The 51,782-nt window shown below is 72.7% G+C and carries 72 protein-coding genes (1 of these 72 only partly in view); 57 read left to right on the top strand and 15 right to left on the bottom strand.

The window, feature by feature from the left end; genetic code table 11:
* The 3 genes in view from ACZ4W9_RS21330 to ACZ4W9_RS21320 are tightly spaced (at most 47 nt apart) and all read right to left on the bottom strand, a layout consistent with a single transcriptional unit that may run on beyond the window.
* Positions 1–727 carry the 5' portion of an ATP-grasp domain-containing protein gene (locus ACZ4W9_RS21330; RefSeq protein WP_467938035.1) on the bottom strand. 125 nt of this gene lie to the left of the window's left edge, so only the first 727 of its 852 coding nucleotides appear in the window; the start codon lies at positions 725–727; its stop codon lies off the left edge, out of view.
* A complete protein-coding gene (locus ACZ4W9_RS21325; RefSeq protein ID WP_467938033.1) occupies positions 727–912 on the bottom strand; it encodes a lysine biosynthesis protein LysW in 186 nt (61 codons plus the stop codon). Before ACZ4W9_RS21325 ends, ACZ4W9_RS21330 begins: the two co-directional genes overlap by 1 nt.
* A 47-nt stretch (positions 913–959) precedes the next feature.
* Positions 960–2,114 (bottom strand): isopropylmalate synthase, encoded by a 1,155-nt coding sequence (locus ACZ4W9_RS21320; RefSeq protein WP_467938032.1) that lies wholly within the window; start codon positions 2,112–2,114, stop codon positions 960–962.
* A 268-nt stretch (positions 2,115–2,382) separates the two neighbouring features.
* On the opposite strand from ACZ4W9_RS21320, the gene ACZ4W9_RS21315 reads away from it, so the two are divergent.
* Positions 2,383–3,138 carry a maleate cis-trans isomerase family protein gene (locus tag ACZ4W9_RS21315; protein ID WP_467938030.1) on the top strand — a complete coding sequence of 252 codons (756 nt, stop codon included), beginning with the start codon at positions 2,383–2,385 and terminating at the stop codon, positions 3,136–3,138.
* A 76-nt stretch (positions 3,139–3,214) separates the two neighbouring features.
* Here ACZ4W9_RS21315 and ACZ4W9_RS21310 read toward each other — a convergent pair whose 3' ends face one another.
* The 5 genes from ACZ4W9_RS21310 to ACZ4W9_RS21290 all read right to left on the bottom strand — a co-directional run bounded on the left by ACZ4W9_RS21310 (position 3,215) and on the right by ACZ4W9_RS21290 (position 8,498).
* Positions 3,215–3,946 (bottom strand): response regulator transcription factor, encoded by a 732-nt coding sequence (locus ACZ4W9_RS21310; protein WP_467938028.1) that lies wholly within the window; start codon positions 3,944–3,946, stop codon positions 3,215–3,217.
* A gap of 45 nt (positions 3,947–3,991) precedes the next feature.
* Positions 3,992–5,197, bottom strand: coding sequence for an IS701 family transposase (locus ACZ4W9_RS21305; protein ID WP_467938026.1), 1,206 nt, complete (start codon positions 5,195–5,197; stop codon positions 3,992–3,994).
* 349 nt (positions 5,198–5,546) lie between these two features.
* Positions 5,547–6,395: an alpha/beta fold hydrolase gene (locus ACZ4W9_RS21300; protein WP_467938024.1), complete on the bottom strand. Its 849-nt coding sequence runs from the start codon at positions 6,393–6,395 to the stop codon at positions 5,547–5,549.
* A gap of 125 nt (positions 6,396–6,520) precedes the next feature.
* Positions 6,521–7,765: an MFS transporter gene (locus ACZ4W9_RS21295; RefSeq protein WP_467938021.1), complete on the bottom strand. Its 1,245-nt coding sequence runs from the start codon at positions 7,763–7,765 to the stop codon at positions 6,521–6,523.
* 190 nt (positions 7,766–7,955) lie between these two features.
* On the bottom strand, positions 7,956–8,498 hold the full coding sequence (locus tag ACZ4W9_RS21290) for an SDR family NAD(P)-dependent oxidoreductase (RefSeq protein WP_467938018.1): 543 nt from the start codon (positions 8,496–8,498) through the stop codon (positions 7,956–7,958).
* A gap of 228 nt (positions 8,499–8,726) precedes the next feature.
* On the opposite strand from ACZ4W9_RS21290, the gene ACZ4W9_RS21285 reads away from it, so the two are divergent.
* From ACZ4W9_RS21285 to ACZ4W9_RS21260, 6 genes are all read left to right on the top strand, one after another.
* The gene (locus tag ACZ4W9_RS21285) at positions 8,727–12,032 is read left to right on the top strand and encodes an ATP-binding protein (RefSeq protein ID WP_467938015.1); all 3,306 of its coding nucleotides are present in this window, start codon (positions 8,727–8,729) and stop codon (positions 12,030–12,032) included.
* Positions 12,033–12,160: 128 nt separating this feature from the next.
* Complete coding sequence (locus ACZ4W9_RS21280) at positions 12,161–12,982, top strand: MerR family transcriptional regulator (protein WP_467938013.1); 822 nt, start codon at positions 12,161–12,163, stop codon at positions 12,980–12,982.
* A 147-nt stretch (positions 12,983–13,129) separates the two neighbouring features.
* A complete protein-coding gene (locus ACZ4W9_RS21275) occupies positions 13,130–16,465 on the top strand; it encodes a CHAT domain-containing protein (RefSeq protein WP_467938010.1) in 3,336 nt (1,111 codons plus the stop codon).
* On the top strand, positions 16,462–17,154 hold the full coding sequence (locus ACZ4W9_RS21270) for a hypothetical protein (RefSeq protein WP_467938008.1): 693 nt from the start codon (positions 16,462–16,464) through the stop codon (positions 17,152–17,154). Before ACZ4W9_RS21275 ends, ACZ4W9_RS21270 begins: the two co-directional genes overlap by 4 nt.
* Positions 17,154–17,843: an RES family NAD+ phosphorylase gene (locus tag ACZ4W9_RS21265; RefSeq protein WP_467938006.1), complete on the top strand. Its 690-nt coding sequence runs from the start codon at positions 17,154–17,156 to the stop codon at positions 17,841–17,843. The genes ACZ4W9_RS21270 and ACZ4W9_RS21265 overlap by 1 nt, the downstream gene beginning before the upstream one ends.
* A 12-nt stretch (positions 17,844–17,855) precedes the next feature.
* A complete protein-coding gene (locus ACZ4W9_RS21260) occupies positions 17,856–18,206 on the top strand; it encodes a hypothetical protein (protein ID WP_467938004.1) in 351 nt (116 codons plus the stop codon).
* Positions 18,207–18,492: 286 nt separating this feature from the next.
* Here the strand turns inward: ACZ4W9_RS21260 and ACZ4W9_RS21255 are convergent, their stop codons facing one another.
* Positions 18,493–19,800: a tyrosine-type recombinase/integrase gene (locus ACZ4W9_RS21255; RefSeq protein ID WP_467938002.1), complete on the bottom strand. Its 1,308-nt coding sequence runs from the start codon at positions 19,798–19,800 to the stop codon at positions 18,493–18,495.
* Positions 19,801–20,222: 422 nt separating this feature from the next.
* Complete coding sequence (locus ACZ4W9_RS21250) at positions 20,223–20,594, bottom strand: helix-turn-helix domain-containing protein (RefSeq protein ID WP_467938000.1); 372 nt, start codon at positions 20,592–20,594, stop codon at positions 20,223–20,225.
* A gap of 604 nt (positions 20,595–21,198) precedes the next feature.
* Here ACZ4W9_RS21250 and ACZ4W9_RS21245 point away from each other — a divergent pair.
* The 32 genes from ACZ4W9_RS21245 (at position 21,199) to ACZ4W9_RS21090 (ending at position 38,470) form a co-directional block, all read left to right on the top strand.
* Positions 21,199–21,429, top strand: coding sequence for a hypothetical protein (locus ACZ4W9_RS21245; protein ID WP_467937998.1), 231 nt, complete (start codon positions 21,199–21,201; stop codon positions 21,427–21,429).
* 103 nt (positions 21,430–21,532) lie between these two features.
* A complete protein-coding gene (locus ACZ4W9_RS21240) occupies positions 21,533–21,886 on the top strand; it encodes a hypothetical protein (RefSeq protein ID WP_467937996.1) in 354 nt (117 codons plus the stop codon).
* On the top strand, positions 21,883–22,356 hold the full coding sequence (locus ACZ4W9_RS21235) for a hypothetical protein (RefSeq protein WP_467937994.1): 474 nt from the start codon (positions 21,883–21,885) through the stop codon (positions 22,354–22,356). Before ACZ4W9_RS21240 ends, ACZ4W9_RS21235 begins: the two co-directional genes overlap by 4 nt.
* Complete coding sequence (locus ACZ4W9_RS21230) at positions 22,353–23,384, top strand: hypothetical protein (RefSeq protein WP_467937992.1); 1,032 nt, start codon at positions 22,353–22,355, stop codon at positions 23,382–23,384. Before ACZ4W9_RS21235 ends, ACZ4W9_RS21230 begins: the two co-directional genes overlap by 4 nt.
* Positions 23,381–23,899: a hypothetical protein gene (locus ACZ4W9_RS21225; RefSeq protein ID WP_467937990.1), complete on the top strand. Its 519-nt coding sequence runs from the start codon at positions 23,381–23,383 to the stop codon at positions 23,897–23,899. The genes ACZ4W9_RS21230 and ACZ4W9_RS21225 overlap by 4 nt, the downstream gene beginning before the upstream one ends.
* Positions 23,896–24,360 carry an RNA 2'-phosphotransferase family protein gene (locus ACZ4W9_RS21220; protein ID WP_467937988.1) on the top strand — a complete coding sequence of 155 codons (465 nt, stop codon included), beginning with the start codon at positions 23,896–23,898 and terminating at the stop codon, positions 24,358–24,360. The genes ACZ4W9_RS21225 and ACZ4W9_RS21220 overlap by 4 nt, the downstream gene beginning before the upstream one ends.
* Positions 24,357–24,617, top strand: coding sequence for a hypothetical protein (locus ACZ4W9_RS21215; RefSeq protein WP_467937986.1), 261 nt, complete (start codon positions 24,357–24,359; stop codon positions 24,615–24,617). The genes ACZ4W9_RS21220 and ACZ4W9_RS21215 overlap by 4 nt, the downstream gene beginning before the upstream one ends.
* On the top strand, positions 24,617–25,654 hold the full coding sequence (locus tag ACZ4W9_RS21210; RefSeq protein ID WP_467937984.1) for a YqaJ viral recombinase family nuclease: 1,038 nt from the start codon (positions 24,617–24,619) through the stop codon (positions 25,652–25,654). Before ACZ4W9_RS21215 ends, ACZ4W9_RS21210 begins: the two co-directional genes overlap by 1 nt.
* Before the next feature lies 1 nt (position 25,655).
* Positions 25,656–26,435 (top strand): ERF family protein, encoded by a 780-nt coding sequence (locus ACZ4W9_RS21205; RefSeq protein ID WP_467937982.1) that lies wholly within the window; start codon positions 25,656–25,658, stop codon positions 26,433–26,435.
* A complete protein-coding gene (locus ACZ4W9_RS21200; protein WP_467937980.1) occupies positions 26,432–27,181 on the top strand; it encodes an exonuclease domain-containing protein in 750 nt (249 codons plus the stop codon). Before ACZ4W9_RS21205 ends, ACZ4W9_RS21200 begins: the two co-directional genes overlap by 4 nt.
* On the top strand, positions 27,178–27,459 hold the full coding sequence (locus tag ACZ4W9_RS21195; RefSeq protein ID WP_467937978.1) for a hypothetical protein: 282 nt from the start codon (positions 27,178–27,180) through the stop codon (positions 27,457–27,459). The genes ACZ4W9_RS21200 and ACZ4W9_RS21195 overlap by 4 nt, the downstream gene beginning before the upstream one ends.
* A complete protein-coding gene (locus tag ACZ4W9_RS21190; protein WP_467937976.1) occupies positions 27,456–28,097 on the top strand; it encodes a hypothetical protein in 642 nt (213 codons plus the stop codon). The genes ACZ4W9_RS21195 and ACZ4W9_RS21190 overlap by 4 nt, the downstream gene beginning before the upstream one ends.
* Entirely contained in the window at positions 28,094–28,654 is a 561-nt protein-coding gene (locus ACZ4W9_RS21185; protein WP_467937974.1) for a hypothetical protein, read from the top strand. The genes ACZ4W9_RS21190 and ACZ4W9_RS21185 overlap by 4 nt, the downstream gene beginning before the upstream one ends.
* Complete coding sequence (locus ACZ4W9_RS21180) at positions 28,651–28,938, top strand: hypothetical protein (RefSeq protein ID WP_467937972.1); 288 nt, start codon at positions 28,651–28,653, stop codon at positions 28,936–28,938. Before ACZ4W9_RS21185 ends, ACZ4W9_RS21180 begins: the two co-directional genes overlap by 4 nt.
* 102 nt (positions 28,939–29,040) lie before the next feature.
* Positions 29,041–29,409 carry a hypothetical protein gene (locus ACZ4W9_RS21175; protein WP_467937970.1) on the top strand — a complete coding sequence of 123 codons (369 nt, stop codon included), beginning with the start codon at positions 29,041–29,043 and terminating at the stop codon, positions 29,407–29,409.
* Positions 29,410–29,414: 5 nt separating this feature from the next.
* A complete protein-coding gene (locus ACZ4W9_RS21170; protein ID WP_467937967.1) occupies positions 29,415–30,248 on the top strand; it encodes a DUF2303 family protein in 834 nt (277 codons plus the stop codon).
* Complete coding sequence (locus ACZ4W9_RS21165; RefSeq protein ID WP_467937963.1) at positions 30,248–30,556, top strand: hypothetical protein; 309 nt, start codon at positions 30,248–30,250, stop codon at positions 30,554–30,556. The genes ACZ4W9_RS21170 and ACZ4W9_RS21165 overlap by 1 nt, the downstream gene beginning before the upstream one ends.
* A 13-nt stretch (positions 30,557–30,569) precedes the next feature.
* Complete coding sequence (locus tag ACZ4W9_RS21160; protein ID WP_467937959.1) at positions 30,570–32,159, top strand: DnaB-like helicase N-terminal domain-containing protein; 1,590 nt, start codon at positions 30,570–30,572, stop codon at positions 32,157–32,159.
* A gap of 531 nt (positions 32,160–32,690) precedes the next feature.
* A complete protein-coding gene (locus tag ACZ4W9_RS21155) occupies positions 32,691–33,053 on the top strand; it encodes a hypothetical protein (protein ID WP_467937957.1) in 363 nt (120 codons plus the stop codon).
* 70 nt (positions 33,054–33,123) lie between these two features.
* Complete coding sequence (locus tag ACZ4W9_RS21150) at positions 33,124–33,678, top strand: Lsr2 family DNA-binding protein (protein WP_467937955.1); 555 nt, start codon at positions 33,124–33,126, stop codon at positions 33,676–33,678.
* A gap of 82 nt (positions 33,679–33,760) precedes the next feature.
* Positions 33,761–34,411 (top strand): hypothetical protein, encoded by a 651-nt coding sequence (locus tag ACZ4W9_RS21145; RefSeq protein ID WP_467937953.1) that lies wholly within the window; start codon positions 33,761–33,763, stop codon positions 34,409–34,411.
* On the top strand, positions 34,408–34,605 hold the full coding sequence (locus tag ACZ4W9_RS21140) for a hypothetical protein (RefSeq protein WP_467937951.1): 198 nt from the start codon (positions 34,408–34,410) through the stop codon (positions 34,603–34,605). The genes ACZ4W9_RS21145 and ACZ4W9_RS21140 overlap by 4 nt, the downstream gene beginning before the upstream one ends.
* Positions 34,606–34,714: 109 nt before the next feature.
* Complete coding sequence (locus ACZ4W9_RS21135; RefSeq protein WP_467937949.1) at positions 34,715–35,071, top strand: hypothetical protein; 357 nt, start codon at positions 34,715–34,717, stop codon at positions 35,069–35,071.
* Positions 35,068–35,214 carry a hypothetical protein gene (locus ACZ4W9_RS21130; RefSeq protein WP_467937946.1) on the top strand — a complete coding sequence of 49 codons (147 nt, stop codon included), beginning with the start codon at positions 35,068–35,070 and terminating at the stop codon, positions 35,212–35,214. The genes ACZ4W9_RS21135 and ACZ4W9_RS21130 overlap by 4 nt, the downstream gene beginning before the upstream one ends.
* The gene (locus ACZ4W9_RS21125) at positions 35,211–35,381 is read left to right on the top strand and encodes a hypothetical protein (protein ID WP_467937944.1); all 171 of its coding nucleotides are present in this window, start codon (positions 35,211–35,213) and stop codon (positions 35,379–35,381) included. The genes ACZ4W9_RS21130 and ACZ4W9_RS21125 overlap by 4 nt, the downstream gene beginning before the upstream one ends.
* Positions 35,378–35,842 (top strand): hypothetical protein, encoded by a 465-nt coding sequence (locus ACZ4W9_RS21120; RefSeq protein ID WP_467937942.1) that lies wholly within the window; start codon positions 35,378–35,380, stop codon positions 35,840–35,842. Before ACZ4W9_RS21125 ends, ACZ4W9_RS21120 begins: the two co-directional genes overlap by 4 nt.
* 2 nt (positions 35,843–35,844) lie before the next feature.
* A complete protein-coding gene (locus ACZ4W9_RS21115; RefSeq protein WP_467937940.1) occupies positions 35,845–36,717 on the top strand; it encodes a hypothetical protein in 873 nt (290 codons plus the stop codon).
* Complete coding sequence (locus tag ACZ4W9_RS21110) at positions 36,714–36,959, top strand: hypothetical protein (protein ID WP_467937938.1); 246 nt, start codon at positions 36,714–36,716, stop codon at positions 36,957–36,959. Before ACZ4W9_RS21115 ends, ACZ4W9_RS21110 begins: the two co-directional genes overlap by 4 nt.
* On the top strand, positions 36,959–37,159 hold the full coding sequence (locus tag ACZ4W9_RS21105; protein WP_467937936.1) for a hypothetical protein: 201 nt from the start codon (positions 36,959–36,961) through the stop codon (positions 37,157–37,159). The genes ACZ4W9_RS21110 and ACZ4W9_RS21105 overlap by 1 nt, the downstream gene beginning before the upstream one ends.
* The gene (locus tag ACZ4W9_RS21100; RefSeq protein ID WP_467937934.1) at positions 37,156–37,392 is read left to right on the top strand and encodes a hypothetical protein; all 237 of its coding nucleotides are present in this window, start codon (positions 37,156–37,158) and stop codon (positions 37,390–37,392) included. Before ACZ4W9_RS21105 ends, ACZ4W9_RS21100 begins: the two co-directional genes overlap by 4 nt.
* A 98-nt stretch (positions 37,393–37,490) precedes the next feature.
* Positions 37,491–38,246 (top strand): hypothetical protein, encoded by a 756-nt coding sequence (locus tag ACZ4W9_RS21095; RefSeq protein WP_467937932.1) that lies wholly within the window; start codon positions 37,491–37,493, stop codon positions 38,244–38,246.
* Positions 38,243–38,470 (top strand): hypothetical protein, encoded by a 228-nt coding sequence (locus tag ACZ4W9_RS21090; RefSeq protein ID WP_467937930.1) that lies wholly within the window; start codon positions 38,243–38,245, stop codon positions 38,468–38,470. The genes ACZ4W9_RS21095 and ACZ4W9_RS21090 overlap by 4 nt, the downstream gene beginning before the upstream one ends.
* Positions 38,471–38,623: 153 nt before the next feature.
* Here the strand turns inward: ACZ4W9_RS21090 and ACZ4W9_RS21085 are convergent, their stop codons facing one another.
* Positions 38,624–39,247: a hypothetical protein gene (locus ACZ4W9_RS21085; protein ID WP_467937928.1), complete on the bottom strand. Its 624-nt coding sequence runs from the start codon at positions 39,245–39,247 to the stop codon at positions 38,624–38,626.
* 24 nt (positions 39,248–39,271) lie between these two features.
* Positions 39,272–39,487 (bottom strand): hypothetical protein, encoded by a 216-nt coding sequence (locus tag ACZ4W9_RS21080; RefSeq protein ID WP_467937926.1) that lies wholly within the window; start codon positions 39,485–39,487, stop codon positions 39,272–39,274.
* A gap of 59 nt (positions 39,488–39,546) precedes the next feature.
* Here ACZ4W9_RS21080 and ACZ4W9_RS21075 point away from each other — a divergent pair, with 59 nt between their 5' ends.
* Together ACZ4W9_RS21075 and ACZ4W9_RS21070 are read left to right on the top strand one after the other, a co-directional pair.
* Positions 39,547–39,744 carry a hypothetical protein gene (locus tag ACZ4W9_RS21075; RefSeq protein ID WP_467937923.1) on the top strand — a complete coding sequence of 66 codons (198 nt, stop codon included), beginning with the start codon at positions 39,547–39,549 and terminating at the stop codon, positions 39,742–39,744.
* A 21-nt stretch (positions 39,745–39,765) separates the two neighbouring features.
* On the top strand, positions 39,766–39,936 hold the full coding sequence (locus tag ACZ4W9_RS21070; protein WP_467937921.1) for a hypothetical protein: 171 nt from the start codon (positions 39,766–39,768) through the stop codon (positions 39,934–39,936).
* Between the two features lie 18 nt (positions 39,937–39,954).
* Here the strand turns inward: ACZ4W9_RS21070 and ACZ4W9_RS21065 are convergent, their stop codons facing one another.
* Both ACZ4W9_RS21065 and ACZ4W9_RS21060 read right to left on the bottom strand, forming a co-directional pair.
* A complete protein-coding gene (locus tag ACZ4W9_RS21065) occupies positions 39,955–40,179 on the bottom strand; it encodes a hypothetical protein (RefSeq protein ID WP_467937919.1) in 225 nt (74 codons plus the stop codon).
* A 118-nt stretch (positions 40,180–40,297) separates the two neighbouring features.
* Positions 40,298–40,579 (bottom strand): hypothetical protein, encoded by a 282-nt coding sequence (locus ACZ4W9_RS21060; protein WP_467937916.1) that lies wholly within the window; start codon positions 40,577–40,579, stop codon positions 40,298–40,300.
* A 194-nt stretch (positions 40,580–40,773) separates the two neighbouring features.
* Here ACZ4W9_RS21060 and ACZ4W9_RS21055 point away from each other — a divergent pair, with 194 nt between their 5' ends.
* From ACZ4W9_RS21055 to ACZ4W9_RS20980, 16 genes are all read left to right on the top strand, one after another.
* Complete coding sequence (locus ACZ4W9_RS21055) at positions 40,774–41,112, top strand: zinc finger domain-containing protein (RefSeq protein ID WP_467937914.1); 339 nt, start codon at positions 40,774–40,776, stop codon at positions 41,110–41,112.
* Positions 41,109–41,255: a hypothetical protein gene (locus ACZ4W9_RS21050; protein WP_467937912.1), complete on the top strand. Its 147-nt coding sequence runs from the start codon at positions 41,109–41,111 to the stop codon at positions 41,253–41,255. Before ACZ4W9_RS21055 ends, ACZ4W9_RS21050 begins: the two co-directional genes overlap by 4 nt.
* A 150-nt stretch (positions 41,256–41,405) precedes the next feature.
* On the top strand, positions 41,406–42,530 hold the full coding sequence (locus ACZ4W9_RS21045) for a hypothetical protein (protein ID WP_467937910.1): 1,125 nt from the start codon (positions 41,406–41,408) through the stop codon (positions 42,528–42,530).
* A gap of 171 nt (positions 42,531–42,701) precedes the next feature.
* On the top strand, positions 42,702–43,211 hold the full coding sequence (locus tag ACZ4W9_RS21040) for a hypothetical protein (RefSeq protein ID WP_467937908.1): 510 nt from the start codon (positions 42,702–42,704) through the stop codon (positions 43,209–43,211).
* Positions 43,172–43,363, top strand: a complete 192-nt coding sequence (locus ACZ4W9_RS21035) for a hypothetical protein (protein ID WP_467937906.1) — start codon at positions 43,172–43,174, stop codon at positions 43,361–43,363. Before ACZ4W9_RS21040 ends, ACZ4W9_RS21035 begins: the two co-directional genes overlap by 40 nt.
* Before the next feature lie 12 nt (positions 43,364–43,375).
* Positions 43,376–43,666 carry a hypothetical protein gene (locus ACZ4W9_RS21030; protein WP_467937904.1) on the top strand — a complete coding sequence of 97 codons (291 nt, stop codon included), beginning with the start codon at positions 43,376–43,378 and terminating at the stop codon, positions 43,664–43,666.
* Positions 43,663–44,238: a hypothetical protein gene (locus ACZ4W9_RS21025; protein ID WP_467937902.1), complete on the top strand. Its 576-nt coding sequence runs from the start codon at positions 43,663–43,665 to the stop codon at positions 44,236–44,238. Before ACZ4W9_RS21030 ends, ACZ4W9_RS21025 begins: the two co-directional genes overlap by 4 nt.
* Positions 44,235–44,813 carry a hypothetical protein gene (locus ACZ4W9_RS21020; protein ID WP_467937900.1) on the top strand — a complete coding sequence of 193 codons (579 nt, stop codon included), beginning with the start codon at positions 44,235–44,237 and terminating at the stop codon, positions 44,811–44,813. Before ACZ4W9_RS21025 ends, ACZ4W9_RS21020 begins: the two co-directional genes overlap by 4 nt.
* A complete protein-coding gene (locus tag ACZ4W9_RS21015) occupies positions 44,810–45,631 on the top strand; it encodes a hypothetical protein (RefSeq protein WP_467937898.1) in 822 nt (273 codons plus the stop codon). The genes ACZ4W9_RS21020 and ACZ4W9_RS21015 overlap by 4 nt, the downstream gene beginning before the upstream one ends.
* Positions 45,632–45,709: 78 nt before the next feature.
* Positions 45,710–45,856: a hypothetical protein gene (locus ACZ4W9_RS21010; protein ID WP_467937896.1), complete on the top strand. Its 147-nt coding sequence runs from the start codon at positions 45,710–45,712 to the stop codon at positions 45,854–45,856.
* Between the two features lie 73 nt (positions 45,857–45,929).
* Positions 45,930–46,421: a hypothetical protein gene (locus ACZ4W9_RS21005; protein WP_467937894.1), complete on the top strand. Its 492-nt coding sequence runs from the start codon at positions 45,930–45,932 to the stop codon at positions 46,419–46,421.
* A 111-nt stretch (positions 46,422–46,532) separates the two neighbouring features.
* A complete protein-coding gene (locus ACZ4W9_RS21000) occupies positions 46,533–47,018 on the top strand; it encodes a hypothetical protein (RefSeq protein WP_467937892.1) in 486 nt (161 codons plus the stop codon).
* A gap of 65 nt (positions 47,019–47,083) precedes the next feature.
* A complete protein-coding gene (locus ACZ4W9_RS20995) occupies positions 47,084–47,653 on the top strand; it encodes a helix-turn-helix domain-containing protein (RefSeq protein ID WP_467937890.1) in 570 nt (189 codons plus the stop codon).
* Positions 47,653–48,924 (top strand): PBSX family phage terminase large subunit, encoded by a 1,272-nt coding sequence (locus ACZ4W9_RS20990; RefSeq protein ID WP_467937888.1) that lies wholly within the window; start codon positions 47,653–47,655, stop codon positions 48,922–48,924. The genes ACZ4W9_RS20995 and ACZ4W9_RS20990 overlap by 1 nt, the downstream gene beginning before the upstream one ends.
* Positions 48,924–50,438, top strand: coding sequence for a phage portal protein (locus ACZ4W9_RS20985; protein WP_467937886.1), 1,515 nt, complete (start codon positions 48,924–48,926; stop codon positions 50,436–50,438). Before ACZ4W9_RS20990 ends, ACZ4W9_RS20985 begins: the two co-directional genes overlap by 1 nt.
* A gap of 13 nt (positions 50,439–50,451) precedes the next feature.
* Positions 50,452–51,567: a phage minor capsid protein gene (locus ACZ4W9_RS20980; protein ID WP_467937884.1), complete on the top strand. Its 1,116-nt coding sequence runs from the start codon at positions 50,452–50,454 to the stop codon at positions 51,565–51,567.
* On the opposite strand, the gene ACZ4W9_RS20975 is transcribed toward ACZ4W9_RS20980, so the two are convergent.
* Positions 51,564–51,737 carry a hypothetical protein gene (locus tag ACZ4W9_RS20975; RefSeq protein WP_467937882.1) on the bottom strand — a complete coding sequence of 58 codons (174 nt, stop codon included), beginning with the start codon at positions 51,735–51,737 and terminating at the stop codon, positions 51,564–51,566. The genes ACZ4W9_RS20980 and ACZ4W9_RS20975 overlap by 4 nt on opposite strands.
* Positions 51,738–51,782: the final 45 nt, after the last annotated feature.

The raw sequence follows: 51,782 nt of genomic DNA, 5'->3' as shown, positions 1-51,782 counted from the left end.
GGAACAGGTCGATGCCGTAGATCCCGGGGCCCAGCTCCGCCGTCACCGCGTCGGTGATCTTCACGATGTCGGGGTCGTGGGCGAGGGCGCGGCTGTCGTTGCCGAGGGCGGCGTTGTTGCGCCAGTCGGTGCCGCCGCTGGCGAACTCGGCGGCGCCGACCAGCTCGCTGCCGACGACCAGGCAGCGCACCGAGGTGCCGCCGCCGATGTACGGCTCCACCAGGCAGGCCTGCTCGAAGGCGTGGCCGAGGTCCTCGACGTAGTCGTAGACGGACTGGGCGGTGTCGGTGTGCCGGATCAGGGTGACCCGCTTGCCCATCCCGCCGAAGACCGGCTTGAGGACGACGGGGGTCTCCAGCTCCGCCAGGGCCTGGGTGAAGTCCTTGCGGGACAGCACCAGCCGGAAGTCCGGCACCGGGACGCCTGCGGCGCGCAGCACGGTGCGCAGCGCGGCCTTGTTCTCGCAGGCGTGGATGGCGCGGGCGGTGTTGACGGTGCGGGCGCCGGCGGCCTCGGCGAGGCTCGCGACGAGGCCGCCGCGGGTGTAGCTGCGGCTGCGGACGAGCAGCACTTCATAGTCCCGCACCGAGGGGGCGTCCGGATCGCCGAGGCACAGGGACTCGTCGTTGACCCAGTCGACCGACAGCCCGAAGGCCCCGGCCCGCTGGATCAGCTCGCGTTCCTCCCAGGCGATCCGGTCGGCGACGACGGCGACTTTGGTGCCCATCACTGGCCCCAGTCGCGGAGCTGGACCTCGACCGTCTCCAGGGTCAGGCGCCCGTCGGAGACGTCCTCGACCCGCAGCGTCAGCATGCACTCGGGGCAGGACAGGGTCTCGCCCTGGACGACCGGCGGCACGATCAGGTCGGTCTCGCACTCGGGGCAGGCGCCGGAGAGGGTGGCGGTGGTCATGGTGGGACTCCGTTTCCGGAAGAAGGGACGGGTGGGGAAGGGGTGGTTCAGGCGGCGGCCTGGAAGTCGACCGCGGCCTTGCGGACCGCGTCGCGGTCCAGGACGGGCCCGCCGGCGGCCACCTGCCGGTCGGTCAGCCAGGCGGTGAAGGCGTCGACGTCGACGTCGACCCCGGAGTCGGCCAGCGCCCACTTCACGAGGGCCGGGGTCAGCCGGGTGCGCACCCGCAGTTCGCGGGAGCCGCCGACGAGTTCGGCCGGCAGGGTCTCGTAGGCCTCCGGGTTGCCGAGCTGGCCGGGCAGCTCGTACGCGAAGGCGTGCGGGGTGGTCGGGCCGGACTGGAAGGCGTCCCCGAGGCCGGCGCCCTTCAGGGCGATCCGGGACAGCTCGGTGAGGTGGGTGAGGTCGAAGCGGGTGTCGCCGTGCACGACCCGCAGCGAGGTCAGCAGCTCGGCCAGCGGGGCGTTGCCGCCGCGCTCGCCGATGCCGCCGATGGTCGCGGAGATCCACCGGGCACCGGCGCGGACGGCGGCGAGCGAGTTGGCGACCGCCATGCCCAGCATGTTGTGCGAGTGGATCTCGATCTCGGAACCGTCGATCGCGGTGAGGTCGGCGATCTTCGACTCCATCTGCCAGGGCGAGAGGTAGGCGACGGTCTCGGCGAGCCGGAACCGGTCGGCCCCGGCCTCGAAGCCGGCGGTGACGTACGGGACGAGCCGCTCCCGGGGGGTGCGGGCGCCGTCCTCGCCGCTGAAGGTGACGTGGAAGCCGCGCTCCTTGGCCTGCGAGATCGCCGAACGGGCCAGCGCCTGCAGGAGCTTGGCGCTCGGCGTGCCCAGCTTCAGGGTGGCGTGCTGCTCCGAGGTGGGGATGGAGTACATGATGTGGCGCACGCCCAGCCGCTCGGCCTCGTCGAGGGCCCGGGCCACCTGCTGGCGGTCGCGCACCACGAGCAGCGTCATGCTGCGCTCGGGGCTCACGGCCTCGTGCACGGCCTCGATCAGCGGCGCGTCCTTGGACCCGGGGCCGGAGACCATGCCCACCTCGACCAGTTCGACGCCGGTGCGCACCAGCAGGCCGGCGATGGCCGCCGCGTCCTTCGGGCCGAACTCGACGCCCGCCATGTGCGCGGAGTCGCGCAGGGTGGCGTCGGATATCAGGGGTGGGTTCGGAAGTTTCTCGTGGTTTTCCGGTGCTGCCATTTCAGTTCACTCCTTGTCCCGGAAAGGGCTTTCCCGCAGCGTTTCCGGACGAGTTCGGTGAACCGCAATCCGGGAACGATTGCGGCTGGCGCTGCACAACAGAATCCGGCCCGGGACGGGGGCCTGGCAACGAATTGAGCGTCAGAAGGCCGTGGAAAAGTGTCAGGGAGTGTCAAGAACTACAGGGTCTGCAAGAAGGGTGTGGCCGTACGCAAGAGTCCGCCGAATACGGCGCCCGGGCGGGCGCGGCGCGCCTACCGTGCGATACATGGACCTTCTCTCACTGCCCCGGCTGGGGCTCGTCGTCCCGCCGGAGAATCCGACCGCCGAACCGGAGTTCGCCACGCTGCTCGCCGGCCGGGTGAACGTGTACACGGCCCGCTTCCCGACCACGCCCGGGCTCGGTCTGAAGGACATGCTGGAGACCTACAACCGGGTCCTGCCCGACACCCTCGGCCGCTTCGGCGGCATGCGGCTGGACGGGGCCGTGGTGGCGTGCAGCGCCTCCCACTACCTGCTCGGCCCGGACGGCGACCGCGCCTTCTGCGCCGAGCTGTCCGAGCGCGCGGGCTACCCCGTGTGGTCCTCCACCCAGGCGATCCTCGCCACCTGCGCGGCCCTCGGCATACGCCGGCTGACCCTGGTCTCGCCGTACCAGCCGTGGCTCACCGACACCTCCCGCGCCTTCTGGCAGGAGGCCGGCCTCACCGTCGACGGGGTCGTGACGGTGCCGGCGCGCGAGACCCCCGGCGAAGAGCCGCACCACGATCCGTACCAGGTCACGACCGCGCGGATACTCGACCGCGTCACCGCGTCCGACCTGCCCGCGGACACCGCCCTGCTGTTCACCGGCACCGGCATGGGCACCCTCGCGGCGCTCGCCGAGCTGGCCCGGCGCGAGCCCGGCCGGACCCTGCTCACGTCCAACCTGGCGTCGGCGTGGTGGGCCCGCCGCGCCCTGGCCGACGGCGACGCGGACGCGGCGCACCCCCTGCTGCGCCGCCTGGAGACGGCGACGGTGTGAACCCGGACGGGGCCCCGGCGCGCACCGGGGCCCCGTCCCCACCGTCGACCGGTGAACCGTCCGGGCTGTCCGGGGCCTACGACGCCTCGGACAGCTCGGGCGTCCGCGGCCACTCGGGCTCCTCCGGGCGCTCGGCGGCGCGGCAGTCGCCGTACCCCATCCGGTAGCCCACGCCGCGGACCGTGGTGATCCACCGGCTGGAGCCGAGTTTCGACCGCAGACTGCTCACATGGGTGTCGATGGTGCGGCTGGTGCAGGCCCAGTTGCTGCCCCACACCGTCGCCATCAGTTCCTTCCGCGACACGACCGTCTCGGAATTGCGGGCCAGCACGTACAACAGCTCGAATTCCTTCGAGGTGACCGGTACCAGCCGGTCGTGCAGCCGCACCTCCCGGGTACGCGGGTCGATATGCAGCGGGCGCAGGGAAATCGTCTTCTCCGGGGACGGTGCGCGGTGCGCCCGGCGCAGTACGGCCTCTATCCGCGCGCTTATCTCCCGGAATCCCCAGGTCTTCACCACACAGTCGTCCGCCCCGGCGCGCAATGCGAGGACCCGCTCCAGTTCGTCGTCCTCGTCGGTCACGGCGATCAGGGGAATGTCGCCGGCGCTGCGCACCGACCGGCACACCTCCAGCCCGTCCATGTCCGACAGCTCCAGCGAGAGCAGCACCAGATCCGCGTCGTGGTACGTCCGCAGCGCCCGTGCCCCGGTGTGCACGCTCCGCGTGGTGTAGCCCTGTCTGCGCAGATCCCGCTCGGTCGCCTCGGCCGCGGCGGCGTCCCGTTCCACCACGAGTACGTTGGTCACCCCTGCCGTCCCCTCTTCATCACTTGGCTCGCTCCCTGGTGGCCGTCAGCCCGCGGCCCTGCTCGGCTCGGCCGCGGGGGCGGCCGGCGGCGGGAGGGGCGCGCGTTCCGGGACGTCGTCGAGGTACTGGTAGGCGTACGCGGCCGAGGCCATCGTCATGTGGTGGTGCCAGCCCGGGAAGGAACGGCCCTCGAAGTCCAGGACGCCGAGACGGTTCTGCAGCACGGAGACGGCCGACAGGGCGGCGGTCCGGCCCCGCACCAGGGACAGCACCTCGTCCACCGGTCCGTCGGTGAGGCTGGTGAGCCAGTACCGGGCGGGCAGCCGGCCGTCCAGGGCGGGCCGCTCCAGGACGCGGTAGGCGCGCGCGCCGCCGTCGGCGCCGGCCGGCTGCGGCAGCCGGACCGTGCCGGTGTAGGTGTGGATCGTCACGGCCTTGGTGCGGCCGTCCGGGGCCTGCCGCATCATCACGTGCGGCTGCCGGGCGTGCCGTACGCCCATCAGCCCGCCGACCGTGCGCACGGTCGGCGTGTGCTGGCCGACGAGCACGATCTGCCCGGGGTCGACCTCGGCCACCACGTCCAGCCGCTCCCGGGCCAGGCCCACGAGCACGCCGGCCGCGTCGTCGCACCGGCTCAGGTCCAGGACCCAGGGCAGTCCGGCCCCGTGCGGCAGCGTGACCGCGTCGGCGGCATAACCGAGGACGTGGCCGCCGACCGGGCGCTCCCGCTCCTCGTCCGGTATGCGGGCCCGCCGCCGGCGCTCCGGGTCGCCGTCCCAGGGGCCGCTGAGCACCAGGCTCCAGTCGACCGGGAAGGCCCCCTGGGCACCGGCCAGGAACAGGCCCAGCGCGTGCTGGCAGTTGCCGGCCTGCCGGGTCGCGGGGTCCACCCGGCGGTGCACGCCCACCGAGTGGCCGCCGTTCTTCGGGATGACCAGCTCGGCGACCGTCCAGGCGTAGGGCGCGGCCGTCGCGGCCACCCGCCGGGCGAGCCTGCGGCGCACGGGCCGCCAGTCCCAGGAGCTGGCGTTGATGAACTGGTGCAGGCCGCGCAGTGCCGCCGTGGGTAAAAAGTCCTCCCGGGCCATGCGCCGTGGTGTCTTCTTGCCGGAGCCGTGGAGCAGGGCCCACAGATAGGCCCGGGCCCAGCGGTGCTGTTCCACTCTGTGCAGTGATCGGAATACGTCCTCGACAAACCTCTCGATACGTGGATCATCGCTCGTTGCCATGCGCGTCTCACTCGACGACATAAACGCTACGTCCCCTCGTATTTCGTAACGCTCGCTGTGAGGCCGGTGCATCGTGCATGTGCCCGAGCCACAAAATACCCTCGGATCCACAATTCTGTCCGTCGCCCGTACGGTACTTCGCTACTTCCCGCGCTGAGCTGGGCACATGTGGTCGGGCGACAGGCATGGAGGGCCCTCGGCAGGGGTCGGTAAATGCCGGTTGACCCAATACTGATGCCCCCGTCGGACCAAGATCCGGGGGCTTGTCAAAATCATATGAACAAACCCTTTGTCCACGGGCACGCCGATGACCGCCGAAGGCCGGGGGATACCTTCGGCGGTCCGCTCGTCGGGCCCGCGTGGCGTCTGATCAGTCGCGTTGTGCCGCCAGGGTGTCGAGCCAGTTGCCCAGCAGGCCGTGCACGGTGTCCGGCTGGTCGAGATGGACGTTGTGCCCGGCACCGTCGACGACGGCGTAGGTGGCGCGCGGGTAGTGGTCCAGCAGCGCCAGCTGGTCCCGCCAGCCGACCAGGTGGTCCTGGCGCCCCGTCACCACCAGATGGGTGCCGTCGTGCGCGCCGAAGCCCGACTCCGGGGGCCGCCGGAACAGGTACGCCTCGCGTAACGCGGCGGCGTCCGCGCGGTGGTGGGCGCGGACGCCGGGCAGCACGTGGTCGCGGAAGGCGTTCCAGCCGGCGTCGTCCTGGTACAGCGCGATGCGCGTGAACACCTCGCGGTCGGCCGGGTCGAGCGCGGCCAGCAGCGCCTCGTCCCGGGCGAGCACCTCCCGCTCGGGCAGCGTCCGCTCCCCGTCCGGCTTGACCAGCGGCGCGATCAGCGCGGCGCCCAGGACCCGCGGTCCCCGCTCGGCGATCAGCCCGCGGGCGAGCTGGCCGCCGTAGGAGATGCCCACGACCGCGAACGGCTCGGCACCGAGGACCCCATCCACGAACCGCAGCACCGCCTCGCCCATGGCCTCCGCCGTGACTGGCCCGGTCAGCCGGGGCGAGCGGCCGGCGCCGGGCAGGTCGACGTAGAGCCGCCGCCAGCCGCGACGCGCGGCGAACACGGGCTCCAGCGGCAGCAGGAGCCGGTGGTCGACGGTGTGGCCGTGCAGCAGCACCACGGGCGTGCCGGAGCCGAACTCGACATGGTGCAGCAGCCGCTGCGCCGGCTTCGGCCTCCCGGCGGTCTTCGTCGGTCCAGTCTCTTCGGTCATGGCTCCACAGTCCGGTGATGACGATCCGGTGTCGGCGGGATGGTGAGGACAAGGGCGGTGCGGGCGAGGGTGGTGATACGGCGATGCGGCGGGGAGGCGATCGTCCCCGCCGCCGTACGCCGCGCCTACGCCACCGGGCGCTTGGCGGGGAAACCGTGGCCGCGGGCGAGCACGACGACGGCGATCACCGGCAGCATCAGCAGCAGCACGCTCCACGGCAGCGAGTCGCTGCCGGTCAGGTCGAGCAGCACACCGCCGATGACACCGCCGCCCGCCATGGCGACGTTCCACAGCGTCACCAGCATGGCCTGGGCCGCGTCGGCCGCCTTCTCGCCGCCCGCGTCGCCGGCCGCGGTCTGCAGCAGGGTCGGCACCCCGCCCCAGCCCAGGCCCCACAGCACGGCCGCGAGGTAGACGAGCGCGGTCTGGTCCGCGAACACCGCCAGCGCCGCGGCGGCCACCGCGACCAGCAGCGAGCTGGCGATCGTCAGCACCCGCAGCCGGTGGTGGATCTGCGCGCCGACGATCCAGATGCTGGCCAGCGAGGCGATGCCGAACACCAGCAGCACCAGGTCGGTGTTGCCGCCCATGCCGAGGTCGTCGAGGAACGTGGCGATGTAGGCGTAGATGATGGTGTGCGCCAGGACGAAGACCAGCGTCACGAACAGCACCGGCACCACGCCGGGGACCTTCAGGGCGTGCAGCATCTTCGGCCGCTCGCCGCGCTCCTGGCCCGGGTAGTCCGGTACGGCGGCGGCGATCCACGCCAGCAGGAGGACGGTGAGCGCGGTCATCGCGAGGAAGGCCACGCGCCAGTCGGTCACCTTGCCGAGGAACGTGCCGGCGGGCACGCCGAGGGAGAGCGCGACGGGGATGCCCGCCATCGCCACGGCGATGGCCCGGCCCTGCAGCGGCACCGGGGCCAGCCGGCGCGCGTAACCGGCGAGCAGCGCCCAGGCCAGGCCCGCCGCGACACCGGCGACGAAGCGCGCCACCATCGTGAGCCCGTACACCGAGGACAGCGCGGTGACGGTGTTGGCGACGGCGAAGCCGGCCATGGAGGTCAGCAGCAGCCGCTTGCGGTGCCAGCCGGCGGTCGCCGCCGTCAGCGGGATCGCGGTCAGCGCGGTACCGAGGGCGTAGATGGTGACCGTCTGCCCGGTCGCGGACTCGCTCACGTTCAGGTCGTCGCTCATGGACGGGAGCAGACCGGCGGGCAGGGTCTCGGTGAGGCTCGTGATGAACACGGCGGTGGCGAGGGCCAGCAGGGCGAACAGGGGCAGCTTCTGCTGCTCGCCGGCGCCCGGCCGGCCCGCCTCGGCGCCGGTCCGCACGGGCGAACCGGCCGCGGTATCGGGTGTGGTGCTCATGGGGTGTGCTCCAGGTTTTCGGGGACGGAGTGGGTGAACGCTCGGGGTGGGCCCGGGGGACCGGGCGGACCGGGAGGCCCAGGGGGACCGGAAGGCCCCGGAGGGCCGCAGGGCCCGGGGCTCGCCGGCCGGGACCACCGGTCCGCCGGCCGCGGTCCCCGGCTCGTCGGCGGGGTGCGCCGGTACGTCGTCATGACCGGCTCAGGCCCCCGTCGACCGGCAGGCGGGCCCCGGTGGTGAACGTGGCGTCGGTGGCCAGGAACAGCGCGGCCCGGGCGACCTCCTCGGCGGCACCGAGGCGGCCCAGGGGCGGCAGGGGCACCCCGTTGCCGCCCGGCGCCTCGATACAGCCCGGCGCCACGGCGTTGACGCGGATGCCCCGGGAGACCAGCTCGCCGGCCAGCGCGTGCACGGCGGCCGGCGAGGGCGCCGGGGTCATGAGGACGACGGCGCCACCGTCCCTGAGGCGTGCCAGCAGCGGCCGGGCGGTGGCCACGACATCCGCGAACAGCCAGTCGACGACACCCCCGGGACCCAGGCAGGCGGTCACGTCGGAGGGCGCGACGACCCGGGCGGCGGAGCCCAGTTCGCCGCCGAGGCGGTCCCGCTCCTCCGTGGTGCGGGCGGTCAGCACGACCTGGGCGCCGCCCTCCACCAGACGCTTGGCCACGGCCAGCCCGATGGCGGTGGCCTCTGAGACGACTACGGCCGTCCGGCCCGCGTACTTGGTCATGCCGCTTCCTCTTCCTTCACCGCACCTGCCACGACGGCTCGGTGGAAACGACCATGCGCCGGGGCGCTTCGGGAAAGCTTCGGAACGGCTTACGGCCCGCTCACGGGCGCCCGGCACCGCCTGACGGACGGCTGACGCACGATCGGCGGCCGGGGAAACCCCTGGTGGAGGCCGTAGGGACCGGGCGGACACCCAACCGGACCGGCTCCGTGACGTACAGTGACGCACATGCGGTTTGGGGTGCTCGGCCCACTGACGGTGTGGGACGACGAGGGGGTGGCCGTCAGGGTTCCCGAGGCGAAGGTCCGGGCGCTGCTCGCCGCCCTGCTCGCACACGACGGCGGACCGGTCTCCGCCGACCGGCTGATCCACGACCTCTGGGGCGACCGCCCGCCGGGCCGGCCCGCCGGCGCGCTCCAGGCGAAGGTCTCGCAGTTGCGCCGGGTGCTGGGCCGGGACCGGGTGCCCCTCCAGCCGGCCGGCTACCGGCTGCGGCTGGAGGACACCGACGAAGTGGACGCCGACCGGTTCCGCGCCCTGGTGGACCGGGCCCGCGCCGTCACCGGCCCGGGCGAGCGGGCCGCGCTGCTCACCGAGGCCCTCGGACTGTGGCGGGGTCCGGCCTACGCCGACTTCGCCGACCACGACTTCGCGCGCGGGGCGGCGCAGCGCCTGACCGACCAGCGGCTGTCCGTGCTGGAGGAGCAGGCCGAGGCCCGCCTCGCGGCCGGTGAACACGTGCTGCTCGCCGGGGAGCTGGCCGACCTGGTGGCCCGGCACCCGCTGCGGGAACGGCTGCGCGCCCTCCAGATACGGGCGCTGTACGCGGCGGGCCGGCAGAGCGAGGCCCTCGCGGCCTACGAGGACCTGCGCGCCCGGCTGGTGGCCGACCTGGGAGTCGAGCCGAGCCCCGAACTCGCCGCGCTGCACCGGGCGGTGCTCCGCCAGGACCCCGCGCTGTCCCTCACGCCCCGCCCCGCCGACACCGCCTTGGCCGACACCGCGCCCGCCCCGGAACCCGCCGCACCGCAGCCGGCCCCGCCCCCCGCGCCGGCGGCCCCCGCCCCCTCCAACCTGCCCGCCTCCCTCACTCCCCTCATCGGCCGCCGCGACGCGCTCGACCAGGTCACCGGACTGCTGCGCGCCACCCGGCTGGTGACCCTGACCGGCCCCGGCGGGGTGGGCAAGACCCGGCTGGCCGTGGCGGCGGCCGACGCCCTGCTCGGTGGCGCGTCCGCCGCCGAACTCGCCGACGGCGCCTGGTTCGTGGAGTTCTCCGGCGTGCGCGGCGGGGCCGTCGCCGACCTCGCCCAGGTCGTCGCCGCCTCCCTCGGCATCAGCGATCACGCGCCCTCCGCCGTACCCGTCTCCGGAGCCGGCACCCGCTCCCCCGCGCACCACCTCGCCGCCGTCCTGCGCGACCGCCGCACCCTGCTCGTCCTCGACAACTGCGAACACGTCGTGGACGCCGCCGCCGAACTCACCACCCTGCTCCTGCGCACCGCGCCCGGCCTGCGCGTCCTGGCCACCAGCCAGGAACCGCTGGGCCTGCCGGGCGAGGAGGTGTTCCTGGTCGAGCCGCTGCCCACCGACGACGCGGTACGGCTGTTCACCCAGCGCGCCGCCGCCGCGGCCCCCGGCTTCTCGCTCGCCCCCGACGCCTGCGGCGACGGCGACCGGGCCGCCGTCACGGAGATCTGCCGCCGCCTGGACGGCATCCCGCTCGCCCTGGAACTGGCGGCGACCCGGGTCCGCGCGCTCGGCGTGCGCGAGCTGGCGGCCCGGCTCGGCGACCGGTTCCAGCTGCTGACCTCGGGACGGCGCGGGGCACCCGAACGCCAGCAGACCCTGCGCGCGGTGATCGACTGGAGCTGGGAACTGCTCAGCGCGCCCGAGCGCATCGTGCTGCGCCGGCTGGCCGCGTTCAGCGACGGCTGCGACCTGCGGGCGGCCGAGGCGGTGTGCGCGGGCGACGGCGTGGCCTGCCCCGAGGTGCCCGACCTGGTGACCCGGCTGGTCGACCGGTCCCTGGTCGTCGTCGTGGCCGGACCGGCCGGCCCGCGCTACCGGCTGCTGGAGTCCGTCGCCGCGTACGCCACCGAGCGGCTGCACGAGCTGGAGGACCTCGCCGCCGTACGCGACCGGCATCTGCGCCACTACCTCGCGCTCGCCGAACGCGCCGAGCCCGAGCTGCGCGGCCCCGGGCAGCGGTCCTGGCTCGCCCGGCTCGACGCCGAGTCCGGCAATCTGCGCTCGGCCCTGGACGAGGCCGTGCGCCGGGCCGCCGCCGGGCACCCCGAGCAGGCGGCCCGGCTGGCCACCGCGCTGGCCTGGTGGTGGCTGCTGCGCGGCCGGCTCGCCCAGGCCCGCCGCAGCCTGCGCGCGGTGCTGGACACCACGACGACGGCCGCCCCCGACGGCGACCGGTCCGAACTGACCCTGCTGTACACCGCGTTCGCCCTGCTCACCGGCGACCGCGACCCGGCCGACACCCTGCCGGACGAACCCGCCGGCGCCGACCCGGTCCGACGGGCCCGGTCGCTGTGGCTGTGCGCGTACGGCCTGTTCAGCGCGGGCGCGGTGGCCGACAGCGGGGAGCTGAACGACCGGGCGCTGACCCTGTTCACCCGCGCCGGCGACCAGTGGGGCACCGCCGCCGCGCTCGGCCTGCGGGCCACACTCGCGCTGATCCGCGGCGACCTCGCCGGGCTGGGCCACGACGGCCGGCGCAGCGCCGCGCTCTTCCGTGAGCTGGGCGACCGCTGGGGTGAACTCCAGACGGTGTCACCGCTGGCGGCGCTCGCCGAGATCAAGGGCGAGTACGAGGAGGCCGTGCACCGCCAGTACGAGGGGCTGCGGATGGCCCGCGAACTGGGCCTCGCGGCCGAGGTGTCGGCCCGGCTGTCCGGCCTCGGCCGGCTCGCGCTGCTGTCCCACGACTGGGACCGCGCCCGCGACCTGCACGAGCAGGCGCGGCGCAGCGCCGCCGAGCAGGGCTACAAGTACGGGGAGATACACGCCGGGATGGGCCTCGCGCTCGGCGCCCGCCGCTCCGGCGACCTCGACGCCGCCGAGGCGCATCTGCGGCACCTGCGCGAGGGGTACGCCGATGTGTCCTCGCAGGCCGGCGACCATCTGCTGCTGGCCGAGCTGGGTTTCGTGGCCGAACTGCGCGGCGACGCCGACGGGGCCGCAGCCCACCACCTGCGCGGTCTGGAGGTGGCCCGGGCGATCGGCGAGCCACGGGCGCTCGCGCTGTCCCTGGAGGGCCTGGCGGGCGCGGCGGCCCTGCGCGGCACCGGCCCCGCCGCGGCCTGCGCGGCCCTGCTGCTCGGCGCGGCGGACGCGGCCCGCCGCAGCGTGGGCGCGCCCCTGCCGCCGGCCGAGCGCACCGACGTCGACCGTGTCGAGCGGGCCGCCCGCGCCGTCCTGGGCGACGCGGCCTTCACCCGGTCCTTCGACGAGGGCTCCCGGCTGACCCCCGAGGAGGCCCTGCGCGAGACGGCCCCGGCGCTGGACGGTGCCCGCCGCTGACCCGGGCGCCGCGGGGGGCGCTCCCAGGTCGCGCGCGTACGCGGGCCCGCCGCGCGACGCCTCCGGCCCCCGGCGACCGGGCCCCTCTTGACCCTCACACCGTGTCAGGCGGTCGACTCGGAGACATCATGTTCACCATCGGAGACTTCGCCCGGCACGGCCGTGTCTCGGTCCGGATGCTGCGTCACTACGACGCCACCGGCCTGCTGCGCCCGGCCCACGTCGACCCGGCCAGCGGCTACCGCCACTACGGCGCCGCCCAGCTCGCCCGCCTCAACCGGATCATCGCGCTCAAGGACCTCGGCTTCACCCTCCGGCAGGTCCGGGACATCGTGGACGAGAAGGTCGGCGCCGAGGAACTGCGCGGCATGCTGCGGCTGCGGCGGGCCGAGCTGGAGAGTGCCATGGCCGCCACGGAAGCACGGCTGGTCCAGGTCGAGGCGCGGCTCCGAGCGATCGAGAGCGAGGGGCACATGCCCACGAACGACGTCGTCCTCAAGAGCGTCCCCGCCGTCCGGGTGGCGGAGCTGACCGCGACCGCCGAGAGCTACCAGCCCGAGGACATCGGCCCGGTCATCGGCCCGCTCTACGAAGAACTGTTCCGCCGCCTGGACGGCGCGGGCATCGCCCCCGCGGGCCCCGGCATCGCCTCCTACGAGGACGCCCCGGAGGGCGGCGGCAGGATCATCGTCCACGCCGCCGTCCAGGTCTCCGCACCGCTCCGGGACGGCACCGTCCGCGTCCTCGACCTGCCGCCCCTGGACCGTGCGGCGACCATCGTGCACCGCGGCCCGATGGACACCGTGCTGCCCACGGCCCAGGCGCTGGCCCACTGGATCGACACCCACGGCTACCACTCGGCCGGCTACCCCCGCGAGATCAGCCTGGAGTGCCCGGAGAACCGCGACGACTGGGTGACGGAGCTCCAGGCACCGGTCCACCGCCCCTGACCGCCCGGGCGGGCGGGTCCCGGGCGAGTTCCGGGTGCCGAACGGGCGCCGGCCGTAAAAGCCCGGCATTCGGCCCTCGTGGAGACGGAAGTCTCGTCATCATGGGGGCCGGAACGGGCTGTCGTCCTCGGGGCGGGAGGAGTGCCGGTGGGGGAAGAAGAAGAGAGCGGGGGCGTCCGGGCGGTGCGGGCCTGGGCCCACAAGGCCATCGGCCGGGCGAAGGCGTTGCTGCCGGCGCCGGACACCGTCGTCAAGGCCTCCCGCGCCCACGATGACGCGGTCGGCGAACTGGAGGCCCTCTCCCGGCTGCTGGACCACGATCCGGGGCTGCGCGGCTCGGTCGCCGTGTGGCTCGGCGGCGCCCTCACCCTGCGGCACGTCGCCGGGGGCGGGGCGCCCGGGGACCGGGAGCGGGCGCACGGCCTGCTGCGGGACGCGCGGGACCCGGCGACGGAGATCGGCGCCGCGGTCTGTGCCGAGGACCGGCGGTGGGCCGCGCTGTTCCTGCTGACCCACGCGATGCCGTTGCAGGAGATGCTGGGCGGGCTGCCGCCGGAACCGGACGCCACCGCGATGTTCGACATGATCGCGCGGGAGGGTCCGGCCGGAATGGCCGCCTTCGCGGCCGGTCTGCGGGAGCTGGTGGCCGACGCTTCCGAGCTGCCGTTGCCGCCGGAGCAGCTGCGGCAGCTGCGGCAGGTGCGCGACCTGTACGACCGTCCCTCGGCGGACGGGATGACCGACCTGTTCACGAGCCTCCTGCCCGACGACGGCAATCCGTTCACCGACCGGATGCGGCAGATGATGACGGACCTGCTGAGGACGGCCGGCGGCGCGGGACCGAAGCCGGGAGCGGGCCCGGAGACGGGGCCAGGCCCGGACACCGGCGGGGACCCGCGGACGGGCGCGGACCCGGCACCCGGCGCCGGCCCCCCGCCCCCGCTCCGTACCCCCGAGGACTTCCGCCGGCTGTTCGTCGCGTTGCAGGCGGTCAACACCACGTCCGTGGACTTCGTGAACGGTGCCGGCGGCGGGGATCCCGCCGCCCTGGAGCAGCAGCTGCGGCGGCTGCGCGAGGCGCTGGAGGGGCTGCCGGACGGCGTGCCGGGGCGGGACGGCATCGAGGGCATGATGGCCATGCTGCTGAACGTGAGCGAGGGCGCGGGCGGCACCCTCCAGGACCTGGAACTCGGTCTCGCGCACACGCGGTCCCTCGTCGACTACCTGCGGCGCACGTCGCAAAGCCCCGTCCCCATGGCCGACGGCTTCGCGGTCATGGCGGACGTGACGGAGCTGGTGACCGCCGTCCGTGTCGCCGGGCAGGCCGAGGACGTGCGGCGACTGCGCGACCTGCTGCCCCGCGCGGAGGCCCTCGCCGGCTCCGTTCCCGAGGACCACGACTTCCGTTGCATGGCCCTCATCGCCCGCGCCGCGGTCCGCCTCGTGCTCGGCCGGTCCACCCTGGACAGGGAGCTGATGCTGCGCGGCTTCGCGGACCTGGACGAGGGCCGGGAGGCCGCGCGGAACAGCGTCCTGCCGATCGGGGACGCGGACCTCGAGGCGATGGTCCCCGACCTCGCGGCCCTGCGCGCCTACCTCACCGACACCCCCGACGACCTCCCGGAGCGGGAGGTGCCGCCGCCCGACGCCCCCGCCGACCGGCTGCACTCCGCCGCGAACCGCCTGGGCATGCGCTACAGCCTGACCAAGGACCCGGCCGACCTCGACGCCGCCGTCACCACGCTGGAACGGCTGCGCGAGCACATCCGGCAGGGCCGGGCCCCGCGCGTCGCCGCCGAGTCCCTGTGGACGCTCGCCGAGTCCTACCGCGCCCGCTGGCACCGGGAACGGAACGCGTCCGACGCGGACGCCGCCACCGACGCGGCGAATGAGGCCCTGGCCACCCTCGCCGCCGACATCCTCCTCCAGCTCGGCGCCGAACACCGCCTGACGACCGCCCGCAACGGCGCCTCCCTCGGCGTACGGGCCGCCCTGTGGGCCGCCGCGCACGGGAGGGTGGAGGACGCGGTCACCGCGCTGGAGCTGGGCCGGGCCCTCGTGCTGCACGCGGCGGCCACCTCGAAGGCCGTACCGGACCTGCTTCAGGAGCGCGGTCATGCCGAACTCGCCGACGCCTGGCGGGAGTCCGGCGCCCCGGAGACCGGGGAACTGCCCGCCGGGCTGCCCAGCACCCTGCGCCGGAAGGCCCTGGAGGCCCTCGGCTACCGGGATCAAGGCGGCCTGCTCGGCACCCCCACGCTGCGCGAACTCGCGGACGGCGTCGGCGAGTCCGGCGCGGACGCGCTGATCTATCTGGTCCCCGGCGACGGCGGCGCGGCCCCGGGCATGGTGCTCGCGGTGGGCCCGGAGACCGGCATCGGTTTCGGCGCCCTGCCCCTGCTGGCCGAGACGGAGTCCGAGCCGCTGAAGCGGTACCTGGACGCGGCCGCCGCCCGCTCCGCCGGCCCGGACCACGGCGGCGCGGCGACGCGGCAGGCGTGGGAAGAGGCCCTGGACGACCTGTGCGACTGGGCGTACGAAGTGTTCGCCCACGTGCTCGCCGGGCTGGAGAAGCACCTGCCGGACAGCGGGCCCGGCCGTCGCACGCCCCGGGTCGTCCTGGTGCCCTGCGGCCGCCTCGGGGTCGTCCCCTGGCACGCGGCCCGCTTCCCCGCCGGCGCCCCGTACGACTACCTCTGCCAGGCGCTGGTGATCAGTTACGCGGCGTCCGGCAGCCAGTTCCTGCGGACGATCACCCGCGCGCCCCGCGCCCCGGTCTCCGCCCCCGCCCTGGTGGCCGACCCGGGCCTCTCCCTGACGTTCGCCGAGCCGGAGGTCCTCCAGCTGCGCGAGGCCTTCTATCCGGGGGCGCGGCTGTACGGCGACTTCGCCACCCTGCCGCCCGACTCGGTGCCGGCCGGAACCCCGGACCAGTTGCTGGCCCTGCTCGCCCAGGACCACTCGGTGGTCCATCTGGCCACGCACGGGGTGGCGGGCGTACGGCCGACGGAGTCCGCCCTGCACCTCGCCCCCGCCGACGGCGAGGAGACCGGCCGGCTCACCGTGACCCGGCTCCTCGACCGGCCGCGGCCCGCCGGGCCTGCGGCGCCGGACGGCCCGCTGATCGTCCTCAGCGCCTGCGAGACCGACCTGAGCACCCGGGACCACGACGAGGCCCTGACCCTCACCACCGCGTTCGTCGCCGGCGGCGCACGCGATGTCGTGGGCTCGCGGTGGGTCGCCCAGGACAGCGCGTCGGCCCTGCTGATGGCGGTCTTCCACCACCGCCTGCGGGCCGGGCTCAGCCCCGTGGACGCCCTGCGCGCCGCGCAGTCGTGGATGCTCGACCCGGACCGCGAGGACCCGGGCTGCCTGACCGGCGACCTGCGCCCGGACGTCCGCCGGCCCGATCTGCGCCGGCCCCTGCTGTGGGCCGCGTTCATCCACCAGGGTCACCCCGGCCCGGGGAAGGAGACCGCATGACCACGGGTGAGGACGGCGGGACGACGCTGCTCGCCCTCGTCGACGAGCACCTCGACGACATCCGCGCCCGGCTGACCGCCGAGCAGTACGAGCTGCTGCTCACACGGCTGCGGGCCCTCGCCGACACCGCGCCGGACGACCCGAGGGCCGTACGCCGGGCCTTCCAGGCCGTACGGCTCTGCCTGGTGCCGCTGCCGTACGACCATCCGGTGCGCGAAGCCCTGGACTCCGCCCGGCTCGCCGGTGCGGCGACGGCCGGCCGACCGGCCGTGCTGCGCACCCGGGACCTGCTGACCCGTCTCGCGGCCGGTCCCCCGCCGCCCCCCGGCACCGCGGCCGTCATCGCCGCCGTCGAACGCAGACTGCTCCACGCGCCCGCCCTCTCGGCCGCCGAGGCCCGCGCCCGCTGCCACGGCGCCGCGCCACCGCCCGAGCTGATCCGGCTCGACGACCCCGACCGCGGCGACCGCTACCCGGAGTTCCAGTTCGAGCCCGGCGGCGGGGCACCGTACGAGATCGTCCTGCGGATCAACCGGGTGCTGCTGGCCGACGTGGACCCGTGGGGTGCCGCCGACTGGTGGCTGAGCCGCAATCTGTGGCTCGGCGGGGGACCGCCCGCCGCCCTGCTGGGCGTCCGGCCGGACCGCGACCTGGTGGGCGCGGCCGTGGCACTGGTGGAGGGGGACTGATGCACGAGGCAACCGTGTCGCCCTCCGGTTACCGCTTCCGGCCGCACTGGGAGCTGCTGCCCGCCGGCACCCCGCTCTGGCGGATGCACCCGTCCCGGTTCGCGCCCGTGGAGTTCAAGCCGTTCGACCCGGACGACCCCGCGCCCGGCCGCTTCCACGGCACACCCCAGGACCCGTACCCCTGCCTGTACGCGGCGACGGACCCCGAGACCGCGCTGGCCGAGACCCTGCTGCGCTCGGTCCCCTACGACCCGGAGACCGGCATGCGGCTGGTCTTGTGGCGCCAGGTGCGGGGCAGGGCGCTGAACGTGGTGCGGACGCGGTGCGAACTGAAACTGGTCTCGCTGCTGTCCGGGGCGGCCCTCGCCGCCGTCTGCCAGGACAACCGCCTGCTGGAGGACGAGGGCCCGGAGCACTACGCGCACACGCGCCGGTGGGCCCGGGAGATCAGGGCCCAGGCACCCGACGCCATGGGGATGATCTGGGCTTCCCGGCGCAACCCGTCCCAGCGGTGCGTCGTCCTCTTCGGCGACCGCCTCGCGGCCGACCCGCTCGTCGCCCTGCCGTACCGCGGCGTCCCGGACCTCGGCTCCCCATCCGGCATCCAGGAAACCAACCAACTCCTGGAACCCCTCCGCGCGGCCGTCAAATCCCCCCTCCCGCGTCCGGAAGACCGTGCGCCCCTCTGAGAAAGGTCTCCCATGCGATCAGTGAGGCCCCGGCCGCGCCGCGCCTGCGCGGCCGCCGCCGTCATCGGTCTGCTCGGCGGCGGCGCCGTGCTGAGTGCCGCTCCGGTGGCCGCGGCCGCCGCGGTCGACTACGCATGCGAGGGCGGTGTCGGCCCCGACCCGGACGCGCCGCGGCCGGAGCCGGACCGGCCCGTGACGGTCTTCGGGTACGACTGCTACCGGTCGCAAGGCGACCCGGAGGACGGCGTGTGGGTCTTCTCCGAGTACTACGACGAGTACGGGGAGTGCGAGCGCGCTCGGACACGCGACCGCGACGACGTCATCGGTTTCCACTGCTTGAGCGGAGAACGCGAAGCCGGCTGACGGCGAAAGCGGACGCAGCGGGTCCGCTCACCACGGCAAAAACCCCTCTCACCTGCGATTTCGCAGATGAGAGGGGTTTTGTCCGTGGAGCCTAGGGGAGTCGAACCCCTGACATCCGCCATGCAAAGACACGTAGCCGAGTCTGTGAGTCTCAGCGAGTTTCAGTGAGACCCAGTGAGTGCAGGTCAACTGGATTGGCCCCCTCATTAAGTGAGTCTCAGTGAGTCTCGACTAGGACCAGTGAGGGGGTTTCGTGGATTCCACGTGGACTCCGAGCCCCTCAGGCTCACGAGACGGCCCGCAGGTGGCGGGGCTCCCGCCCACCCTCCAGCGCTGCACGCAGCCTGTCCGCGGCCCCTTCGCTGCCGTGCGTGTACAGCCACGTGACCCGGCCTCCGCGCTCCTGCCCGAGCATGAGCTGCACGTCCTTCTCGCTGACCCCGGCAGCATGCAGACGACTCGCCAGGGCGTGCCGGTAGTCGTGGAAGCGAGGCCAGTACTCCTCCCTCCCCGTCTCAGGGTTTTTGATGAGCCGTGCCAATCCCACTTCCTTGATCGCCGGAATCCAGATCCGGCGCCGGAAGTTGTTCCCGCGCAGCACACCGTCCAGCACGGTCCTCTGTCCCCTCAGGGTCCGGGCTTCGCCGGCCATCGGGCCTCGGAACACCAGCTCCTCCGGGCAGAGCCCGTCATCGACGTCGGTGACAGCTCGGGAGGCCGGCAGGCGCTCCAGCATCAGCTCGACCGCCTCCACCGCCTGCGCGGTGAGTGGCACTGTGCGGTAGCCCGCCACCGTCTTGGGCATCCGTTGCCGGACGACGGTGCCGTGGTCATCCACGATGATGTGCCGCACCTCTACCGTGCCCGCAGCAACGTCCACGTAGCAGGCGCGCAGTCCGACGATCTCGCCCCAGCGCATGCCGGTCTCGTGGGCGAAGTCGATGACCGGCCGGTACCAGGTGGGGATCGCCTCCCGGATCTCGGCGTACTGGGCCTCGGTCGGAGGCCGCAGCTCGTCTGGGTGGCGGGCGGGGGCCGTTGCCGTGATGGAGACCGTGTCGAGCGGGTTCTTCGCGATCCGCTCGTCCACGACCGCAGCGCGCATCATGGCCCGGAACAGCTCGCGGACCTTCACCTGCGTGGCGTGGCCCTTCACCTCCCCGCGCATCCACGCTTGCACCTCAGCGGCCCGGATGGACGCGAGCTTGCGCTGGCCCCACTTCGGCTTGATGTGGGCGTTCCACAGGGACAGCTTGCGGTTTCGGGTGGTCGGACGGGCCGGTTCGTGGCCGGGCCACCACTCGTTCCACCAGGCGGCGAGGGTGATCTCGCCGCGCTTCGGGTCGAGGTAGGTGCCGGATCGCACGGCCTCCCGGACCTTGTCGAGGAAGGCGTCTGCCTCCTTCTTCTTCTCGAAGTTCTTCGCCTTCTGGGTGCCGTTGGCGTCCCTGTACCGTGCTTGCCAGCTGCCGAGGCAGTCGCGGCGTCGGTTCCGGTTGCCATGCGCCTCAGGCGGGTACGTCTCCATGCACTTCGGGCAGCCGCAGGTCTTGGACCTCAGCTGGCGGGGGTTGTTCGAGGCCCTACGCCCCATGGTTCACCACCTGGTCACTCCTTCGCTGGTTGGGCACGCGGGAGGTCAGGTCGACCTCGTTACCGCACCAGCAGACTGCACCGAACTCAGGCTGGGGGACCACGAGTTCGGTGAGAATGGCGCGGACGAGTGTCACGGTGTGTGCTGGTGTGAGGTCACGCGGGATGATGATGGCCTTGCCCTTGGCGTCGAAGCCAGGCAGCGCGTCGGGAGGAGCGAACCGAACGCGGACACACATGCTTACCCCCAGAATCGCAGGCAGACGGAACCTGATCCGATGGGGGAGGACATCGGGCGTGCGTCCGACCGTACCTCCGGATGGTGGAATTTTCGACCACTGTTGAGCGTGTTGTTGCTCAAAGGTCACCTGGAGTGACGGAGTCCATTTATGCGTAGACCCGCGGGCTGGACGGATGGTTGCCCTACTGCCCCGTCCGGTTCAGCTCATGCAGGGCGCGCAACTGCGCCTCGGTGATGCGCTGCTGTTCCGCGGTGAGCCCGCGGTACAGCTCCAGGATGCGAGCCTCGGCCTCGGTGCTGAGCGGCCCCGGAGACTGGCGGCCGGCGGCGCGAAAGATCTCCTGCTCGGTGAACTTGGGGAACTCCCGGGCCAGCGCCTGGAGCGCCTCGCGTTTCGGGCCGCGGCCGCCGCCGCGCTTGCGGTGCACCCAGCTGTTCACGGTGGCGGGGGCGACGCCGATGCGGCGCGCGATCTCGCTGTCGTTGACTCGGTATGCGTCCTTGAGTCGTGCGAGAAGCTGCGCCAAGTCTTCGGTGCGCTCCGGGGTGTCCACAGGGTAAGAGTGCCCGTGGATCTTCTACTTTTGCAAGCCAAAGTAGAAGCGTGGCGGGATCGCGTCGCGGCGCGCGACCTCCCCGTCACGCCCCGTGCGCTCGGCATATGCCGCGCTTCTAGAACGACTGTTCGAAATATGCCACACCCGTAGAGCGCCCATCAACACTCACTGACACTCGCCGACACTCACTTGACCTCACTGACACTGACACAGTAAAAATGTGTCAACGGCACCGCGAGGCGCCGCAGCCACCGGGTCCGACCGTCCACCAATCGGCCGGACCCGGGACGGGACTTCGAACTGCGCGAGGCACACATGACCGACCTGATCCGCAAGGACGCGGGCAAGCCACTCCGGGACGCGATGCAGCGTCGAGGGGTGACGCAAGCCGAGCTCGCCGCCCGTACCCGGGTGGTGGACGTCCGCGGAAAAGGTGTGAGCCGAGCGACGGTCAGCAAGGTCACCGGGCGCGGCCGGACGGCGGTCGACACCTGCCGACTCCGTACCGCATGGCTCATCGCCTCGGCGCTCTCCGAGCCCTTGCAGGATGTGTTCGACATGCCCTCAGTCTCTACTGTGACAGTAGAAAGGTGTAACCCCCATGGCGACTCAGACTCTCGCTGAGCGCACCCAGATCCTCGCCCCCACCGGGCTTACCCCGCTCCTGACCACCGCCCAGCTCATGGCCCGCTACGGCGTCAGCAACTGGACGGTCAACCAGTGGGTGATCAAGGGCTGCCCGGTCGAGCCGACCAGCTTCCGCGGCCGGCGCTTCGACCTCGCCAAGGTCCAGGCGTGGATGGCCGAACAGGCCGCACGGCCGGCCGCCTGATCTACCCCTGATGCGCCGAAGGGCCGCCCGACTGCCAGGACCGGCGACCCCACGACTCGGCGCTCACCCCTCTCCAGCGAAAGGAGGAGCCTCCGTGGCTCCCATGATCCCAGACCCCCAGCGGCAGGCACGCATCGCCGGCCTCCGCGCGCTCGCCGATTGGCTGGAGCGCACCCCGACCGCGCCCGTCGCCTACGGGCCCGACCGGTTCATCGTCCCGCTGCACACGAGGGCGGCGGTGGAGGAGTTCGCCGCCGACCACGGTCTGACGGTGACGTACGACGACGAGGGCAACGCCGAGGCATCCGTGGACTTCGGTCCCGTGGTCTACGCGGTGTACGGCTACGTGGACTTCGCGGAGCACTGCGAGCGCGGTGACGAGAAGCGGGCCCGCAAGTGGGCGGAGCGGCACGGCCTGGAGATCCGGCCGACCGAGGACACGGCGGTGGCGGCGTGAAGCAGACCCACCGCGACGACTGGCGGGTGATCGTGACGATCGCGCCGCGCAGCATCAGCGACCTCGGGCTCGACGGCCTGGGCGACATCGCCGGGCCGGTCACGTCCGGCCCGATCGAGGTGGCCATCGCGCCCCGCCGGCTGGGCGACTTCGGCTGGGTGTCGATGGGCGACCGCCTCGCCAGCAACGACATCGACGGCGACTACAAGCGCCGGTGCGAGGAGCTGCTGGCCGCGCTGCTGGAAAGGTCGCACGTCCGCGAGGGCCGCATCGTGTGCACGGAGACGCACACGTGCTCGCACTGCGGCTACGGCTGGGAGGTGCTGACCGCCGACGAGGCGGCCGACCCCGCATGCCGACAGGACGAGCACAGCGCCGAGGGCGAGCCGGTCTGTTGCGGCAAGGCGATCGCCGAGTTCCGGGCCGAGCGCGGTATCCCGGCGCTGGCCAAGACGGGCGGTGCGGCATGAGCGAGTCGATCACCGTCCGCGTGATGCTCGGCTCGTACGACGCGCTGCGCCCGGACGAGCAGCAGACGCAGGTGTACGCGCAGATTCCCGAGGTGGCGCGCGTCGTCTACCTCCTGCCGGCCGAGAGGTACGACGGCCTGAAGGGCCGAGCGTGGCCCGAGGTGCTGGACGTGGCGCAGGAGCACTACGACCGCGGTTGGGTGCGTGCGGTCGCGGATGCAGCGGCTGGTCAAGCGGCGGTCGCGGTGTGGCTGAGGGACAAGGCCAACCGGGACGAGGTGCAGGCCGCGTGGGAGCAGAACCAGGCGCGGCAGCACCCGTTGGTGCGGAGGGTCCTCGCGGAGAACGAGCGGCTGCGCGGGCAAGTGGCTGGCGAGGAGCTGGCGTACGAGCGGCTGCGGGTGGCGCTGGAGTCCGCGAAGCGCGGGCGTCGGGAGGCGCGGGCCCGGGTCGCCGAGCTGCTCGCGGAGCGGCACACGACGAACGAGGCGCTGTCGGAGGCTGCCGAGACGCTGCGCGAGCAGCGGGACCGCATCGTCGCGCTGGAGGCGGAGCCGCTGGCCTGGGCTGGGAAGCTCGCCCCCAAGTCGCTGGACACGTTCCTGATCGCGTTGGGCTCGGCGACCGAGTACGAGCCGATGGACGGCGCGATCGCCCGGATCCACGAGCTGATCGGCTCGTACCGGGCTGTGGCTCGGGTGGATGCGTCGGTGGACCGGCTGACGCGCTTCCTCGCGCCGACGCAGGTTCTCCGCGAGGAGGAGCCCGCCGAGGCGCCGGCCTTGACGGTGTACCGGGCATCGCACGACTCGATCGTGCTGGGCCTGTACACCGCCCGGGAGGCTGCCCAGGCGCACTGCGAGGCGGTGCTGCGCCGCAAGGACCCCGGCGCGGAACTCGCCTGGACCGCCAACGACGGGGCCGAAGCTCTGATTTTCACGGTCGGCGGTGAGTTCCAGGACTGGTCCGGCTACGTCGTGACCGCGCTGGAGGTCGCCTCCGAGTATGACGAGGGGGCCGACGAGTGACCGCCGACTTCTTCCAGCCCGGCCACATCTACGCCTACGACGCCAACGGCTTCACCGCGCCCGAACTCCTCACCGTGTTCCGTGTCGTGGCCGACACCGCACACCCGGACACGGGCAAGCGTATGGCGTTCGGCTGGCTTCGCACGGCGGAGACCGAGGCGTGGTCGCCGTACGCCGAGCCCGCGGACGAGTGGCCCGCCTGCTGGACCGACGTGACCGAGTCGTTCGGAGGGAAGAGCAGCCCTGCCGGGGCCGACGCCACCCCCGGCCCCACCGGCCGCGTCGCCCGGCTCCTCGACGCCATCCGCACAAGCCGAGGCCGCTGGACCACCACCCGCGCCGCCCAGCTCTACCGCGACGCCCAGATCGGCCCGCCCGGCGCCCGCTGGCCGCAGCTGCGCACCGCCGCGCGGGGCGACCTCCGCGATCTCGCCGCCTGGGGCCACCTCGTCCGCCACGAGGAGCCCGGCCGCCAGTTCTACACGCTCAAGACCCGGAAGGACGACGGCCGATGAGCGACACCATCACCCGCCGCGGCTGGCTCCTCGCCGCCATAAGGGCCTACGGCCGGCCGGTCACCACCCAGCTCGCCGAGCAGATGATGACCGGCTCGCCGTGGCCGACCACCGGCCGCAACACGGTCCGCAAGGACCTGCGATCCCACGCCCGGCGCGGGCACCTCACCGCCGTCGACATCGACGGCCGCCGCATCTACCACCCCACGACCACCCCGGAAGGACAGCCGCCGATGAGCAACCCGCTGACCCCGATGCGCGACCACGAGCGGGTCCTGGGGCAGATCGAGCGCGGGGAGGTCCGGGTGGGCCCGGACACCGCGCGGGAGATCGCCGCCCGTGCCGAGGTGGCGTACGGCGACGCGTTCGACGGGACGCCTGCGGAGGCGCTGCGCCGCCAGCTGTGGGCCGCCACCGTCGCCAGCGTCTTCACGACCACGGAAGGCGGTATGGCCGCATGAGCACCGGACCCGAGCACTACCGCGAGGCCGAGCGGCTCCTGAAGGGCAGCAAGAACAGCCACGGCGCCCTCGTCATCGAGGAGGGCACCGCCGAGGTGCTGCTCGCGGCCATCGGGCACGCGTTCCTCGCGAACGCCGCCGCGACCGCGCTGAACGACAACTCCGCCCACGAGGGCGGGATGCCGCTGGCCGACTACCACGCCTGGGCCGAGGCGGCCGGCGTGTGGAAGCCGAAGCCGAAGGGACAGACCGCCTGATGACGACCACCGTGCAGGCCGGGGCTCAGGCCCCGGCCGCCGGCCGCCGGGTCACCCCCACCGGCCGGCTCATCCTCCCCGCCGACGCCGACCGCGACGTCTGGCTCACCGCCCGCCGTTCCGGCATCGGCTCCTCCGACGTCCCGGCGCTCCTCGGCCTGGTCGAGAAGAGGCCGCCGATCAAGGTCTATTACGAGAAGCTCGGCCACGACGTCGATGACGCCGGTGAGGCCGCGTTCTGGGGCACCGTCCACGAGGAGCCCGTCGCCCGCTACTGGGCGATGCGGAACCGCAGCGTGATCCGTCGTGTCGGTCTCGTGGCCCACGTTGACCACACGCACTGGATGACGACCCTCGACCGACGCGTCACCGAGTGCCCTCTCGCCGAGGACAAGCGGGTCCCCTGCGCGCTGGAGGTCAAGACCCGCTCCGCGTTCAAGAGCGCGCAGTGGCACGCCGGCGCCCCGGACGACGTCCTCGCCCAGATGCTCTGGCAGATCGTCGTCAACGGCTACGACCACATGCACTTCGCCGTCCTCATCGGCGGCAACGAGTACCACCAGGGCACCGTCCGCGCCGACCAGTACACGGACGTCATCGCAGACATCACCACGGCCATGGACAAGTTCTGGGCCGAGCACGTCCAGGCCCAGGTGCCACCGGAACCGTCCGGCGACGGCGAGGCGGTGGCGCAGATGTTCCGACGCCTGCACCCCACCCGCTCTGGTGCCGTGGACATCGACCGCCACCCCGACGCCCTGGACGCGCTCCTGGACTACAACCGCCACCAGCGCGAGGAGTCCGCCGCGAAGAAGGCGAAGGCAGCCGCGAAGGCCCGCATGGTCGCTGCCATCGGTGGTGCCCAGGAGGCCCTGATTGGCGGGGAGCGTGCCTACGCGCTGGAGCCGTCGAACGCCGCGCCGAAGGTCGACCTGGAGTTGCTCGCAGAGCGCTGGCCGGACGCCTACGAGGCCTGCGTCAGGGCCAACCCGACCGAGCGCATCGCCATCTCCAAGGCCTTCAAGGGGGGCATCTGACATGGGTCTGCGCGAGAACGCAGCCGCGGCCGCCGGCCGCACCGTGACCACGGACGAAACGGAACCCGACGCTTACACCGGCACCACGGCCGAGCCGCTCCCCGACCTCAGCGACTACGTCCCGAAGGACGGCGAGGACTGGGACATGGTGCCCGTCCACATCGCCTGGCTCCGCGTCCGCCGCGACATCTCCTGGATCGGCAAGGGCGACGCCTACGTCGAGAACGGCAAGAAGAAGTACGACTTCCGCGGCTACGAGCGTGTCGTCGCCGCCTTCGGGCCCATCACCCTCAAGCACGGTGTCTCCGTCATCCCGCACCGGGTCGTTCCCTCCCACCGGGATGCCAAGAGTGGTAAGGGCACGCCGATGCGCGAGGCGACGACGCTGATCACCTGGCGGATCTACGGGCCCAAGGGCGACTTCTTCGAAATGGAGTCCGAGGGCGAGGCCCTCGACTACGCCGACAAGGGCACCGCGAAGGCGCAGACGATCGCGCAGCGCGTCGCCCTGTTGGTCGGCGGTCTGATCCCGACCGGCGCGCCGGACAGCGACGAGTCGAACATCGAGCGCGGCGAGGCCCCGGTCCGGCCGGCGGCGAGCTACCTCGACGAGATCTGTAACCCCCACACGAGCGCCGGACGGTTGCGGCAGATCCACTTCGAGCTGCGGACCACCCGCCAACTCGGTGCGCTGGTCACCAACGAGGTCGGCGACGAAGAGCCGATCGGCGACATGGTCGTCCGCATCGGCAAGGAGCGCGCGGCTGGGGGTGCCGAGTGACCTCCTTCGCCACCGTCCGCAAAGCCGCTTGGGACACCGAGACCACCGGCCCGGACCCGCTCAACGACCGCATCGTCACCGCGGCGTTCATCGTCCGCGGCGGCGGCCGGCCGGACCGCGTCTTCTCCTGGCTCATCAACCCCGGCATCCCGATCCCGGCCGAGGCGTCCGAGGTACACGGCATCACCGACGCCATGGTCCAGGCCGAGGGCCAGGACCCGAAGAGGGCGCTGGACGAGATCGCCGTCAACCTCGTCCGGGCCATCGAGTGGGGCATGCCGCTCATCGCGTACAACCACAGCTACGACTGGACGATCCTCCACCACGACCTCGCCCGCCACGGGCTGCCGACCGTCGAGGAGCGCGTGGGCCTGCACCCGCTGCCCCTTCTGGACCCGCACGTCATCGACAAGCAGGTCGACAAGTACGTGAAGGGCAGCGGCCAGCGGAAGCTGAAGCCCACCGCCGAGCGGTACGGCGTGCAGCTGGAGGACTGGCACACCGCCGAGGCCGACGCGCTCGCCGCACTCCTCATCGCGGAGCGGCAGTTCGAGCGGTACCCGCAGCTCGCCACCATGGGCCCCGCGCAACTCTTCGCCGCCCAGCAGGCCTGGCGGGCGGAGCAGCAGGCCGGCCTCCAGGAGTGGTTCCGCACCCGGGCGACGCCAGAGCAGGGCGGCAACCCCAACAAGGTGATCGACGGCTCGTGGCCGCTGATCCCGGCGCAGCGCGGGGGTGAGGCATGACCACCCGCATCGCTGCCGGCGCCTCCTCGCTCGTGAGTGCGCTCCTCGCCAGGGCTGGCATGTCCCGCCGGAACGCCACGAAGGGACGTCACCGCGCCGTCACGGCCGAGCCCCAGATCCTGCGGCCGATCGAGGCCCTCGTCCAGGTCGAGGCGTGGTGCCTGGACGAGCACCGCCGCACCCTACACGTCCGGTTCGCGGCGGGCGGGCTGGTCTGCATGGACTGCCGCGCTCAGCTGACCGCCTCCATCTCACAGCACCGCCAGGGGGACCGGTGACCGCCTACACCCTCTTCGACCCCAAGGCACCGGCCGCCACCACGGCGGCCGGGGCCCGGCCCGCCACCGGCCGCGCCCCGCGCGTGATCGGCCTCGACGTCGCCATGGGCATCACCGGCATCGCGGGCAAAGGCTGGACCGACTACATCAAGGCCAAGGGCCAGTCCCAGCACTCCCGGTTCGAGCAGCAGCTCACCGGCATCGCCGACCACATCCGCAACGCCGACCTGGTGGTCATCGAGGGCGCCGCCTACGGCCACAACAACCAGGGCGCCGACGCGCTGGCCGGCATGCGGTGGATGGTCCGGCACGACCTGTGGAAGCGCCGTATCCCCTACGCCGTCGTCACGCCCGGCCAGCGCATGATCTACGCAGTCGGCACCGCCGCGCCCGTCGACCCGGACACCGGGAAGCGGCTCAAGGGGACCGCCCTCAAGGGCGCCCTCCGCCAGGCCGTCGCCGACACGTACGGCATCACCACCGAGGGCGAAGCGCGGTACGACGAAGCCGACGCCTACGTGCTGATGGCGATGGGCCTGCACTGGCTCGGCTGGCCACTCGCCGTCGTACCGGACGAGCGGCGGCGCGCACTGGACTCGGTGCGCTGGCCCGAGCGCGCGGTGGTGACTGCCCGATGAGCTACATCAACGCCACCCGGGAACAGATCGTGGCTGCGCTCCATGCAGGTCACAGCGTCAACCGCATCAGCCGCGAACTCCGCGCCGACCGCGCCCGCATCCGCGCCATCCGCAACGAACTCCAGCTCCCCGCCTACGTCCGCCCGGAGGAGACGCGCACCATCGAAGAGAAGTGGCGTCTGTACGCCAAGCCCGTCGACGGCGGCCACGTGGAGTGGACCGGCGAACGTGGCACGGCCAGCGGCACACCACTGCTGTCCTTCAAGGACAAACACCACAGCGCCGCTGCGGTCGCCTTCCGCATCCGTACCGGTCGTGCCCCCGAGGGCTACGCCCTCGCCGACTGCGGCGTCAAGCACTGCGTGGCGCCTGAGCACGTCGAGGATGAGCCCGGCCGCCGCCGGACCCGGGAGCAGCTCCGGTACCTGCGCGGCGGGCGGGCGCTCCCGGAACGCTGCCATGCCGGTCACGACCTCAGCGAACACGGCCGGATCGGCACGGACGGCCGCGCGTACTGCAACACCTGCAAGCGGTCCCAGGGCCAGGTGGCGGCATGAAGTGCGGCCACTGGATCGGCGCCGAGCGCCGACACTGCGGCACCACCCGGGACGTACGCCCGTACCTCACCGGCCCCTGCTGCCCCGCCCACACCCCGCGCGCGCTCCAGGGCCTGCCCGAGATCGAGCCCGGGCCCGGCATTCCCGCCGGCGCCTGGACCACCCCCAGCCCGCTGAACGACTCCCGCGTCCACGACGCCCGCGCGGTCGCCTCCGGGAAACGGCGCTCCACCCCGCAGGCGTACCGGGCAGCCCAGGCCGCCGTCCGCCACGAGACCACCTGACCGGCGGCCCATCCCCCCACGGCCGCCACCGGGCCCGCCCCGTCCCCCTCGCTCGCGGGGCGGGCCCACCCCGCCACCACACAGAGAAAGGCACCACAGCGCATGACCATCCAGCCCGACACCGACCGGAACACCCAGCCCGCGGAGTTCGCCGCGTTCCTCGTCGGCCACCTCAACGGCCGCGTCCACCAGGCCCTGAGCGAGGAGCTGCACGAGCTGCTCCAGGCCGTCGCCACGCACGGCAAGAAGGGCCAGCTCGTCATCAAGGTCGCCGTCGAGCCGTCCAAGGGCCACGTCGAGGGTGACCCCCTCGCCATCAGCGTCGAGTCCGACCTGAAGGCCCCCAAGTCCACCCCGCCGGCCGCCATCTACTTCGTGGACGACGACGGCAACCCCACCCGCAACGACCCGCGGCAGATGCAGCTCGACTTCCGCACCGCCCCGACCACCACCGAGTACAAGGACGCCTGATCACCGTGACGATCTACACCTCCGCGCCCGCCGACCAGCTCGACGGCATCCAGTCCGTCATCGACATCGCCCAGCAGGCCACCACCCCCGCCCAGCTGGCCGCCGGGCACATCTACGCCGTCACCACCCCGCGCGGCGTCGAGCGCATCGACCTCACCGGCCCCCAGCACACCGGCCAGCCCGGACGGAAGAACGGCACCACCACCGTCCGCGACGCCGAATCGTTCCTCGCCTACTGGACCAAGCACAGCGACGCCGACAGCGAGGTCTACGCCGACAGCGACCGCCTCACCGTCACCGCCGTCCTCGACGCCCACACGGCCACCGAGCCGCGCTGGGCCAGCCACCGCCTCCACCTCGCCCTGCGGGAGACCGCCGCGTGGAAGCAGTGGCTCGGCATGGACGGACAGCTCATGTCGCAGGAGACGTTCGCCGAGTTCCTCGAGGACCACCTGCCCGAGCTGCTGGAGCCGGCCGCCGCCGACATGCTGGAGATCGCCCAGTCCTTCCAGGCGGCGCAGAAGGTCGACTTCCAGTCCGCCACCCGGCTCTCCTCCGGGCAGCGCCAGTTCCAGTACGTGGAGACCACCACCACGAAGGCCGGACAGAAGGGCCAGCTCACCGTACCCGAGACCTTCGTCATCGGCCTGGTGCCGTTCGAGGGCAGCGAGGGCTACAAGCTCACCGCCCGCCTGCGCCACCGCATCGGGCAGGACGGTCTCCGCCTCGGCTACAAGCTGGAGCGCCCCGACGAGATCCGCACGACGGCGTTCGCCGACGTCGTGCAGGCGATCGGCGACCAGATCGACACCACGATCATGAACGGCAGCCCCGCCTGATGGCCGCCCGGCCGCGGGGCGGCGACGGCAGCACCCGCTGCCCCGCGTGCCGGGCGCCCCTCCTCGTCCAGTGGGTCGGCAACACCGCAGCCCTCAAGGCCAGCGTCGACCTGCCCCCGCCGGACGAACCCCGCCCCTACGGGCCCGCGCTCGCGGCGAGCACACCCAACGATCTCGTGTGGTGCCTGCCCCGCCCCCGCCACGGCCCGCTGCGGCTCCGCTGGACCACCGGCCGCCACCCGCCGGACTGCCCGCACCAGCACCTCCTGACGCACCGCTGCACCGCCGCACCGACCACGCTCTTCTGAGGAGACCGCCACCGTGGACAACGTCCGCCCCTTCCCGCGCAACCCGGCGGACAACGACGGCTTCAAGCGGCTTCCTCCCCAGGACATCAACGCCGAACAGTCCGTGCTCGGCGGCATGCTGCTCTCCGAACGCGCCATCACCGAGGTCATCGAGATCCTCGAAGGGCCGGACTTCTACCGCCCCGCCCACGAGACCATCTACAACGCGATCGTCGCGATGGCCGTCCGCGGTGAACAGGTCGACCCCGTCACCGTCACCGCCGAGCTGACCAAGCGCGGCGAGATCAACAAGGTCGGCGGCGCCGCGTATCTGCACAGCCTCGTCCAGACCGTCCCGACGGCGGCCAACGCCGAGCACTACGCGGAGATCGTCCACGAGCACGCCGCCCGCCGCCGCGCCCTCGAAGAACTCGACCGCGCCGCCGGCCTCGTCAGCTCGGGCGAGGGCGACCTCGCCGAAGTCCTCGACCTCGTCCGTGAGCGCGTCACCCGCGCCACCGAGGCCACCGGCCCGCGCGGCAGCGATGACACCGGCTGGTCGTTCTCCGACCTCACCCCGGTCCTCGACGGCACCCACAAGCCCGCCCAGCCCAACGTCGGCGCCCGCGACGACGGGATCGGCCTGTTCTACCCGGGCCGCGTCAACGGCATCCAGGGCGAGTCCGAGGCCGGCAAGTCCTGGGTGGCGCTCATCTCCTGCCTGACCGAGATCAACCGCGGCAACCACGTCGTCTACCTCGACTTCGAGGACTCCGAGGAAGGTGTCGTCTCCCGGCTCCTCCTCATCGGCGCCAACCCCCGGGACATCGCGCAGCAGTTCCACTACGTCCGCCCCGGCACCACCCCCACCCCGGCCGCCCTCAAGGCGTTCATCGGCCGCATCGGGGACCTCGGCCCATCGCTGATCATCGTGGACGGCGTCACCGAGGCCATGGTCATGCTCGGCCTGGAGCTGAAGGAGAACACCGAGATCGCCAAGTTCGGCCGCATGCTCCTGCGGCCCCTGGCGGACACCGGCGCCGCCGTCGTCCCCCTCGACCACGTCGTCAAGAACAACGAGTCCCGCGGCCGGTACGCCCTCGGCGGCGTCCACAAGCTCAACGCCGTCGACGGCGTCCAGTACATGCTCGAAGCCGTCCGCCCCTTCGGCATCAACACCGAAGGCCGCTCCCGGTTGCGTATCGCCAAGGACCGGCCCGCCCAGGTCCGCCGGCACGCCCTGCCCGGCGGCCGGAACCCGATGCACTGGTTCGCCGACCTCGTCATCCGCTCCACCGACGCCGAGTTCGCCGAAGCCCACCTGTACCCCCCGGCTCAGCAGACCGAAGACCCGCAGGAGACCGCCGCCACGCAGGACAAGGCCGCGCAGGAGGAGGCGGACATCCGGGAGCGGGAGGCCGCGGTCCTCGCCGTGCTCCAGCAGGCCACCGAGCCGATGAGCAAGGCCGCCCTGGAGGACCTCATCCCGGGGCGGGCCTCCGTCACCCGCCGCGCCCTGACCCGGCTCGTCCACGCCGGCCGTGTGCTCGCCGAGAAGGGCCCCCGCGGGGCCGCACTGCACACCCTGCCCCAGCCCGGACAGACCGAGGAGGCCACATCGTGACGGCCGTCGTCCTCCACCTCGTCCCGGGCCCCGCCACGACCTCGTCCCGATCTTGCCCGGACACCGGACGGAAGGAGCGTTGCCGCAGGTCACGGGGGTTCCGACTTCGTCCCGACCTCGTCCCGGAGATCCGGACGGGGTGGGCCGTCACCAGGCCCTCGGACGCCCCCGCCTGCACCGTCTCCCAGCCCACCCAAGTTACCCGCAAGTCACCTCGTCCCACCTCGTCCCGTGACGAATCGTCAGCACATCACGCGTCAGTAAAACCCGCAGGTCACAGCCTTGCCGACCTCGTCCCGATCTTGGTCGCCACCTCGTCCCGACCTGACACACCATCACGGGACGAGGTCACACCCCCTCCCACCAGCACATCACTTGATCGCTTGACCTCGTCCCACCTCGTCCCGGACGAGGTCGGGACGAGGACGCAGCGACCTCGTCCCTCGTCCCCCGCCTTATAGGGGGACGAGGACGAGCGTCGCGCACCACCCGCCCCACACGCCCCGCCACCCACCGCGAAAGGCACAGCGCATGACCCCCGAGCAGGCGGCCTGGGTCCAGGAGCACGTCCTGACCCCCCGAGAGATCCCACCAACCGCCACCCGATGCCCCTGCCAGATCATCTCCAACGCCTGCACGACCAGCGAGCACAGCAACTGCGGACACGACTACTGGATCACCCACCAGTGCCCCGAACGAGAGACCGTCATCGGCCGCGGCTTCGGCCCATTCCCCTGCAAGGGCTCCCTCCGCCTCTACGGCAACGCCGACGTCTACCTCGCCGACCGCCAGTGCCGCGTCTGGTGCAACTGCCACTGCCACCAGCCCACACCGCAGCCCACCGCAGCACCGCGCAACACCGAGCAGCTTGACCTCTTCGCGGCTGCCACGTAGCCCCTCGCCCCGCCGATCCGGTTCCACCGGCCCCCGCGCGACATAGCCAGGAAGGACACCCAGGCCGCTGATGACCATCGCCGCCCTCCGCCGCCTCCTGGACGAGATCGACCGCCAGGGCGGCCCCGACGCCGCCCGCCACAACACCCTCCGCCTCACCGACAAAGGAGCCACCGAGCCCATGACCGCGATCCACACCGAGCCCCAGCTGCCGCCGCTCGTCACCGCGCGCCCGCCGGCGGCCGACGCGGACCCCGAGCGCCTGCCCGTTGGCCAGCTCCTCGCCTGGGGTGACCAGCACGAGGACCCCGAGATCCAGGATCAGGCCGCCCGCGCGCGGATCGCGCTCGCCGGCCTGCGCCAGCGGTTCGCCGCCGACCGGGAGCTGAGCGCGCTCACCAGCGAGGAGGAGCAGCTGGCGCAGCGCCTGGCGGAGATCCGGGCGCGGAAGGGCGAGCTGGAGCCGGCCAAGCCCAAGAAGACCCGGCGGCCGGTCGACTACCCGGCGGCCGAGGTCCGGGCGTGGGCCGCGGCGACCGGCGTGGACTGCCCGCCGGTCGGCCGGGTGCCGAAGGCGGTTGTGGACGCGTGGCGCGCCGCCCAGCCACAGAGCGCCTCGGCGTGAGCTGTCCGGCACGACGACGGCCGCCCGGAGTCGAGTTCCGGGCGGCCGTTAACCCCGACCCTACCCACCTCCTGGAGTCCCGATGGACCAGCCCGACCCTGACCGCCGCGAGCGGTACGCCGCGGCCCTCTACGCCACGCTGGAGGTGACGCCGACCCGACACCCGTGGGAGACGCTGAGCCCGCTACGCCGCGCTGTCTGGTACGCCCGCGCGGACGCGGCCATGAAGCTGGCCGACGAGGAGCGGGCCATCTGGTCTACCGGCCCGGCGCCCGCCACCGACCGGGACACGCTGCGCCAGCGGATCACCGAGGCCGTGGAGGAGTGCCGCACGCTCACGCCGGCCGCCCTCGCCGACGCGGTCCTGGCCGTGTTGCCCGCGCCCGACCATCTGGCCGCCGGGCTTTTGGAGGCCGCCGACGTGCTGGAGGTGTGGCGGCCGGAGTTCTTCGAACGGTGGGCCGTTGCCGAGCAAGACGGGTACGAGGACGGGATTGGCGACGCCGTCGACCACCTGCGTCGGCTGGCTGGCGAGCAGCCCCAGGCTGACGTTCCCGCCGAGCAGCGCCCGGCTGGCCTCACCGTCGAGTCCCTCGCCCGCCTCCTCGCCGGCGCCGCCGCCCTCACCGAGGGGACGCCGCCGTACGACCAGCTCCCGGACGCCGACCGCGAGCGCTACCTCGGCCAGGCCTGGCAGCTCCTGGCCCGCACGGACGGAGACCAGCAGCCATGACCCGGCCCCGCTGCCCCCGCGGCCACTTCCTCCCCGCCGACACCCCGACCGCCCAGCAGGACAGCTGCCGGTGCACCCGGCGCCGACGTCGACCGCGCCGCACCCGCCCCAGCTCCGACCTCCGCGGCCAGCGCGCCACCCTCCGCCAGCTCTACACGATGACCACCATCCCGCTCACCGGGGCGTACCTGTGACCGCCGTCCTCGCCTACGTCGTGCTCGTCGCCAGCACCTCAGGCGTGCTCTGCGCCCACTGGCTGTACGTCCCACGACGCGCCACCCACACCCGGAAGGACCAGACCACGTGAGCTACCCCGCACTCTTCACCACCCCCGGCATGCGCAACTTCGCCGAAGAGGTCGACGCCGAACGCCAGCGTCAACTGGTGAAGTGGGGCGACCAGCGCCACCCGATCCTGCGCGGCCCCAGCAACCAGCACCTGTTCGAGCAGCTGGCCCAGGCCATGCGCGAAACCAACGCGGACCCCAACCAGATCTGCTGGATGACGATCCTCCTCGAGGAGGCGTACGAGGCCGGCGCCGAACGGGACATGGCCAAGCTCCGGGCCGAGGTCGTCCAGATCGCCGCCGTCTGCCAGGCCATCGTCACGGACATCGACAGCCGCAGTCCGGCGGCGCGGCGGGACGGGGCAGTCTCGTGAGCCTCCCCGCGGCGCCCGGCGTGCTCGTGCTCGCGGCCCTCGCCTGCGGCGGCGTCGGCTGCCTCTGCCTCCTCGCCGCCGGCATCACCACCCTCACCGACACCGTCCGCAGCATCCGCGCCCGCCACCGGGACGCACGGTGACCGGCCCGTCCAGCACACCCCGGGGCGAGCACACGCCCGCCCCGGGCACCACCTGGACCCACCGCCTGGTCCGCCACGAGCAGCTGGTGGACGACAACACCCCCGACCCCCGCCCGAACCGCGAGACCCGCCGCGCCATGCAGCGCGCAGCACGGAGGAAGAAGTGACCAACCAGCTCCAGTACCCGTACCAGGACGGCGACGTGACCGTTCTCGGCCCGCGCGTCTTCGTCACCAACGACGGCGCGGTCATCAACTGGCGGGGCGTGAACTACGTGCCGCAGCCCGACGAGCAGTCAACCGAAGCGACCACGCCCGCCGAGTCCCCGCTGCGCGACCAGGTTGCCGCCTCCATGCTTCGCGTCCTCCGCGAGTACGGAGAGATGCCGACCCCGAACGTCATCGACCTCATCAACGAGTTCGCCGGCGCAGCGCTGGCCATCCTCGACCCGTACGGCGACACCGCTTCCGCTCTCAACCGCGGCCACCGTTGTCTGCTGGAGAACCACGACAAACGTCTCCCCGACCCGGCCTTGCTTGCCCGGGTGCGTGCCGTCCTCGCAGACCCATCAGCCCTCGACTGGCGTCAACGCCTCCGCGCAGCCCTCGACCAGCCCAAGGAGAAGTGACCATGCCAGCTACCGACCAGCACACCCGAACCCACATCAAGGCCCTCGCCGACGAGATGAAGCGCCACCTCGGCGAGCCCGCCGCCGCGCCCGCCCAGGTCTTCCTCTCCGGCATGCTCACCGGGCTCGCCTCGGCCATCGAGATCCTCGACGGAGGCACCGCCGAGCAGGCCGCCGAGACCGTGGAGCAGCGCCTGGCCGCCGCCGTCGGCCGCGCGTACATCGACGGCAAGCTCGGCGAGCAGCCGACGCCCGTCGACTGGGAGGCCGTCGCCCAGCAGCGCGAGCGTGAACTCCGCGACGTCGGCGAGGCCCGGCACACCGCCGAGTACGAGCGGGACCAGCTCCACCAGGTCCTGCACGTCCTGCGCTACGGCATGGTCCGCGCCGGCAGCGCCGACCTCGCCGCCAGCTACATCGTCAAGCTGATCGACACCACGATGGAGATGGCCACGGGCAGCGCCCTGGAGCCCTGCGACGCGGACGCCCAGGCCGCGCGTGCCAACCAGGCCGAGACCGAGCGGGACGGCGCGTACCGCGAGCGGGCGCACCTTGTTGCCCTCCTCGCTGCCCTCACCGACGGCGCGGTCATCACCGCCGCCCCGGACGTGGACGAGCCGGGCTGGCAGATCGTGTACCTCATCCTCGGCGGCCGGCAGTGCTCGTGGCACATCGCACCCCGGGACGCCGACCTCTTCGAGCACGTGGAGCGTGTCGGCCCCCTGGACGTCCGGGCCCTGTGGGACGGCCACACCACCGAGGCCAAGTACGCGCACATCGCCGCGTGGACGGCCGAGCTGGCGCAGCACTGCGGGCCGGCCTGCGCCGAGCAGCACACCGAGACCGGGCGCTGCGAGATCGCGAGGAACCGGTGACCGCGCGCCTGGAGCTGCTCGGCGAGGACGGCGAGTGGCACGAGGTACCCGGGATCGCCGCCGTCGAACTCCACGAGAAGACCCCACTCGACCTCAACGAGGTAGTCCTCGTCTCCGTCGTGGACTTCGCCCGGATGCAGATCGCCGAGTACGAGCGCCAACGCGGTGAACCCCGTGTACGTCCGCGCCCAAGCCGCCCCGCCTGGCAGTCCCCGTACGGACCGCCACCGAGGAGGCGCTGATGCCCGCCTGGCAGCTCGCCGTCGTCCTGGTCGTGCAGATCGGCGGCTGGTACCTCGCCAGCCACGTCACCGAGACCCGCGCCACCCGCCGCGAGGCCCGCCGCGCCGTCCTCGACCAGAAGCTGCACCAGGCCCTGCGGGACCTGTTCGAGCAGCGCGAACACCACACCACCCACCCGCACAACAGGGAGCACTCATGAAGGACGTCCAGGTCCGCTGCATCCTCCGCCACCACCGCGACGGCGGACCCATCAGCCGCCTCTTCAAGGTCGGCGAGATCGGCGAGCACACCGCCCCGGCCCTCCAGGACCTCATGATCCAGCTCACGCTCGACGCCCGGGAAGCGGAAGCCGATCGGATCAGCGACGTCATCGACTACGTGACCCAGGTCGGCGCCCGGCCGCCCGTGCCCGGCTGGACCCGACGTCGCTGAACACGCGACAGGGGCGCGCCCACGATCTCCCCAGACCCTGGCGCGCCCCCTCGGTGCTGATCACCGTACCGCCCCGCAGCACCACAGGAGCCTCCACGATGAGCACCGCCGCCACCCACCTCCGCACCATCGCCCTGCACTGGGCCGACCTCGCCGACGCCGCCGGCCAGCCCACCCAGTACGGCGCCTTCGGCCTCGGCCTCCGCGGCTACCTCGCCCGCCTCGACCAGGCCGACGCCGAGCAGATCGAGTACGAACGCCTCCAGGCCGCCTACCTCCGCTCCCTGGAGCGCGACCCGATCCAGCTCGGCGACCGCCCTGTCCCGGTCCGGCTGCACATCCTCGACACCATGCGCGTCATCGAGGCCGCCCTGGTCGCGTGCGCCGACGACATCGCCCACGCCGTCCAGCGCGCACCCATCACCCCGCCGGCCGCCCGACGTACGGCCACCGACCCGTACGCCAGCCAGCGCGACGCCGATATCGCCGCCGCCGACCGGCGCCGCCGCGAGCAGCTCGCGCTCGCCGACCAGCGCGACCCGCGCCGCTGGCGGTACACCGGCCGCCGGACCGCGTCGTACGCCGCGCTGTGGCTGCTGGCCCGGGTCGAGCGCGCGCCGGGCCCGTGCCGACGGCTCACCGAAGCCGAGGAGCGGCGGATCGGCGTCGTCGCGGCCGGCGCCGCCGAGCGCCTGGAGCGCGCCCTCGACATCGCCGCGCAGCGCCGGACCCTGGAGCAGCGGCACGGCTGCGGCGGTCTGATCGACGTGCACGGTGGGGAGGGCCGGGTGCCGGTCGCGCACTGCACCGGCTGCGGGCAGATCTGGGCCGAGGGTGGGGTGACCGCGGCATGATGCTGGCCTGGCTCCGCATCCGGTTCACCGTCCGTAGAGCACTCGGCATCCGCGACGTCCGACAGTTCACGCTGCGGCGGCGCATCGAGGAGCAGGAGGCGCGGCGCGGACGCACGAGGCGTGAGGAGGCTCGGGACCGGAGTCGGCTCGCGTTCCGGCTGGCCGGTTGGTGTCTGCTGCTGGCCAGTTTGGCGGTCGTCGCATGGGTAACCGTGACATCCTGACCGCACGGCATCCGGGTGCAACGCCCGGCGCGGAGCGGCAGTCCTAGGTGCACTGCTCTGCGGAGGGCCCGCCTTCCGGCCGGAGGATGGGGACCCTTGTGCCGCCCGAGCAGCACGCGGCCCGCCGTCCCTCAAGATCGGCGGGCCGTGACCTCAGTCCAGCCACCGAACCCGCGCGGTCGTAGGAACCTCCACGTCACAGGGCACCACCCAGGGCTCGAACTCTTCGCGCCTACAAGTGATCACGAGCCGCAACGGCGCATTGATCCAATTGCTGCGCCATTGACGTTCGGCTTGCGGGTCTTCCTGCCAATGAGGAGGCCGCGTCGACTCGATGCTGAACGGCCGCCCCGTACCGACGTCCAGTGAGAACGGTGCAACCGTCTGCCCGTTCACGTCAGCGCCATCTGCACCATGGGTGAAGCGGCAAGGACCCCAGACCTGAGCGTCGAGTTCCTCCTGGGTAGGTCCGCCGGGAAGCCGCGCCGTGCGATCCATATCGTCACTGCTGACGATCCGGACCGCGATCTCGTCAAGGCGTCCCAGCGGCAAGGGACCGACGAGACGGACACTGAGAGTTGCACGGCCGCTCTCGATGCGCTCGATGCTGATGTCGAACTGCGGCGTGAGGTCAGCGTGCCACCGCTGACGTTCGATGCGCGCCACAGCCTCGGCGGTCTTCGCCGACCGGCGAGCTGCGAGCCAGGCGCCCCAGGTGGCGATCGCGCTGAGGCCGGCGGTGGAGACGGCGCCTATGTCCGCCCACGGGATACTCATGGGTCGGGAGAGTAGCGGGATCGTTCAGAGCCGCCACACGTCCGGCCCACCACCGCGCCACTCGATCAGCGCCGACCGGACGACGTCCATCTCGTCCCAGCCCTCCAGGCCGGCCTCCTGCATGAACGCCGTGACGTCCCGCACGCTGTACGCCCGGCCCAGGAGCTTGCCGTCGACCCGCACCCGGCGGCCGCCCTCCTCGTCGGGCGGGTAGATCACCACGGGTCTGTCGGACGCCATGCCACCAGGGTGGGCGCGCCCCGCCTGCGCCGCACGGCGAGCTGGTCCATCCTGACGGCATGGCCAGCGGCCGGTACCGCGTGACTGCGACCTCGGAGGGGCGCCCCGTCGTGCACGGCTGGTGGGGTCGCGATGACGTTGCGCGGGACAAGTTCCGGCGCTGGATCGGCGAGTACGGCAGCATGCCCGACGCCCGGGTCACCCTCGTGGACGAGGAGACGGGCGCGGTGCTGACGACGTGGCCCGAGGAGCCGTGACCGTCTGCCATCCTGAGCGTCATGGCCCACCGCCCGTACCCGAACCCCGCTCGCGCCCGCCGGCACCTGGAGCGGCACAAGCCCGCGCCTCTGACAGCGTCCCAGCCCTCAGCAGCGGAGGCCGGGCAGCGCCTGGTCGACTTCTTCCGCGTGATGCCGAGGGTCGGGGAGTACCGCATCTCGACCCGCTGACCCGAGGCCGGCCCGACGTCAGCCCGCCGCGTGCCGGACCGCCCGCTTCACCGCCATCTCCACGTCGTACCGCGACTGCCCGCTCGCCGTGGCATGGTCGGTGATCGCCGCATGCGCCGCCGCGGCAGCCTCCCGCCACGCCTGGCGCTGCGCGTCGTACTCGGCGCCGTCAAGGCCGGCCAGCTTCGCGCGCTGCTCCTCGGCGGCGCGCTCCAGTGCGATCAGATCATCGGGTAGGTCCACGGAGCGGATCTTAGGTCGGGACATGATCAGGCCCCCGCCTCGGCGCGCGAGACGGGGGCTGAACGGGCGGCGCGGCTACGGTCGCCACTCCTCGCGGTAGCCGGGCCGCCGCACCAGCTCATCCATCCGACGCCTCCGCTTTCCCGGTCGCGTCCGGGTCGTCCGCGATGATCTGCCGGACCCGCCCGAAGCTGACACCGATCTCGTCGCCGATCTGCCGGTAGCTCATGCCGCGCTCCACCATCTCCAGCACGGCCTCACGGCGCTCGCGCCGGACCTTCTCGCCGACCACCTTCAGCAGCTCGGTCAGCCTTCTGGCCCGCGCCTCGGGGGACTCCCCCGCCGTGAGCGCGTCGATAGCGTCCAGCACGCGCTGCACCTCCTCCGCCCGGTCGTCCATGTCCGTCCCTTCCCGGGGCTCGGGAGGCGGATCTTCCTAACCGTCTTGTGTAGGAACCTACACGGCGTGTAGCTTCCTACACAACGGTTCGGAGGGCCCCCTCCAGCCGTGATCAACAACAAAGCCCCGGCCCGGAGTTGCCGCTCCGTGTGGGCCGGGGTGCCGGATCCCCTGAGCGACCAGGAGAAACGACCGTGGAACACGGTATCCGCACGGCCCAGCAACAGCCCAGCCCCGCAGCCGCTCCCCTCACCCTCGCCGCGCTCGTCAACACCGTCAGCTGCCCGGCCTGCCTCGTCACGAAGGGTGCCCGCTGCACCACCCGCGCCGGTAAGCCCGCCCGCGAGCCGCACGGCCGCCGCATCGAGGCGGTCAAGGACGCCGCCGGCATCACCCAGCACCGCGCCACCGTCCTCCGCGAGGCGCAGGCGCACGGCAAGTGGTGGTCGAACGGCATTGACCGCAAGGCCGAGGAGGCCCTGCTCGCCACCTACGCCGCACGCACCCTGCCCCGCCAGGCGGTGGCCGCATGAGCGAGCAGCAGCCCGAGCAGCCGGATCTGACCCCGCAGCCGAGCCCGATCCTCGCCGAGCCTGCCACCCCTGCCGCGTGCCAGCAGGACTACGCCCAGGCCGCCGACATCCGCGAGCGCCTCGGCTGGAAGGACAGCGCATGATGCGCGCCCTCTACCTCTTCGCCATGGCCTGGCCGCTGATCCTCGGCGCCATCTACCTCGGCCGCCACCTCCACTGACCCACCAGACCGCCGGCCCCCGCACCCCAACCCCTCCGTCCGCGGGGGCCGGCACTTCTTCGGAAGGACTCCGATGAAACGCCTCCGTGCCACCGCGGCGCGGCTCGACGTGTTCGCCATCGTTGAGAAGCTCCTCACCCTCGCCGCGCTCGCCCTCGTCGCCATCACCGTCGGCGGTCAGCTCGGCCCCATGCTCGGCCTCCACGGCAAGCTCGGCCTGATCGCCGGATGGTCCATCGCCCTCGTCTACGACGCCCTGTGGATCGGCTCGCTCCGCATGAGCGAGGCCGCGATCCGGCAGCGCTCCCGCATCGGCACGGCCGTCATGCTCGGCCTGTCCGCCGTCGCGCTCGGAGTCTCCACCAGCACCCTGCTCATCCTCGGCCACGCCAAGGTGTTCGCGTTCGTACCCGTCGCTGCCGCCGCGTTCATGGGCCTCCGCCTGTTCACCACCCACTGCCTCGCCGACCACGCCACCGCCGACCAGATCGCCGAGCAGTCCGCCGCGGACCGCAACGCCCGCGCCCTCGCGGCGGCCGACGCCCGGCACCTGCGCTCGACCGCGATCACGGACGTGCTCACCGAGACCGCCGGCCACCTCGGCGAGATGGCGCGGCAGATCGCCCGCGCGGAGACCCTCACGAAGGCGGAGGCCCGCATCGCCAAGGCCCGCGCGAAAGCGGAGGAGCGGCTCCGGAAGTCCGACGAGGCGCACGGCGAGCTGGCCGCAGCGTTCGCGTCACGGCCCCTGACCCTGGCCGTCTCGGCGCCCGAGACACCCGCCCTGACCACCGGCACGGACCGCCCCGGCACCGCCCCGGAGCCCGCCGAGGAACCGGCCCCGAAGCCTGCCCCCGACACGGCCGAGACGCAGCCCGTCCCGGGTGCCGACGCGCAGGTCAGCGCCCCAACCGGCCCCGCTCCCGACACGGCCGAGACACCCGCGGGACACGCCATCACGCTCGCCGACCTCGCCGCCGTCTCGGGCGTCCCGACCCCCGTCCCGGGCGAGCAGCTCTCGGACGAGCAACTCGACGTCGTCCTGCGTCACCTGCGCTACGCCGATGACCCGCCCCGCTCCTACCGGCAGGCGCTGCGGGAGTTCCGTGACGCCGGATGGGTCGGCAGCGAGGAGCGCGTGCGCCGCGCGTGGGGCGCCCTCCTCACGCACGAGGAGACCACCCCCGCGGGCGAGTAGCAGCGTCCGGCACCACCAGTGAGCGCCAGCACCCCTGGTTCTGGCCCTCGCTGCGACTGCCGGAAGCAGTCACCCAGGAACGGCGAGCGACCGGCGAGCAGACCGTGCAGACCCGGCGAGCAGACCCCGACCTGCCCCGCCATCTGGACTCCCAGACTTCCGAGGACGCTCATGATCGCCGTTGTCCGTACCCGAACGCTGCGCACGCTGCGCACGCTGCGCACCGACCTGGCCGCCGCCGAGACCGCGGCCGAGACCGCCCGCAGCCTGGCCGAGCAGTACCGGCGGGAAGCCAAGACCGCCGCCGACTCCGCGATCCGAGCGGAGACCGCCCTGGAGGAACTGCGCGACGCGCACGCCCGCAGCATCGCCGACGCCGCCCGCGCCGAGGGCGAGCTGAAGGCCCTGCGCGCCCAGGACCTGCTCGACACCGAGGACCGCGCCGTTCTGCGGATGCTGCTCCGCCAGGCCCGGAAGACGGCCACCGCGCAGCAGCACGTGTTCATCCTGCTGCGGCGCGGCCAGTTCCACAGCGTCCACACCAATCGGGAGGCCGCCGAGCTGGCCGCCGAGCGCGAAGGAGCGCCGCGGGACGGCTGGTTCACCCAGGGCGGCACCCCGTCGCCCGCCACCGAGGTGGCATGGCAGATCCAGCCGGTACGGCTCAAGGGCAGCAGCTGATGCCGCTCGCCACCGCGCTCTTCTTCTTCGTCGCCACCGGGGCCGGGCTCATCGGCCTGGCCCTGGTCGACCCCCGCGCCGTTCCGCCCGCCACCGGGACCTGCGCCCTGATCCTCACCGTCGCCGCGCTCGCCGCGGCCGTCCTCCACTAGGACCGAAGGACCATGTTCCTTGCCCTCTGCCTGGCTGGCCTCGCGATCGGCGCGGCCACAGCCTGGCTCCTCCACCACCGCCACGGATGGCTCACCGCAGCTCTGGCCGGCCTCGGTGTCACCGCCAGCCTGCCCTGCCTGCTCGTGGCCATCATGGCGATCTTCCCGCCGCTCGGAATCGTGGTCGGCGTCGGCTCGATCGGTGCCGCCCTCCGCGCCTACGACGGCGGTCGGGTCTGGGTGGCCACCGCCTGGGCCGCCACGGCGGTCGTCGCGCTGACCTGCGCGGGGGTGGCGCTGTGAGCGACCGCCGCCCGACCACCCCGACCCGGGTGATCCCCGCAGGAGAGCCGCTGCCCACCCCGGGCACGCCGCCCCCGCCCCCGCCCCTGCCCCCGCTCCCGCCCGCCCCGGCTGGCCCGGGCCCCGAGCCGGACTGGTGGCGGGACCTGCCCCGCCCGGCCGTACCGCCCCAGCCGATCCCGGTCGACGTCCACGTCACCGTGACCATCGACTCCGGGCCTCCGCCCCCGCCCCCGGCTCCGCCGTGGTGGCGCCGGATCCGCTGGGGCTACCACGCCGTCATGTGCGCCTGCGCGTTCCCGCTGTCCGGGCCCTGGGCGTGGGTCCTTGCGGACGTCCGCGCCGACATGTCGCTGGCCGGCGCCTGGGTTATGGCCGTCATCCCTTTGGCCACGGTTGCGTGGTGGGACAACGCGGCTCGGATCCAGGCCCGGCACGCTGACCCGGACCTGTGGGGCCCGCGGATCCGCGCCACGGTCGCCCGGCTCGCGCTGTACGCGACGGCTGAGGCGACCGCCCTCACCCTGCCCCTGTACTCCCTCGTGATCATCCTGACTGGAGTCCGTCCATGAGCACCGCGCTCGTCCTCGCAGCTGGGACAAGCCAGTTCACCACCACCACCGTCACCACGGCCGGAGCCGCCGTCGGCCTCGCTCTCCTCGGCACCGAGCACTGGCGCTGGTACAAGGGCGGCGCAGGCGGCGGCCCGGGTGGGGGAGGCGGCCGGGACCCCAAGGCGCTCGTCCCGTACTGGGCCGGCCTGACCTTCGGCATCCTCATGGTCGCCTGCCCCGCCGGCGCGCTCGGCGACCTGGCCGGGATCCTACGCTGGGGCGGCAACGGCGTCGGCGGCAGCGTCATGGGCTTCATCACCGGGCAGGACCCCGCCACCATCGCCACCGCGTCCGCACCCACCCTCGACGGATACGGCGCGACGATCGTCACCGCCCTGGTCATCGTCCTGTGGCTGATGCGAAAGCAGATCACCAAGGTGGTCAAGGGGAAGTGGTGGAAGGGCGTCACCACCGGCGCCCTGCTGTGCTTCAGCACCGGCATGGCCGCCGTTGTGGCACAGCTCGTCGTCGGTAACACCAACGGGTTCGGCCACTACCTGTTCGACTCGATCACGCACGGGACGCTGGTATGAGCGCCCCGACCACCGCCCAGTGGCTCCGCGCGGCCGTCGACCGAGTCTCCATCGGTAGCCCACGGCTGGCCGCTGACCGGGCGCGGCGCACCATCCGGCGACTGCGCCGCACGATCCGGCGCGCCCGGGCGTGGGTGGGGGAGGCGTCGTCCGGGTTCGACAAGGCGTTCCGCCTGGCGCTGCTGGCCGCCGCCGTCTGGATCCTCCGCAAGGGCGGCGTCAAGGTCGGCGGCTGGGCGTATCACCGGATCGAGTCCGGCGCCTGGGGGTGGCTGCTGGCCGTCTGCTCGGCCGTGTGGATCGGCGCGGCCTACCGCGCCGGCCATGCCGACTGGCAGCCGTCCCCGGCGCCCGCCGACGAGAGCTCGGATGAGGGCGAGCAGGCCGACGCCGAGCAGCCGACGCCGGCCGCCGAGCGAGCCCCCGCCGGGCCGCCGCCCGTCTCCCCCTCCGCGCTCGTCGCTGCGGTCCTGGACATCGGCTCCCCGCACGCCCAGCTGCGGCCCCTCGCCGACCACCTCGGCACCACCACCGACGCGGTGCGTGCCACGGCGGCCGGGATGGGGTGGCCTGTGAAGGACGTGAGGATGCCGGGCCGGTCGGCGTCGGCCGGGCTGCGCGGGGACGAGATCCCCTCCCCTCCGCCTCCTGCCCTCTCGTGGAGTGTCGTCGGTGCAGGTCAGCCCGCCGACGACAACGACGACGACAGATCCCAAGAGGGGCCCCGAGAGGGGATCGATGTACGGCGCACCGATGGCGGACTGGTCATCTACGACCTCGCCGACACCCACCGCCGACGAGGCACCGTCACCCGATAGCCCCGGGGCGGCCGGCTAGCTGCCAGGCGAACGGCCGCCCCGGTCCCCATCCCGCACAGGAGACAGGAGACCGTCATCATGGCACTCGGTTGGAAGAAGCCTCCGCAGCCGAACGACTCGCGGCTGAAAGACCACGAGACGACGTATCAGGCGTCGCGCGGCGGCTGGTTGAAAGTCGGTAAGAAGCCGGTCCCGGGCGAGCGGAAGACGCCGCCTCAGAGCTGACCGCCTGCCACACTGAGACCAGGCCCCGCCGTTCCCCCCGTGACGGCGGGGCCTTCGTCGTACTCTGCCCCGCGTGGACTGGAAGTGGACCATCACCGCCGTACTGCCCGTCATATCCCTCGTCCTCGGCGCATGGCTCAACCAGCTGAGTGAGTCACGCAGAGAGAAGGCTGCACTCCAGCGAGAGGTGAAAATACGGGAGCTGGAACGTGAGCAGGCGCGTCTCGACCGACGGGAATCCTTTGAGCTGACGCATCTGGCCGAGGCGAGCCAATGCCTGGCCAGGCTGTATCACGCTGCCCTGTTCTGCCACCTCCACAGGGTCAATCCTGAGCTCGCAGACGACCAGAGGCAGGCGTACCAACAGGAGTCGCGAGAGATGGAACGCCTCCAAGGGCTCATTCTTGACGACGCCCTCCGCCAACTCGTTGGCCGCGCCATGACCGATCTGTCGAGGCTGTCTTGGTCGGAGGACGACACTGCACAGCAGTTGGGAGACGTTTCTGAGCTGCTCAGTGCAGCACAAGAGGAACTGGCACTGCGCCTCCGCAAAATCTACCGGTAGTTGCATTCAACGCGATCATGCTCCACCATAGGCCGCAGATCTGGCATGCCCGGAAACAGACGCACCAGATCCGGCATCATGGCCCCTCAGCCACACCGTCCTAGGGGGGACATGAACACCCGCATCACCGCCGCCGGCCTCCTCGCCACCGCGCTCCTCAGCCTCACCGCCTGCAACGGCGACGACACCAGCTCGGCCGACAAGCCGAAGGCCACCCACACCGCGAGCAAGGCACCCGCCGAGCTGGCCCGGCTCACCGCCAAGCAGGCCGCCGACAAGCTCGCCGACGCGACCGGCGTCACCACCCTGGGCAACCCGAGCGACAACACGACGGCCTGCTCCAACAAGGCCGCCGGCAAGGAGCCCAGCGCGAACGACTGCTCGCAGCTCATCACCACGGACACGGTGAGCATCTACGAGTTCCAGACGCCGGCCATCGCCGCTCACTGGGTGGCGGAGATGAAGAAGCAGGGCGACTGGCGGCAGGTCGGACGGTTCGCGCTCGCCTGGACCGCCCGGGACCAGGCGCTCACGGACAAGGACCGGCGTACGCAGCTGGTGGCCGCGCTGAAGAAGGCCACCGCGTCCGAGTCCTGATTCTCCCCACTTGACCGGCCCGGCCGCTCACGGCCGGGCCTTTCGCATGCTCCGAGGAGGCGGCCGTGCCCAACCCGCCCAAGAAGGCCGGCGGCCTCCACGGTGACCAGCGAGCCGTCACCGAAGAGGACCGCCAGGCCGTACGGCGCCTCGCCTCCGAAGGCAAAGGCCGCAACGAGATCGCCCGCATCCTCAACCGATCTCCGCGCACCATCAGCGTGATCGCCGCCAAGCTCGACCCCCCGGTCACCTTCGACCGCACCGCGACAGCGGTAGCCACCCAGGCCCGCGTCCTCGATGCGAAGGCGAGACGGGCAGCCATCGTCCAACGGCTGTACGCGCGTACTGAACGGCTCCTGGACCAACTCGACGCCGCCGACGCCGGCCGGTTCCCCTTCACGGCCAGCACCATCAACGGCATCGAGACCGAACGGCTCGACCACGTGCCCGGCCAAGAAGAGAAGGCACTCGCCGGCGCGATCACCCAGTACATGAACCAGGCCGTCAAGCTCGAAGCACTCGACGGCGATCCCGGCGTGGAAGCCGCCCGCTCGATGCTCGGCACGCTCGCCGAGGGCTTGTCCCGACTGGCCGCACAGGAGCCGCCTGGGGAGGACGACAGCGGGGAGGGCTGATGCTCGACTCGCTGCCCCTGTCACACAAGCAGATCCGGTCCATCGCCGCCGCTCAGGCCCGCATCAACGTCTGGCACGGCGCGATCCGATCCGGCAAGACGATCGCCTCGTTGGTCGCATTCCTCATCGCTGTCGCGTCCGCGCCGGCGTCCGGGCTGATCGTGGTCGTGGGCAGGTCGTTGCAGACGATCGAACGCAACGTCCTGGAGCCGATGCAGGACGAAGCGCTGTTCGGGCCCGTGGCCAAGCTGGTGGTGCACACCCGCGGCGCGACCACGGCGACGATCCTGGGCCGCACCGTGCACCTGATCGGCGCTGCCGACTCCCGCGCCGAGGGCCGACTTCGTGGTCTGACCGCCTGCCTGGCTTACGTGGACGAGGCCACGCTCGTGCCGCGCGGCTTCTGGAACCAGCTGCTCGGCCGCCTGTCGGTACCGGGCGCGAAGCTGATGGCCACGACCAACCCCGACAACCCGGGCCACTGGCTGAAGAAGGAGTTCCTCGACCGCGCCGGTGAACTGAACCTACGGCAGTGGCATTTCACGCTCGATGACAACCCGGCCCTCGACCCGGCCTACGTCACATCGCTGAAGGCGGAGTACGTCGGCCTCTGGTACCGGCGCTTTATCGCCGGCCACTGGGTCCAGTCCGAAGGCGCCATCTACGAGACCTTCGACATCAAGCGGCACGTCGTCCGCGCACTGCCGAGGATCGAGCGCTGGCTGTGCGACTCGATCGACTACGGCACCGTCAACCCGTACTCCGACATCCTGCTCGGGCTCGGCGCGGACCGACGGCTGTACGTCGTCTCGGAGTACCGGTGGGAGTCGCGGCGGGAACGACGCCAGCTCACGGACGCCGAGTACTCCAAGGCGCGCCGGGCCTGGCTCGCGCGGGTGCCCCAGCCGGAGACGAACGTTGTCGGTGTCGCTCCGGAATGGACGATCGTGGACCCGTCGGCCTCGTCGTACATCGAGCAGTTGCACCGCGACGGCGTGGCCGGCGTGACAGCGGCGGACAACAGCGTCCTCGACGGCATCCGTACGGTCAGCAGCCTGTTCTCCACCGGTGACCTCCTCGTTCACGAGTCCGCGCAGGGCCTGGTCGATGAGATCCCGGGATACAGCTGGGACGACACGGCGGCCGAGCGGGGCGAGGACAAGCCGATCAAGGAGAACGACCACAGCTGTGACGCGCTCCGGTACGGGGTGCGGACAACGGAGTCCCTGTGGCGGCCGTACCTACCGACGCGACTGGAGGTGGCAGCCTGATGCCTCTGCCCATGGGCGACATGGCCTGGCCGCCCCCGTATCTCGGCCCCGCCCTGGACGCCATGCATACCTGGGACACCTGGTGGTCCGGTGACCCCGACCGCCTGGAGCAGCTCTACGGCGGCCGCAGCGGCGGCGCCCCCGACCCCAAGCGGCTCCAGTACGCCGGCGGTGTCGTCGGCCGGATCGCCCGCTGGTGGTGGGGCACCCCGATCGCGCCCGGCGAGCGCCGCAGCAAGATGCACGTGCCGATCGCCGGGGACCTGTGCGGCGGCAGCGCGGACCTGCTGTTCAGCGAGCCGCCGACGTTCACCGTGGACGACAGCACCACCCAGGCCCGGCTGGACCAGCTGACGGACGACGGCATGCTCGCCACGCTCCAGACCGCCGCCGAGGTCGGCGCCGCGCTCGGGGGCGTGTACCTGCGGCCGGTCTACGACACCGACATCGCGGACCGGCCGTGGATCGACGCCGTCCACGCGGACCGCGGCATCCCCGAGTTCCGGTGGGGCCGTCTCGCGGCCGTGACGTTCTGGCGGGTCGTCGGCGAGGAGGACGGCCAGGTGTGGCGGCACCTGGAGCGCCACGAGCCGGGCGTGATCCTGCACGGCCTGTACCAGGGCACCCGGGACCGCCTCGGCCGGCCGGTGCCGCTGGAGGACAACCCGGCCACCGCGGGCTTCGCCACCGTCGTCACCGAGGAGGGGGCGATCCCCACGGGGTACACCGGCCTCGACGTCGCCTACGTCCCGAACCAGTCCACCCGCCGCTGGCGCAGCGCGCCGCGCCTCCAGGATCTCGGCCGCTCGGACCTGGACGGCGTCGAGCCGCTCATGGACTCCCTGGACGAGACCTACTCCAGCTGGATGCGGGACATCCGCCTCGGCAAGGGCCGCGTCATCACGCCGAACGCCTACCTTCAGTCCAACGGCCCCGGGCGCGGCGCCTCGTGGTCCCCTGACCAAGAGGTATACGCCGGGCTGGACATGCTGGCCCGACCAGACTCCGGCAGCCAGCTCACCGCGGTCCAGTTCGCCATCCGTGTGCAGGAGCACCGGGACACGGCCGAGGACCTGGTCAACCAGATCCTCCGCAGCGCCGGCTACTCCGGGCAGACGTTCGGCATCGGCGGCGACGTCGCGGTGACGGCCACAGAGGTGACCGCGCGGGAGCGCCGGTCTATGACGACGCGAGGCCGGAAGGTGCTGCGATGGCGGCCGGCGCTGGCCCACGTCATCGAGGCGTGGCTCGCGGTGGACCAGGAGGTCTTCGGCTCCGGTGTGACGCCGCAGCGGCCGACGGTCGAGTTCGCCGACAGCGTCCAGGAGGACCCGCTGTCGCTCGCGAACACCGCAGACGTGCTGCGCCGGGCGCAGGCCGCGTCCACGGATACGCTGGTGCGGATGGCGCATCCCGAGTGGGACGACGCCCAGGTGGCCGCCGAGGTGCAGCGGATCCAGCAGGAGCACGGCATGGCGGTGCCGGACCCGATGCAGACCGGCGCGCTGCCGTAGGGGGTGATCGGCCGTGCCCGTCTCCCCGGCCCTCGCGGAGGATCTGGCCACCGCCGTCGCCGACCTGTACGAGGCCGCCGAGGGCGTCCTCATCCAGCGGATCCGGCAGGCGCTGGCGGAGGGCATCGACTCACCGGCCTGGGTCCAGCTGAAGCTGTCGGCGGTCGGCCACATGCGGACCGCGATCGAGACGGTCATCGCCGCGCTCCAGGCCGACGCCGCCGGCGCGATCCACCAGGCCGTCGCGGAGGCGTACGACCGCGGGCAGCAGGCGGCCGTCGCCGAACTCGGCGCGCTCCCCCCGGGCCGGGTGCTCGCCGCGGCTGAGACCGTCCCGACAGCTCCGGTCGTGGACCGGCTCGCACGCGCCGCCGTGGACGACACCCGGCCCGTCCACCTGCGGATCCTGCGGACCACGCTGGACGCCTACCGGGACGCCATCACCCGGGCCGCGGCCGCACCGGCGCTCGGTGCGCAGACCCGCCGACAGGCCGCCCAGTCCGCCCTCGACCAGCTCGCGGATCGGGGGGTCACCGGGTTCATTGACCGGGCTGGCCGCTCATGGGACATGCGCTCGTACACAGAGATGGCCATGCGGTCGGTCCTGGGCCGGGCCGCGATCGAGGCGCACACGGACCGGCTCGGCGCGGCCGGGGTGGACCTGGTCATCGTGTCGCAGGCCCCGGAGGAGTGCCCGCTGTGCCGGCCGTGGGAGCGGAAGATCCTCACCCGTACTGGGCCGCCGGGCGCGCGCGAGGTCCGGGTGGAGCACGCCACCGAGGACGGCCGTACGGTCACGGTCCGGGTGGCCGGGTCGCTTTCGGAGGCGAGGGCGGCGAGGCTGATGCACCCGAACTGCCGCCACAGCGTGAGCGCCTACCTGCCTGGCGTGTCCCGGGTGCCGGCCTCGCAGCCGTCGCGCGGTACGTACGAGGACACCCAGCGGCAGCGGTACCTGGAGCAGCAGATCCGGCGGTGGAAGCGGCGGGAGGCCGCGGCGATGGACGACGCCGCGCGTACGGCCGCCCGCGCGCGGGTGCGGGCGTATCAGGCGCGGGTGCGTGAGCTGGTCGCGGAGACGGGCCTGCCGCGCAAGAGCCACCGCGAACAGCTCACTAGCAGTCGCTAGATGGGGCGGAAGCGGCCCGGTCCTTCCGCTTTCTTCTCCGCGGTGACCCTCTCCACCTCGCGCTCCAAGCTCGGCAGCACGTTCTTCAGCGCCTCGTGCCAGGTGTTGTGACGTGCGTAGTTGGCAACGGCAGCTCCGCATACGTGGCATTCAGTCAGCTTGTCGCTCATGATCCCTCCCTCTGCTGGGAGCCCAACCGTACTTCCCACCTCGGA

It is taken from the genome of Streptomyces sp. NPDC029296 (assembly GCF_055569255.1).
Note: the sequence above shows the minus strand (reverse complement) of the source record. Positions and strands in the feature narration are given on the sequence as shown.

What these genes read in the sequence shown, in the direction of transcription:
- ACZ4W9_RS21325 (WP_467938033.1), bottom strand. Translation starts at nt 912, where the DNA reads ATGACCACCGCCACCCTCTCCGGCGCCTGCCCCGAGTGCGAGACCGAC.
- ACZ4W9_RS21320 (WP_467938032.1), bottom strand. Translation starts at nt 2,114, where the DNA reads ATGGCAGCACCGGAAAACCACGAGAAACTTCCGAACCCACCCCTGATA.
- ACZ4W9_RS21315 (WP_467938030.1), top strand. Translation starts at nt 2,383, where the DNA reads ATGGACCTTCTCTCACTGCCCCGGCTGGGGCTCGTCGTCCCGCCGGAG.
- ACZ4W9_RS21305 (WP_467938026.1), bottom strand. Translation starts at nt 5,197, where the DNA reads ATGTCGTCGAGTGAGACGCGCATGGCAACGAGCGATGATCCACGTATC.
- ACZ4W9_RS21300 (WP_467938024.1), bottom strand. Translation starts at nt 6,395, where the DNA reads ATGACCGAAGAGACTGGACCGACGAAGACCGCCGGGAGGCCGAAGCCG.
- ACZ4W9_RS21295 (WP_467938021.1), bottom strand. Translation starts at nt 7,765, where the DNA reads ATGAGCACCACACCCGATACCGCGGCCGGTTCGCCCGTGCGGACCGGC.
- ACZ4W9_RS21290 (WP_467938018.1), bottom strand. Translation starts at nt 8,498, where the DNA reads ATGACCAAGTACGCGGGCCGGACGGCCGTAGTCGTCTCAGAGGCCACC.
- ACZ4W9_RS21285 (WP_467938015.1), top strand. Translation starts at nt 8,727, where the DNA reads ATGCGGTTTGGGGTGCTCGGCCCACTGACGGTGTGGGACGACGAGGGG.
- ACZ4W9_RS21280 (WP_467938013.1), top strand. Translation starts at nt 12,161, where the DNA reads ATGTTCACCATCGGAGACTTCGCCCGGCACGGCCGTGTCTCGGTCCGG.
- ACZ4W9_RS21270 (WP_467938008.1), top strand. Translation starts at nt 16,462, where the DNA reads ATGACCACGGGTGAGGACGGCGGGACGACGCTGCTCGCCCTCGTCGAC.
- ACZ4W9_RS21265 (WP_467938006.1), top strand. Translation starts at nt 17,154, where the DNA reads ATGCACGAGGCAACCGTGTCGCCCTCCGGTTACCGCTTCCGGCCGCAC.
- ACZ4W9_RS21260 (WP_467938004.1), top strand. Translation starts at nt 17,856, where the DNA reads ATGCGATCAGTGAGGCCCCGGCCGCGCCGCGCCTGCGCGGCCGCCGCC.
- ACZ4W9_RS21255 (WP_467938002.1), bottom strand. Translation starts at nt 19,800, where the DNA reads ATGGGGCGTAGGGCCTCGAACAACCCCCGCCAGCTGAGGTCCAAGACC.
- ACZ4W9_RS21245 (WP_467937998.1), top strand. Translation starts at nt 21,199, where the DNA reads ATGGCGACTCAGACTCTCGCTGAGCGCACCCAGATCCTCGCCCCCACC.
- ACZ4W9_RS21240 (WP_467937996.1), top strand. Translation starts at nt 21,533, where the DNA reads ATGATCCCAGACCCCCAGCGGCAGGCACGCATCGCCGGCCTCCGCGCG.
- ACZ4W9_RS21230 (WP_467937992.1), top strand. Translation starts at nt 22,353, where the DNA reads ATGAGCGAGTCGATCACCGTCCGCGTGATGCTCGGCTCGTACGACGCG.
- ACZ4W9_RS21220 (WP_467937988.1), top strand. Translation starts at nt 23,896, where the DNA reads ATGAGCGACACCATCACCCGCCGCGGCTGGCTCCTCGCCGCCATAAGG.
- ACZ4W9_RS21215 (WP_467937986.1), top strand. Translation starts at nt 24,357, where the DNA reads ATGAGCACCGGACCCGAGCACTACCGCGAGGCCGAGCGGCTCCTGAAG.
- ACZ4W9_RS21210 (WP_467937984.1), top strand. Translation starts at nt 24,617, where the DNA reads ATGACGACCACCGTGCAGGCCGGGGCTCAGGCCCCGGCCGCCGGCCGC.
- ACZ4W9_RS21205 (WP_467937982.1), top strand. Translation starts at nt 25,656, where the DNA reads ATGGGTCTGCGCGAGAACGCAGCCGCGGCCGCCGGCCGCACCGTGACC.
- ACZ4W9_RS21195 (WP_467937978.1), top strand. Translation starts at nt 27,178, where the DNA reads ATGACCACCCGCATCGCTGCCGGCGCCTCCTCGCTCGTGAGTGCGCTC.
- ACZ4W9_RS21185 (WP_467937974.1), top strand. Translation starts at nt 28,094, where the DNA reads ATGAGCTACATCAACGCCACCCGGGAACAGATCGTGGCTGCGCTCCAT.
- ACZ4W9_RS21180 (WP_467937972.1), top strand. Translation starts at nt 28,651, where the DNA reads ATGAAGTGCGGCCACTGGATCGGCGCCGAGCGCCGACACTGCGGCACC.
- ACZ4W9_RS21175 (WP_467937970.1), top strand. Translation starts at nt 29,041, where the DNA reads ATGACCATCCAGCCCGACACCGACCGGAACACCCAGCCCGCGGAGTTC.
- ACZ4W9_RS21165 (WP_467937963.1), top strand. Translation starts at nt 30,248, where the DNA reads ATGGCCGCCCGGCCGCGGGGCGGCGACGGCAGCACCCGCTGCCCCGCG.
- ACZ4W9_RS21155 (WP_467937957.1), top strand. Translation starts at nt 32,691, where the DNA reads ATGACCCCCGAGCAGGCGGCCTGGGTCCAGGAGCACGTCCTGACCCCC.
- ACZ4W9_RS21150 (WP_467937955.1), top strand. Translation starts at nt 33,124, where the DNA reads ATGACCATCGCCGCCCTCCGCCGCCTCCTGGACGAGATCGACCGCCAG.
- ACZ4W9_RS21145 (WP_467937953.1), top strand. Translation starts at nt 33,761, where the DNA reads ATGGACCAGCCCGACCCTGACCGCCGCGAGCGGTACGCCGCGGCCCTC.
- ACZ4W9_RS21140 (WP_467937951.1), top strand. Translation starts at nt 34,408, where the DNA reads ATGACCCGGCCCCGCTGCCCCCGCGGCCACTTCCTCCCCGCCGACACC.
- ACZ4W9_RS21115 (WP_467937940.1), top strand. Translation starts at nt 35,845, where the DNA reads ATGCCAGCTACCGACCAGCACACCCGAACCCACATCAAGGCCCTCGCC.
- ACZ4W9_RS21105 (WP_467937936.1), top strand. Translation starts at nt 36,959, where the DNA reads ATGCCCGCCTGGCAGCTCGCCGTCGTCCTGGTCGTGCAGATCGGCGGC.
- ACZ4W9_RS21100 (WP_467937934.1), top strand. Translation starts at nt 37,156, where the DNA reads ATGAAGGACGTCCAGGTCCGCTGCATCCTCCGCCACCACCGCGACGGC.
- ACZ4W9_RS21095 (WP_467937932.1), top strand. Translation starts at nt 37,491, where the DNA reads ATGAGCACCGCCGCCACCCACCTCCGCACCATCGCCCTGCACTGGGCC.
- ACZ4W9_RS21090 (WP_467937930.1), top strand. Translation starts at nt 38,243, where the DNA reads ATGATGCTGGCCTGGCTCCGCATCCGGTTCACCGTCCGTAGAGCACTC.
- ACZ4W9_RS21085 (WP_467937928.1), bottom strand. Translation starts at nt 39,247, where the DNA reads ATGAGTATCCCGTGGGCGGACATAGGCGCCGTCTCCACCGCCGGCCTC.
- ACZ4W9_RS21080 (WP_467937926.1), bottom strand. Translation starts at nt 39,487, where the DNA reads ATGGCGTCCGACAGACCCGTGGTGATCTACCCGCCCGACGAGGAGGGC.
- ACZ4W9_RS21075 (WP_467937923.1), top strand. Translation starts at nt 39,547, where the DNA reads ATGGCCAGCGGCCGGTACCGCGTGACTGCGACCTCGGAGGGGCGCCCC.
- ACZ4W9_RS21070 (WP_467937921.1), top strand. Translation starts at nt 39,766, where the DNA reads ATGGCCCACCGCCCGTACCCGAACCCCGCTCGCGCCCGCCGGCACCTG.
- ACZ4W9_RS21060 (WP_467937916.1), bottom strand. Translation starts at nt 40,579, where the DNA reads ATGGACGACCGGGCGGAGGAGGTGCAGCGCGTGCTGGACGCTATCGAC.
- ACZ4W9_RS21050 (WP_467937912.1), top strand. Translation starts at nt 41,109, where the DNA reads ATGAGCGAGCAGCAGCCCGAGCAGCCGGATCTGACCCCGCAGCCGAGC.
- ACZ4W9_RS21045 (WP_467937910.1), top strand. Translation starts at nt 41,406, where the DNA reads ATGAAACGCCTCCGTGCCACCGCGGCGCGGCTCGACGTGTTCGCCATC.
- ACZ4W9_RS21040 (WP_467937908.1), top strand. Translation starts at nt 42,702, where the DNA reads ATGATCGCCGTTGTCCGTACCCGAACGCTGCGCACGCTGCGCACGCTG.
- ACZ4W9_RS21035 (WP_467937906.1), top strand. Translation starts at nt 43,172, where the DNA reads ATGGCAGATCCAGCCGGTACGGCTCAAGGGCAGCAGCTGATGCCGCTC.
- ACZ4W9_RS21030 (WP_467937904.1), top strand. Translation starts at nt 43,376, where the DNA reads ATGTTCCTTGCCCTCTGCCTGGCTGGCCTCGCGATCGGCGCGGCCACA.
- ACZ4W9_RS21020 (WP_467937900.1), top strand. Translation starts at nt 44,235, where the DNA reads ATGAGCACCGCGCTCGTCCTCGCAGCTGGGACAAGCCAGTTCACCACC.
- ACZ4W9_RS21015 (WP_467937898.1), top strand. Translation starts at nt 44,810, where the DNA reads ATGAGCGCCCCGACCACCGCCCAGTGGCTCCGCGCGGCCGTCGACCGA.
- ACZ4W9_RS21010 (WP_467937896.1), top strand. Translation starts at nt 45,710, where the DNA reads ATGGCACTCGGTTGGAAGAAGCCTCCGCAGCCGAACGACTCGCGGCTG.
- ACZ4W9_RS21000 (WP_467937892.1), top strand. Translation starts at nt 46,533, where the DNA reads ATGAACACCCGCATCACCGCCGCCGGCCTCCTCGCCACCGCGCTCCTC.
- ACZ4W9_RS20990 (WP_467937888.1), top strand. Translation starts at nt 47,653, where the DNA reads ATGCTCGACTCGCTGCCCCTGTCACACAAGCAGATCCGGTCCATCGCC.
- ACZ4W9_RS20985 (WP_467937886.1), top strand. Translation starts at nt 48,924, where the DNA reads ATGCCTCTGCCCATGGGCGACATGGCCTGGCCGCCCCCGTATCTCGGC.
- ACZ4W9_RS20975 (WP_467937882.1), bottom strand. Translation starts at nt 51,737, where the DNA reads ATGAGCGACAAGCTGACTGAATGCCACGTATGCGGAGCTGCCGTTGCC.